General features: G+C 68.5%; 49 protein-coding genes, 1 tRNA gene and 1 pseudogene (1 of these 51 only partly in view). 25 read left to right on the top strand and 26 right to left on the bottom strand.

All coding sequences use genetic code 11. The annotated features are described in order from the left end of the window. The 4 genes in view from BM013_RS25315 to BM013_RS25300 are tightly spaced (at most 39 nt apart) and all read right to left on the bottom strand, a layout consistent with a single transcriptional unit that may run on beyond the window. Nucleotides 1-961 carry the 5' portion of a LacI family DNA-binding transcriptional regulator gene (locus tag BM013_RS25315; protein ID WP_093130424.1) on the bottom strand. The gene continues 128 nt to the left of window position 1, outside the view, so only the first 961 of its 1,089 coding nucleotides appear in the window; it begins with the start codon at nucleotides 959-961; its stop codon lies beyond the left edge, outside the window. A gap of 33 nt (nucleotides 962-994) precedes the next feature. Beyond that, a complete protein-coding gene (locus BM013_RS25310; protein ID WP_093130423.1) occupies nucleotides 995-1,993 on the bottom strand; it encodes an ABC transporter permease in 999 nt (332 codons plus the stop codon). Continuing rightward, the gene (locus tag BM013_RS25305; protein ID WP_093130422.1) at nucleotides 1,990-3,618 is read right to left on the bottom strand and encodes a sugar ABC transporter ATP-binding protein; all 1,629 of its coding nucleotides are present in this window, start codon (nucleotides 3,616-3,618) and stop codon (nucleotides 1,990-1,992) included. The genes BM013_RS25310 and BM013_RS25305 overlap by 4 nt, the downstream gene beginning before the upstream one ends. Nucleotides 3,619-3,657: 39 nt before the next feature. Beyond that, nucleotides 3,658-4,611 carry a sugar ABC transporter substrate-binding protein gene (locus BM013_RS25300; RefSeq protein ID WP_093130421.1) on the bottom strand — a complete coding sequence of 318 codons (954 nt, stop codon included), beginning with the start codon at nucleotides 4,609-4,611 and terminating at the stop codon, nucleotides 3,658-3,660. Nucleotides 4,612-4,819: 208 nt separating this feature from the next. Between BM013_RS25300 and ychF the strand changes: the two genes are divergently transcribed. Beyond that, on the top strand, nucleotides 4,820-5,911 hold the full coding sequence (gene ychF / locus BM013_RS25295; RefSeq protein WP_093130420.1) for a redox-regulated ATPase YchF: 1,092 nt from the start codon (nucleotides 4,820-4,822) through the stop codon (nucleotides 5,909-5,911). Between the two features lie 186 nt (nucleotides 5,912-6,097). Beyond that, nucleotides 6,098-6,772: a glutathione S-transferase gene (locus tag BM013_RS25290; protein WP_093130419.1), complete on the top strand. Its 675-nt coding sequence runs from the start codon at nucleotides 6,098-6,100 to the stop codon at nucleotides 6,770-6,772. Here the strand turns inward: BM013_RS25290 and BM013_RS25285 are convergent, their stop codons facing one another. Next, nucleotides 6,773-7,237 (bottom strand): YqaA family protein, encoded by a 465-nt coding sequence (locus tag BM013_RS25285; protein WP_093130418.1) that lies wholly within the window; start codon nucleotides 7,235-7,237, stop codon nucleotides 6,773-6,775. It lies immediately after the preceding gene. Between the two features lie 194 nt (nucleotides 7,238-7,431). Here BM013_RS25285 and dusB point away from each other — a divergent pair, with 194 nt between their 5' ends. The 3 genes from dusB to purH are packed head-to-tail and all read left to right on the top strand — an operon-like array spanning nucleotide 7,432 to nucleotide 10,371. Beyond that, nucleotides 7,432-8,493, top strand: a complete 1,062-nt coding sequence (gene dusB, locus BM013_RS25280) for a tRNA dihydrouridine synthase DusB (RefSeq protein ID WP_093130417.1) — start codon at nucleotides 7,432-7,434, stop codon at nucleotides 8,491-8,493. A gap of 17 nt (nucleotides 8,494-8,510) precedes the next feature. Further along, nucleotides 8,511-8,747: a Fis family transcriptional regulator gene (locus tag BM013_RS25275; RefSeq protein WP_007838304.1), complete on the top strand. Its 237-nt coding sequence runs from the start codon at nucleotides 8,511-8,513 to the stop codon at nucleotides 8,745-8,747. Between the two features lie 16 nt (nucleotides 8,748-8,763). Next, nucleotides 8,764-10,371, top strand: a complete 1,608-nt coding sequence (gene purH, locus BM013_RS25270) for a bifunctional phosphoribosylaminoimidazolecarboxamide formyltransferase/IMP cyclohydrolase (RefSeq protein WP_093130416.1) — start codon at nucleotides 8,764-8,766, stop codon at nucleotides 10,369-10,371. 28 nt (nucleotides 10,372-10,399) lie between these two features. On the opposite strand, the gene BM013_RS25265 is transcribed toward purH, so the two are convergent. Continuing rightward, complete coding sequence (locus tag BM013_RS25265) at nucleotides 10,400-10,876, bottom strand: hypothetical protein (protein ID WP_093130415.1); 477 nt, start codon at nucleotides 10,874-10,876, stop codon at nucleotides 10,400-10,402. 205 nt (nucleotides 10,877-11,081) lie between these two features. Further along, complete coding sequence (locus BM013_RS25260) at nucleotides 11,082-11,978, bottom strand: LysR substrate-binding domain-containing protein (RefSeq protein WP_093130414.1); 897 nt, start codon at nucleotides 11,976-11,978, stop codon at nucleotides 11,082-11,084. 171 nt (nucleotides 11,979-12,149) lie between these two features. Between BM013_RS25260 and BM013_RS25255 the strand changes: the two genes are divergently transcribed. Together BM013_RS25255 and BM013_RS25250 are read left to right on the top strand one after the other, a co-directional pair. Beyond that, nucleotides 12,150-13,127 (top strand): Bug family tripartite tricarboxylate transporter substrate binding protein, encoded by a 978-nt coding sequence (locus BM013_RS25255; protein WP_256221678.1) that lies wholly within the window; start codon nucleotides 12,150-12,152, stop codon nucleotides 13,125-13,127. A gap of 52 nt (nucleotides 13,128-13,179) precedes the next feature. Next, on the top strand, nucleotides 13,180-14,613 hold the full coding sequence (locus BM013_RS25250) for an amidase family protein (protein ID WP_093130413.1): 1,434 nt from the start codon (nucleotides 13,180-13,182) through the stop codon (nucleotides 14,611-14,613). Here BM013_RS25250 and hemL read toward each other — a convergent pair. Together hemL and BM013_RS25240 are read right to left on the bottom strand one after the other, a co-directional pair. Beyond that, nucleotides 14,600-15,880: a glutamate-1-semialdehyde 2,1-aminomutase gene (gene hemL, locus BM013_RS25245; RefSeq protein WP_093130412.1), complete on the bottom strand. Its 1,281-nt coding sequence runs from the start codon at nucleotides 15,878-15,880 to the stop codon at nucleotides 14,600-14,602. The genes BM013_RS25250 and hemL overlap by 14 nt on opposite strands. Next, nucleotides 15,880-16,842 (bottom strand): bifunctional hydroxymethylpyrimidine kinase/phosphomethylpyrimidine kinase, encoded by a 963-nt coding sequence (locus BM013_RS25240; protein WP_093130411.1) that lies wholly within the window; start codon nucleotides 16,840-16,842, stop codon nucleotides 15,880-15,882. The genes hemL and BM013_RS25240 overlap by 1 nt, the downstream gene beginning before the upstream one ends. A gap of 111 nt (nucleotides 16,843-16,953) precedes the next feature. On the opposite strand from BM013_RS25240, the gene BM013_RS25235 reads away from it, so the two are divergent. The 6 genes from BM013_RS25235 to BM013_RS25210 all read left to right on the top strand — a co-directional run bounded on the left by BM013_RS25235 (nucleotide 16,954) and on the right by BM013_RS25210 (nucleotide 27,196). Beyond that, on the top strand, nucleotides 16,954-17,124 hold the full coding sequence (locus BM013_RS25235; protein WP_007838397.1) for a rubredoxin: 171 nt from the start codon (nucleotides 16,954-16,956) through the stop codon (nucleotides 17,122-17,124). Between the two features lie 83 nt (nucleotides 17,125-17,207). After that, nucleotides 17,208-17,606, top strand: coding sequence for a response regulator (locus BM013_RS25230; protein ID WP_007838399.1), 399 nt, complete (start codon nucleotides 17,208-17,210; stop codon nucleotides 17,604-17,606). Next, on the top strand, nucleotides 17,606-17,971 hold the full coding sequence (locus BM013_RS25225) for a response regulator (protein ID WP_093130410.1): 366 nt from the start codon (nucleotides 17,606-17,608) through the stop codon (nucleotides 17,969-17,971). The genes BM013_RS25230 and BM013_RS25225 overlap by 1 nt, the downstream gene beginning before the upstream one ends. A 19-nt stretch (nucleotides 17,972-17,990) precedes the next feature. Continuing rightward, complete coding sequence (locus BM013_RS25220) at nucleotides 17,991-18,524, top strand: chemotaxis protein CheW (RefSeq protein WP_093130409.1); 534 nt, start codon at nucleotides 17,991-17,993, stop codon at nucleotides 18,522-18,524. Between the two features lie 45 nt (nucleotides 18,525-18,569). Beyond that, complete coding sequence (locus tag BM013_RS25215; RefSeq protein ID WP_093130408.1) at nucleotides 18,570-20,879, top strand: methyl-accepting chemotaxis protein; 2,310 nt, start codon at nucleotides 18,570-18,572, stop codon at nucleotides 20,877-20,879. A gap of 32 nt (nucleotides 20,880-20,911) precedes the next feature. Beyond that, complete coding sequence (locus BM013_RS25210) at nucleotides 20,912-27,196, top strand: hybrid sensor histidine kinase/response regulator (RefSeq protein WP_093130407.1); 6,285 nt, start codon at nucleotides 20,912-20,914, stop codon at nucleotides 27,194-27,196. A 92-nt stretch (nucleotides 27,197-27,288) separates the two neighbouring features. Here BM013_RS25210 and BM013_RS25205 read toward each other — a convergent pair whose 3' ends face one another. Continuing rightward, entirely contained in the window at nucleotides 27,289-28,788 is a 1,500-nt protein-coding gene (locus tag BM013_RS25205; RefSeq protein ID WP_093130406.1) for a cryptochrome/photolyase family protein, read from the bottom strand. Here BM013_RS25205 and BM013_RS25200 point away from each other — a divergent pair, their 5' ends adjacent. From BM013_RS25200 to BM013_RS25165, 8 genes are all read left to right on the top strand, one after another. Continuing rightward, on the top strand, nucleotides 28,789-29,388 hold the full coding sequence (locus tag BM013_RS25200) for a YqgE/AlgH family protein (RefSeq protein WP_093130405.1): 600 nt from the start codon (nucleotides 28,789-28,791) through the stop codon (nucleotides 29,386-29,388). Next, nucleotides 29,385-29,843: a Holliday junction resolvase RuvX gene (ruvX, locus tag BM013_RS25195; RefSeq protein ID WP_371280821.1), complete on the top strand. Its 459-nt coding sequence runs from the start codon at nucleotides 29,385-29,387 to the stop codon at nucleotides 29,841-29,843. The genes BM013_RS25200 and ruvX overlap by 4 nt, the downstream gene beginning before the upstream one ends. A gap of 5 nt (nucleotides 29,844-29,848) precedes the next feature. After that, a complete protein-coding gene (gene pyrR / locus BM013_RS25190; protein ID WP_093130601.1) occupies nucleotides 29,849-30,346 on the top strand; it encodes a bifunctional pyr operon transcriptional regulator/uracil phosphoribosyltransferase PyrR in 498 nt (165 codons plus the stop codon). 89 nt (nucleotides 30,347-30,435) lie between these two features. Further along, a complete protein-coding gene (locus tag BM013_RS25185) occupies nucleotides 30,436-31,398 on the top strand; it encodes an aspartate carbamoyltransferase catalytic subunit (protein WP_093130404.1) in 963 nt (320 codons plus the stop codon). Between the two features lie 139 nt (nucleotides 31,399-31,537). Continuing rightward, nucleotides 31,538-32,824 carry a dihydroorotase gene (locus BM013_RS25180; RefSeq protein ID WP_093130403.1) on the top strand — a complete coding sequence of 429 codons (1,287 nt, stop codon included), beginning with the start codon at nucleotides 31,538-31,540 and terminating at the stop codon, nucleotides 32,822-32,824. Nucleotides 32,825-32,873: 49 nt separating this feature from the next. Further along, on the top strand, nucleotides 32,874-33,620 hold the full coding sequence (locus BM013_RS25175) for a lysophospholipid acyltransferase family protein (RefSeq protein ID WP_093130402.1): 747 nt from the start codon (nucleotides 32,874-32,876) through the stop codon (nucleotides 33,618-33,620). A gap of 524 nt (nucleotides 33,621-34,144) precedes the next feature. Continuing rightward, the gene (locus BM013_RS25170) at nucleotides 34,145-34,396 is read left to right on the top strand and encodes a hypothetical protein (RefSeq protein WP_093130401.1); all 252 of its coding nucleotides are present in this window, start codon (nucleotides 34,145-34,147) and stop codon (nucleotides 34,394-34,396) included. A 71-nt stretch (nucleotides 34,397-34,467) separates the two neighbouring features. Further along, on the top strand, nucleotides 34,468-34,794 hold the full coding sequence (locus BM013_RS25165; protein WP_093130400.1) for a hypothetical protein: 327 nt from the start codon (nucleotides 34,468-34,470) through the stop codon (nucleotides 34,792-34,794). 47 nt (nucleotides 34,795-34,841) lie between these two features. Here BM013_RS25165 and BM013_RS25160 read toward each other — a convergent pair whose 3' ends face one another. Beyond that, complete coding sequence (locus BM013_RS25160; RefSeq protein ID WP_093130399.1) at nucleotides 34,842-36,518, bottom strand: methyl-accepting chemotaxis protein; 1,677 nt, start codon at nucleotides 36,516-36,518, stop codon at nucleotides 34,842-34,844. A gap of 44 nt (nucleotides 36,519-36,562) precedes the next feature. Further along, on the bottom strand, nucleotides 36,563-37,186 hold the full coding sequence (locus BM013_RS25155) for a site-2 protease family protein (RefSeq protein ID WP_093130398.1): 624 nt from the start codon (nucleotides 37,184-37,186) through the stop codon (nucleotides 36,563-36,565). A 60-nt stretch (nucleotides 37,187-37,246) separates the two neighbouring features. Here BM013_RS25155 and BM013_RS25150 point away from each other — a divergent pair, with 60 nt between their 5' ends. After that, nucleotides 37,247-37,591: a YdcA family protein gene (locus BM013_RS25150; RefSeq protein WP_093130397.1), complete on the top strand. Its 345-nt coding sequence runs from the start codon at nucleotides 37,247-37,249 to the stop codon at nucleotides 37,589-37,591. Nucleotides 37,592-37,688: 97 nt separating this feature from the next. On the opposite strand, the gene BM013_RS41320 is transcribed toward BM013_RS25150, so the two are convergent. The 11 genes from BM013_RS41320 to BM013_RS25105 all read right to left on the bottom strand — a co-directional run bounded on the left by BM013_RS41320 (nucleotide 37,689) and on the right by BM013_RS25105 (nucleotide 49,376). Then, nucleotides 37,689-37,844, bottom strand: coding sequence for a hypothetical protein (locus tag BM013_RS41320; RefSeq protein WP_177225561.1), 156 nt, complete (start codon nucleotides 37,842-37,844; stop codon nucleotides 37,689-37,691). A gap of 565 nt (nucleotides 37,845-38,409) precedes the next feature. Then, nucleotides 38,410-38,811, bottom strand: coding sequence for a VOC family protein (locus BM013_RS25145; RefSeq protein WP_093130396.1), 402 nt, complete (start codon nucleotides 38,809-38,811; stop codon nucleotides 38,410-38,412). A gap of 131 nt (nucleotides 38,812-38,942) precedes the next feature. After that, a complete protein-coding gene (locus BM013_RS40630) occupies nucleotides 38,943-39,440 on the bottom strand; it encodes a hypothetical protein (protein WP_143098332.1) in 498 nt (165 codons plus the stop codon). Beyond that, the gene (locus BM013_RS40625; protein ID WP_143098331.1) at nucleotides 39,424-40,005 is read right to left on the bottom strand and encodes a hemagglutinin repeat-containing protein; all 582 of its coding nucleotides are present in this window, start codon (nucleotides 40,003-40,005) and stop codon (nucleotides 39,424-39,426) included. Before BM013_RS40625 ends, BM013_RS40630 begins: the two co-directional genes overlap by 17 nt. A gap of 101 nt (nucleotides 40,006-40,106) precedes the next feature. Next, nucleotides 40,107-40,181: transfer RNA gene (locus tag BM013_RS25135), tRNA-Arg, on the bottom strand. A gap of 63 nt (nucleotides 40,182-40,244) precedes the next feature. Next, a complete protein-coding gene (locus BM013_RS25130) occupies nucleotides 40,245-44,327 on the bottom strand; it encodes a translocation/assembly module TamB domain-containing protein (RefSeq protein ID WP_093130599.1) in 4,083 nt (1,360 codons plus the stop codon). Nucleotides 44,328-44,406: 79 nt separating this feature from the next. Next, nucleotides 44,407-46,362, bottom strand: a complete 1,956-nt coding sequence (locus BM013_RS25125; RefSeq protein ID WP_093130394.1) for an autotransporter assembly complex protein TamA — start codon at nucleotides 46,360-46,362, stop codon at nucleotides 44,407-44,409. A 64-nt stretch (nucleotides 46,363-46,426) separates the two neighbouring features. Further along, on the bottom strand, nucleotides 46,427-47,614 hold the full coding sequence (locus BM013_RS25120; RefSeq protein WP_093130393.1) for a vWA domain-containing protein: 1,188 nt from the start codon (nucleotides 47,612-47,614) through the stop codon (nucleotides 46,427-46,429). Nucleotides 47,615-47,649: 35 nt separating this feature from the next. After that, nucleotides 47,650-48,237 (bottom strand): GNAT family N-acetyltransferase, encoded by a 588-nt coding sequence (locus BM013_RS25115; protein ID WP_093130392.1) that lies wholly within the window; start codon nucleotides 48,235-48,237, stop codon nucleotides 47,650-47,652. A gap of 34 nt (nucleotides 48,238-48,271) precedes the next feature. Further along, nucleotides 48,272-48,517 carry a hypothetical protein gene (locus tag BM013_RS25110; protein ID WP_093130391.1) on the bottom strand — a complete coding sequence of 82 codons (246 nt, stop codon included), beginning with the start codon at nucleotides 48,515-48,517 and terminating at the stop codon, nucleotides 48,272-48,274. A gap of 4 nt (nucleotides 48,518-48,521) precedes the next feature. After that, the gene (locus BM013_RS25105) at nucleotides 48,522-49,376 is read right to left on the bottom strand and encodes an AAA family ATPase (RefSeq protein ID WP_093130390.1); all 855 of its coding nucleotides are present in this window, start codon (nucleotides 49,374-49,376) and stop codon (nucleotides 48,522-48,524) included. 151 nt (nucleotides 49,377-49,527) lie between these two features. On the opposite strand from BM013_RS25105, the gene BM013_RS25100 reads away from it, so the two are divergent. Next, complete coding sequence (locus tag BM013_RS25100; protein ID WP_093130389.1) at nucleotides 49,528-50,220, top strand: c-type cytochrome; 693 nt, start codon at nucleotides 49,528-49,530, stop codon at nucleotides 50,218-50,220. 80 nt (nucleotides 50,221-50,300) lie between these two features. On the opposite strand, the gene pcaG is transcribed toward BM013_RS25100, so the two are convergent. Further along, complete coding sequence (gene pcaG, locus BM013_RS25095) at nucleotides 50,301-50,912, bottom strand: protocatechuate 3,4-dioxygenase subunit alpha (protein WP_093130388.1); 612 nt, start codon at nucleotides 50,910-50,912, stop codon at nucleotides 50,301-50,303. A 17-nt stretch (nucleotides 50,913-50,929) separates the two neighbouring features. Next, nucleotides 50,930-51,664, bottom strand: a complete 735-nt coding sequence (gene pcaH, locus BM013_RS25090; RefSeq protein WP_093130387.1) for a protocatechuate 3,4-dioxygenase subunit beta — start codon at nucleotides 51,662-51,664, stop codon at nucleotides 50,930-50,932. Nucleotides 51,665-51,768: 104 nt separating this feature from the next. On the opposite strand from pcaH, the gene BM013_RS25085 reads away from it, so the two are divergent. Next, entirely contained in the window at nucleotides 51,769-52,779 is a 1,011-nt protein-coding gene (locus BM013_RS25085) for a LysR substrate-binding domain-containing protein (protein WP_093130386.1), read from the top strand. 11 nt (nucleotides 52,780-52,790) lie between these two features. Here the strand turns inward: BM013_RS25085 and BM013_RS25080 are convergent, their stop codons facing one another. Continuing rightward, complete coding sequence (locus tag BM013_RS25080) at nucleotides 52,791-53,225, bottom strand: DUF1841 family protein (protein WP_081271722.1); 435 nt, start codon at nucleotides 53,223-53,225, stop codon at nucleotides 52,791-52,793. Between the two features lie 297 nt (nucleotides 53,226-53,522). Here BM013_RS25080 and BM013_RS25075 point away from each other — a divergent pair. Beyond that, a pseudogene (locus BM013_RS25075) lies at nucleotides 53,523-56,478 on the top strand (hypothetical protein); the annotation flags it as partial.

Genomic DNA, 56,478 nt, shown 5'->3' with positions numbered 1-56,478 from the left:
GCGCGTCGCGGCGCTTGCCGCCGACGCGTTCGAGCAGCATGTCGACCGCCAGCGCGCCGATGCGCTCCTTGGGCTGCGCCACGGTGGTGAGCGCGGGGCTCGTGTAGGCCGAGAGTTCGATGTCGTCGAAGCCGACGATCGAGAGCTCGTCGGGCACGTGCACGCCGCTTTCATGCGCAGCGCGCAGCGCGCCGATGGCCATCAGGTCGTTGCAGACGAACACGGCCGACGGCTTCTTCTCGGTGCGCAGGATGGCGTGCATCGCCTCGTAGCCGCCCTGGCTCGTGAAGCCGCCGCGCCACAGCAGCGAGTTGGCGTCGGCAATGTCGGGGGCGGCGCCGGCCTCGGCCAGCGCCATGCGCCAGCCCTCGATGCGCTGCTCGCTGGGCATCACGCCCACCGGCCCGCCGATGCAGGCAATGCGCTTATGGCCCAGCGACAGCAGGTGGCGCACCGCGAGCAGGCCGCCCTGCATGTGCGCGGTTTCCACCAGGTCGCAGCTCGGGTCGGCAATCTCGCGGTCGACCAGCACCGTCGGCACGCGCAGGCCGTGCAGCTGCTGCACCAGCGAATGGTCGTCGCCCGCGCCGGTCGACACCACGATCAGCCCGTCGATGCGGCGCTCGGCCAGCACCTGCAGGTACACGCTCTGGCGGTGGGGCTCGTCGTCGGTGTTGCACAGCACCAGCGTGTAGCCGGCGCCGAAGCAGCGGTCTTCCACGATGCGCACGATCTCGGCGAAGTAGGGGTTCGAGCTGTTCGGAATGAGCATGCCCAGCGTCGAGGTGGTGTTGCTCTTCAGGCTGCGCGCCATCGCGTTGGGCACGTAGCCCAGCTCGCGAATGGCCAGCTCCACGCGCTCGCGCACCTTGGGGCTCACGTGGCGGGTGTCGTTGACCACGTGCGACACGGTGGTGACGGAAACCTCCGCCTTCAGTGCGACGTCCTTGATGGTGGCCATGGTTCTTGCAGTTCCTCGTGAGGTGGGGTGTCGTCAAGCCAGGCGGCGATCGGCACGGCGCTGGCGCAGGGTGTCGATGATGACGGCCACCACGATCACGGCGCCGGTGATGATGCGTTTGCTCGGCTCGCTCGCGCCCACCTGGGCCAGGCCGGCCTCCAGCACCGCGATGATCAGCACGCCGAAGAAGGTGTTGACGACCGAGCCGCGCCCGCCCATCAGGCTGGTGCCGCCGATGACCACCGCCGCGATCACCTGCAGTTCGATGCCCACGCCGGCGTTCGGGTCGGCCGCTTCGAGGCGGGCCGACTGCATCAGGCCCGCAAGGCCCGCCAGCAGGCCGGTCACGGCGAACACGATGATGCGGATGGGGCGCGGGTCCACGCCCGCCAGGCGCATGGCCTCCTCGTTGGTGCCGATGCCCACCACGTGCCGGCCGAACACCGTGCGCGTGAGCACCAGCTGCCCGATCACCACCAGCACCACGGCCAGCACGAAGGCGGCGGAGATGCCGCCGATCCACGGCGCGGCCAGGCCCGAGATGGCGTCGCCCACGTACTGCGTGCGCGAGTCGGTCACCAGGTAGGCGCCGCCGCGCACGGCTTCGAGCATGCCCAGCGAGACGATGAAGCTCGGCAGCCGCCAGGCGACCGACACCGCGCCCGTGACCGTGCCGCAGATGAGCCCGGTGACCAGGCCGAGCAACGCGGCCACGGGCACCGAGAGCTTCCATTCGAGGATGGCGGCAGCGGTGACTGCGGCGCTGAGCGCCAGCACCGAGCCGACCGACAGGTCGATGCCCGCGATGATCAGCACGAAGGTCATGCCCACCGCCATCACGGCCAGCGCGGGAATCTCGTTGGCGATGGAGACGAAGGTCTCGCGCGTCAGGAAGTATTCGCTCAGCGAGCCGAACAGCGCGATCATGCCGACGAGCACGACCGTGAGGCCCAGGTACGTGCCGAGCTGGCCCTTCAGCGCGGAGGGCGCCGAAGGCGTGGCGGTCGATGTCGGTTTGGTGGCTGCGTTCATGGTGTGTCGGAGGTGACCGGGGCCTGGTCGGGAACGGCTGAAGCGGTTGACTCGGTTGACTCGGTTGAAGGGGCGGCGCTCGCCTGCGGATTGGCGGCGCGTCCGGTGGCGTCGCTGAAGGCGGCCGCCAGCAGCGACTGCTCGCTCCATTCGCCGCGCTCGAACACCGCGACCAGGCGCCCGGCGCTCATCACGCCGATGCGGTCGCACATGGCCATCAGTTCGCGCAGGTCGCTGGACACCATGAGCAGCGCGCGGCCGTCGTCGGTCATGCGGTCGAGCTGGGCATAGAGGTCGGCGCGCGCGCCCACGTCGACGCCGCGCGTGGGCTCGTCGAGCAGCAGCACCTTGCATTCGCGGTGCAGCCAGCGCGCGAACACCACCTTCTGCTGGTTGCCGCCGCTGAGCGTGGCCACCGGTTGTTCGATGTTGCGCGAGCGGATGCGCAGCAGCTCCACCAGCTTCTGTGCAATGCCGCGCTCCTTGGCCGGTTGCAGCCAGCCGGCGCGCGAGACGGCGCCCAGGTCGCTCAGCGTCGCGTTGACGCGGATCGACTGCGGCAGCAGCAGCCCCTGCGACTTGCGGTCTTCCGTGACCAGCCCGATGCCGGCGCGGATGGCCTGCATCGGCGAGCGCCAGCCCTTGCGGGCGTGGTGCGTGACCTTGCCGTTCTCGTGCAGCGTGATCTCGCCGCGGTCGGCACGGTCGGCGCCGAACAGCAGGCGCACGAGTTCGGTCCGGCCCGAGCCGACCAGGCCGGCCAGGCCCATGACTTCGCCCGCGCGCAGGTCGATGTCGACGCCGCGCACGGCCTGCGCGCGGCCGATGCCGCGTGCGCTCAGCAGCACCGGGCCCGCCACGCGGCGTTCGCGGCCTTCGTGCTCGTGCACCTCGCGCCCGACCATGCGCTGCACCAGTTCGGATTCGCGCACGCCGGCCATGGCGCGCACGTCGACCAGGCGGCCGTCGCGCAGCACCGCCACGCGGTCGGCGATGCGCTGCAGTTCCTCGAGGCGGTGCGACACGTAGACGATGGCCACGCCGCGCGCCTTCAGCAGGTCGATCTGCTCGAACAGGTGCGAGGTTTCGCGCGGGGTCAGCATGGCGGTGGGCTCGTCGAGCACCAGCACGCGCGTGTCGTCCTGCAGGTTGCGTGCAATTTCGACCATCTGCTGCTGGCCGATGCCCAGCCGCGCCACCGGCGTGGCCGGGTCGATGTTCTGCATGCCGATCTTGGCCAGCTGAAGCGCGGCCAGCTCGTGCAGCCTGGCGCGGCGGATCCAGCCGGTCTTGTGGGGGAGGCGGTCCAGCAGCAGGTTCTCGGCCACCGACAGCGTGGTGACGAGGCCGAGTTCCTGCATGACCATGCGCACGCCCAGGCGCTCGGCGTCGCGGCGCGAGCCGGGCGCGAAGGGCTGGCCGTCGAGCAGCATCTGGCCGCGCGTGGGCTGCACCAGGCCGCAGACCATCTTCGACAGCGTGCTCTTGCCGGCGCCGTTCTCGCCCGTGAGGGCCAGCACTTCACCGGCGTTGAGCACCAGCGAGACGTCGTCCAGCACCGGCGCCGCGTAGTCCTTGCCCATGGCGCTCAGGGAGAGCACGGGCTGGGCGGCAGGGGGATTCATGGCGGCGGAGGCTGTCGACGTCTGCACTTTGGCGGCCGCTTACTTCGAGTCCTTGGTGACCAGCACCACGTCGGTCTTCACTTCGGCGGGCATTTCCGACTGCTTCTTCTTGTCGGCGATGGCCTTCAGCGCGGTCTCGATGCCGAACACGGCCTGCTTGGCGGCGAACTGGTCGGCGGTGGCGAGCACGCGGCCGTCCTTCAGCATCGGCTTGATGGCGCCGATGTTGTCGTAGCCCACCACCAGCACCTTGCCGGTCTTGCCCGCGGCCTTGACGGCGGCCACGGCACCCAGCGCCATGCTGTCGTTGCCGGCCAGCAGGGCCTTCAGGTCGGGGTGCTCGCGCATCATGCCGGCGGCGACTGTATTGCCCTTGTCGATTTCCCACTGGCCGGACTGCACGCCCACCACCGTCACGCCGGCGGCCTTCATGGCGTCTTGATAACCCAGCGTGCGCTGCTGCGCATTGAAGGTGGTCGACACGCCTTCGATGATGCCGACCTTGTCGCCCGACTTCAGGTCCTTGGCGAGCGCGTCGCCCACCAGCTTGGCGCCGGCGCGGTTGTCGGGGCCCACGAAGGGCACTTGAATGGCTTTTTCCTTCAGCGCGGCGGCGTCGAGCTGGTTGTCGATGTTGACCACCAGGATGCCCTTGTCGATGGCCGCCTTGATGACCGGCACCAGCGCCTTCGAATCGGCCGGCGCGATGACCAGCGCGTTGATCTTCTGCGCCACCATCTGCTCGACCATCTTGATCTGCGCGGCGGTGTCGGTCTCGTCCTTGATGCCGTTGGCCACCAGCGTGTACTCGGCGGCGTGGGCCTTCTGGTGCGCCTTGGCGCCGTCTTCCATGGTGCGGAAGAATTCGTTGGCCAGCGACTTCATGACCAGCGCGACCTTCGGCTTGTCCTGGGCGAAGGCGGGCGTTGCGGCAATGGCGCCCAACAGCGTGAGAGCGGCAGCGCTTTGCAGGGTACGGCGGGTGAACTTCATGGTGAATGTCTCCTGAGGTGGTTGATCAGAGCGGTACGCCGGTCTGGGTCGGGGGCTCCGATGTTAGCTGAGGGAAACGTTTGCGCAAACGTTTGCTAATCGGGTTTAACCCTGATGCCGAAGGCAGGCAAAAAGGGGTCCGAAGCCCCGCCGTGCGGGCGTGCAGCCATGCTCGCCTAAAATCGCCGGTTACCCAAGAGGACCTCCCATGAGTTTGCAATGCGGCATCGTCGGCCTGCCCAACGTCGGTAAATCCACCCTTTTCAATGCGTTGACCAAGGCCGGCATCGCGGCGGAAAACTACCCCTTCTGCACCATCGAGCCGAACGTCGGCGTGGTGGAAGTGCCCGATCCCCGCCTCGCCCAGCTGAGCGAGATCGTGAAGCCCGAGCGCGTGGTGCCCGCCATCGTCGAGTTCGTCGACATCGCCGGCCTGGTGGCCGGCGCCAGCACCGGCGAAGGCCTGGGCAACAAGTTCCTCGCGCACATCCGCGAGACCGATGCCACGGTGAACGTGGTGCGCTGCTTCGACGACGAGAACGTGATCCACGTGGCCGGCAAGGTCGACCCGATCTCCGACATCGAAGTGATCCAGACCGAACTCTGCCTGGCCGACCTGGCCACGGTCGAGAAGGCGCTGCACCGCCACACCAAGGTGGCGCGTTCCGGCGACAAGGACGCGCAGAAGCTCGTCGGCCTGCTCGAGCGCTGCCAGGCCGCGCTGAACGAGAACACGCCGGTGCGCGCGCTCGAGTTCACGAAGGAAGAGCAGCCGCTGGTGAAGAGCTTCACGCTGATCACCGCCAAGCCCGCGATGTTCGTGGGCAACGTGGCCGAAGACGGCTTCGAGAACAACCCCTACCTCGACCGCCTGCGCGAATACGCGGCCAAGCAGGGCGCCCCCGTGGTCGCCATCTGCGCCAAGATCGAAGCCGACTTGGCCGAGATGGACGACGAAGACAAGAAGATGTTCCTCGCCGAGATCGGCCAGGAAGAGCCGGGCCTGAACCGCCTGATCCGCGCGGCCTTCAAGCTGCTGGGCCTGCAGACCTACTTCACCGCCGGCGTGAAGGAAGTGCGCGCCTGGACCATCCACATCGGCGACACCGGCCCGCAAGCCGCCGGCGTGATCCACGGCGACTTCGAGAAGGGCTACATCCGCGCCCAGACCATCGCGTTCGAGGACTACATCGCCTTCAAGGGCGAGCAGGGCGCGAAGGACGCGGGGAAGATGCGTTCGGAAGGCAAGGAATACGTCGTGAAGGATGGCGACGTGATGAACTTCCTGTTCAGCTCCTGAAAGGGCTCGCCCCCCGGGCCGCGCGCACTTCGTGTCGCTGCGCCTTTTCCTGCCCCGGGGGCACAACACCTGAGGCCCGGCGAAGCCGGTTCCTCGGTGTTTCCTGGAAGGAGCCATGCGGCTCTTTTCGGGAGAGTTGTTCGGTAGACTGCGCGCGCCCCGAATTCCTTCACAAGGCCCGCCTTCATGCTCACCGTCCACCACCTCAACAACTCGCGTTCGCAACGTGTGCTCTGGCTGCTCGAAGAGCTCGAGCTGCCTTACGAGATCGTCCACTACCAGCGCGATCCGCAAACCATGTTGGCGCCCGCTTCGCTGCGGGCCGTTCATCCGCTGGGCAAGTCACCGGTTGTCACCACGGATGACGGACTCGCGCTCGCGGAATCGGGCGCGATCATCGAGACCGTCATCGAGCGCTTCGGCCAGGGCCGGCTCGCGCCCGCGGCCGGCACGCCCGAGGCGCTGCGCTATCGCTACTGGCTGCACTTCGCCGAAGGCTCGGCGATGTCGCCGCTGCTGCTGAAGCTGGTGTTCGACCGCATCGAGACCGCGAAGATGCCGTTCTTCGCGAAGCCGATCGCCAAGGCCATCGCGGCCAAGGCCAAGGGCGCGTTCATCAACCCGAACATCGTGGGGCACCTGAACTTCATGGAAGGCGAACTGAGCAAGAGCGAGTGGTTCGCCGGCGATGAATTCAGCGGCGCCGACATCCAGATGAGCTTCCCGGTGGAAGCGGCGCAGGCGCGTGGCGGGCTCGACGCAAAGCGCCCGAAGCTGATGGCCTACCTGGAGCGCATTCACGCGCGCCCCGCGTACAAGCGCGCGCTCGAGCGCGGCGGCCCCTACGGGCTGCTGAGCTGATCAGAAGATCTGCAGCAGCGCCACCGTCATGGTGATGTAGCGCAGGAACTTGCCGATGGCCATGTAGGCCACGCATGGCCAGAACGGCAGCTTGAGCCAGCCGGCCACCGCGCACAGCGGATCGCCCACCAGCGGCAGCCAGCTCAGCAGGCAGGCCTTCGGGCCGAGCCGTTCCAGCCAGCCCAAAACTCGCACATGGTGTTTCGAGTGCGAGTATTTGTCGGCGACCTTGTGCGCGCCGTAGCCCATCCACCAGTCGACCGCGCCGCCCAGCGTGTTGCCGACGGTGGCCACCGCGATGGCCGGCCAGAACATGTCGGGGTTCAGCTTGAGCAGCCCGAAGAGAAACGGCTCGGAGCCCACGGGCAGCAGCGTCGCGGAGACGAAAGCAGCCACGAACAAGGTCGAGAGACCGTATTGCGGCAGCGCCAGCAGCGCCATGAGAGAGTCGAGCCAGGCTTGCATGAGGTCGGGTGAAGTCGGCGAAGTATAGGCAGTGCTCACGTCGCAACCGCGTGGGAGAAGGCCCCGAAAGCCCCGCGGCGACCCGGTGTTTACTCGGGTACCCAGGCCGCAAATCGTTTCAGTCGCTGAAATGCGGCGTGGCTACAATCGTGCCTCATTTTTCAGCAGCCGAACGCGCACCGCTCCCCTTCCAAATGACCTTGCAGATCGGCACCCACACGCTGGAAAACCGCCTGTTCGTCGCGCCCATGGCCGGCGTGACGGACCGGCCGTTCCGCATGCTGTGCCGTGAACTCGGCGCGGGCTATGCGGTCAGCGAGATGGTCACGTCGCGCAAGGAACTCTGGGGCACGCTGAAGACCTCGCGCCGCGCGAACCACGACGGCGAGCCCGGCCCCATCGCGGTGCAGATCGCCGGCACCGACGCGGCCATGATGGCCGAGGCCACGGTCTACAACATCGAGCGCGGCGCGCAGATCATCGACATCAACATGGGTTGCCCGGCCAAGAAGGTCTGCAACAAGTGGGCCGGCTCGGCGCTGATGCGCGACGAGCCGCTGGCGCTGGAGATCGTGCAGGCCGTGGTCGATGCGGCGCAGCCCTTCAACGTGCCGGTCACGCTGAAGATGCGCACCGGCTGGAGCCACGACCAGCGCAACGCGGTGAAGCTGGCGCGTGATTTCGAAGCCGCCGGCGTGCAGATGCTCACCGTGCACGGCCGCACGCGCGAGCAAGGCTACAAGGGCCACGCCGAGTACGACACCATCGCCGCCGTGAAGGCCGCGGTGCGCGTGCCGGTGGTGGCCAACGGCGACATCCGTTCGCCCGAGAAGGCGCGCGACGTGCTGGCGGCCACCGGCGCCGACGCGGTGATGATCGGCCGCGCGGCGCAAGGCCGGCCGTGGATCTTCCGCGAGATCGCGCACTTCCTGGAGACCGGCACGCACCGCGCGCCGCCGCTCGTGGTGGAAGTGCGCCGCTTGCTGCTCGACCATCTGGTGGAGCACTATGCGCTGTACGGCGACTACAGCGGTGTGCGCACGGCGCGCAAGCACATCGGCTGGTACGTGCGCACGCTGCCCGACGGCGAGGCGTTCCGCGCGCAGATGAACACCATCGAGGACTGTGCCGAGCAGCTGCGCGCGGTCGGCGACTATTTCGACGGGCTCGCGGACCGCATGGACCGCATGCCCGTGCAGCACCAGGCAGACGAAGAGCTGTCCGGTGAAGAGGAGGCGGCTTGCGCCGTCGATTGAGAAGAAGAGAAGAAGCAATGAGCAAGAAACACATCGAAGACTGCGTGCGCACCAGTCTGGACAGCTACTTTCGCGATCTGCGCGGCACCGAACCCGACGGCATGTACGAAATGCTCGTACGCGTGGTCGAGAAGCCCCTGCTCGATGTCGTCATGACGCGCGCCGAAGGCAATCAGTCGAAGGCCGCGCAATGGTTGGGCCTGAATCGCAACACGCTTCGCAAGAAGCTGGTCGAACACAAACTTTTGAAATAACTCCACGGCATATCCCATGGCCCAGACTGCACTCATCTCCGTTTCCGACAAGACCGGCATCCTCGAATTCGCCCAGGCGCTCCACGCGCTGGGCATCAAGCTGCTGTCCACCGGCGGCACCGCCAAGCTGCTGGCCGACGCCGGCCTGCCCGTCACCGAGGTGGCCGACCACACCGGCTTCCCCGAAATGCTCGACGGCCGCGTGAAGACGCTGCACCCGAAGATCCACGGCGGCCTGCTGGCGCGCCGCGACCTGCCCGAGCACGTGGCTGCGATCAAGCAGCACGGCATCGACACCATCGACCTGCTGGTGGTCAACCTGTACCCGTTCGAAGCCACCGTGGCCAAGCCCGGCTGCACGCTCGAAGATGCGATCGAGAACATCGACATCGGCGGCCCGGCCATGGTGCGCAGCGCGGCCAAGAACTGGAAGGACGTGGGCGTGCTCACCGACGCGTCGCAGTACGCCGTGGCGCTGGCCGAACTGAAGGCCGACGGCAAGCTCGGCGACAAGACCAAGTTCGCGTTCTCGGTGGCTGCGTTCAATCGCATCGCCGACTACGACGGCGCGATCAGCGACTACCTCTCGGCCATCGACTTCGACGCCAGCATCGGTCAGCCCGCGCCCAAGCGCTCGCTGTTCCCCGCGCAGAGCAACGGCCGCTTCGTGAAGGTGCAGGACCTGCGCTACGGCGAGAACCCGCACCAGCAGGCCGCGTTCTACCGCGACCTGTACCCGGCGCCCGGTTCGCTGGTGTCGGCCAGGCAGCTGCAAGGCAAGGAGCTGAGCTACAACAACATCGCCGACGCCGATGCCGCGTGGGAATGCGTGAAGAGCTTCGACGTGCCGGCCTGCGTGATCGTGAAGCACGCCAACCCCTGCGGCGTGGCCATCGGCAAGGACGCAGCCGAGGCTTATTCGAAGGCCTTCAAGACCGACCCGACCTCGGCCTTCGGCGGCATCATCGCCTTCAACCGCCCGGTCGACGGCGCCACCGCGCAAGAGATTGCCAAGCAGTTCGTCGAAGTGCTGATGGCACCGGGCTACACGCCCGAGGCGCTCGAGGTGTTCCAGGCCACCAAGGCCAAGCTCAACGTGCGCGTGCTCGAGATCGCACTGCCCAAGGGCGGCGCCACCGACTGGGACAACGGCCGCAACGCGATGGACGTGAAGCGCGTCGGCTCGGGCCTGCTGATCCAGACCGCCGACAACCACGAGCTCGCGGCCAGCGACCTCAAGGTCGTCAGCAAGAAGCAACCCACGCCGCAGCAGCTGCAAGACCTGCTGTTCGCATGGAAGGTCGCGAAGTACGTGAAGAGCAACGCGATCGTCTTCTGCGCCGACGGCATGACCATGGGCGTGGGCGCGGGCCAGATGAGCCGCCTCGACTCTGCGCGCATCGCCAGCATCAAGGCCGAGCATGCCGGCCTGTCGCTGAAGGGCACGGCCGTGGCCAGCGATGCCTTCTTCCCGTTCCGCGACGGCCTCGACGTGGTGGTCGATGCGGGTGCGAGCTGCGTCATCCAGCCGGGCGGCTCGATGCGCGACCAGGAAGTGATCGACGCGGCCGACGAGCGCGGCGTGGTGATGGTCCTCTCGGGCGTGCGTCACTTCCGCCACTGAGCGGCGAAAACTCCGGCGGCCGCGAGCCTTACTCGTGGTTGCCGAAGCGGTACTTCAGCTGGAAGGTGATGGCGCCGTACAGCCGGTTCTTGATGGTCGGCACGTACGCGATGTTCAGGCCCCAGTTCTTGCCTTCGATGGCCGCCGTCGGAAGGATGGCCGGGAACCAGTTGCCGTTGCGGTAGTTGGGGTAGCCGTCGAAGCCGCCCACCACGGCGCCGAACTTGACACCGTAGAACTCGAAGGGCAGCACGTACAGGCCGACGTAGTTGGACTGCTTGCGGTCGCTGTTGTGGAAGGTGCCCGCGGTGATGCGGTAGGTGTCGCTCAGCGGGTACTCGAAGCCCAGGCCCTGGTTCACGTTCTCCAGCCCCTTGCCGCTGTCGAAGTGGGCCGAGTAGAAGCCGGGGTTGACCCAGATGTTCTTCGGCTCGAAGGACTGTGCCAGCGAGAGCCCCGGCAGGAGAAGGGCACTCAGCATCGGCAGCATGCGCAGGGGGGTCATGGGCTGGAACGTCCTCGATATCTGTTGGGCGGGCCGCTTCGATGGCGGCCGCGTTTTCTTGATCCCCTGGTGCTGCCCGCGAAGTGCGCTTCGTCGAGTGCCGGGGCAATATACACGGCGCAAACCCGAAATGCGTGACACCGGGCCGTGATGCCGGGCCGTGACACCGTGCCGTGACACCGTGCCGTGATGCCGCCCGGCCGGCTCAGGCGGGCCGCGCCAGGTACTTGCGAAACAGCTCGGCCAGCCGCATGGCCGCCAGCGACAAGGGCTTGCCGCGCGGCGACACGATGCCCAGTTCGAGCGGCGGCACCGGCATGGCGAGCGCAATGCGCTCCACCATGTCCGCGTAGGGGGGCAGTTCGAGCATGCCCGCGGGCCCGATCATCAGCGCGTCGCTGCGCGTGAGCAGGCCCCAGCTCACGCCGAACGACGCGACCTCGATGCGGTGCTCCGGCAGCGGCAGGCCCTGCTCGGCGTACTGCTCGAGCAGAAAGCTGTGCTGGCTGCCCGGCGCCAGATGCATCAGCCATTCGGCGCCGGCCACTTCCTCCCAGCGCGTGGCGTGGCGCAGCGGATGGCCGCGCCGGCACAGCACCGCCATCTCCAGCGCGTCGAGCCGTTCGAAGGCGAAGTCGGCTTCGAGCGCCGCGGCCACGGGGCCGGCCACCGCGAAGTCCACCATTCCTTCGCGCAGCAGCGGCAGCACCTGCGGGATCAGTCCGTCGTACAGCTTGAGCTGCGCATGGGGCATGGCCTTGCGGAAGGCGCGCACCACCTCGGGCAGCGCGCCCAGGAACACCATCGGCGTGACGGCCACCGACACGCGCCCGTGCTGGCCGCCTTGCAGGATGCGGATGTCCTGTCGTGCGAGTTCGAGTTGCTGGTGCGCGAGCCGGGCGCGCACCGTGAGCTGGCGGCCGCATTCGGTGAACTCGATGCCGCGCGAGCTGCGCAGCACCAGCTGCGCATCGACCTCGGCCTCGAGTTCGCGGATCGCCTTGGTCACCGCGGCCTGGCTCAGGTGCAGGCTGCGTGCGGCGGCGCGAATGCTGCCGGTGTCGGCCAGTCGCAGCCAGGCCTTGAGCTGGTGGTCCTTCATCCGCGCATTCTGCCCGGGGGCGCCATCGGGAGATCCCCAGACAGGCGCAGGTTGTCATCGCGACAAGCGATTGTCTTTTGCGATCGAGATGCGCTTCCTAGACTTTGCGAACCGGCCGGCTCCATCCATCCATCCATCCAGAGCGGCGGAACTCTCAAAGGACACAGCGCCATGTTTGCATCGTCATCCGCGTGGGCCCGCCGCATTGCCGTCGCCGGGCTTGCCGCCGCCGCCATGGGCGCGTGGGCCGAGTACCCCGAGCGGCCGCTGAAGTTCATCGTGCCCTATGCCGCGGGCTCGGGCGTGGACGTCTCGATGCGGCCGGTGGCCGACGCGATGGGGCGCGAGCTGGGCCAGGCCATCGCCGTGGACAACCGCCCCAGCGCCGGAGGCATCGTCGGCACGCAGGCCGTGGTCACCGCCGCGCCCGACGGCTACACGGTCGGCTACGGCAACCTGGTGACCCTGAGCATCAACTCCGCCTTCTTTTCCAAGTTGCCGTACGCCCCCGCGAAGGACCTCGTGCCGATCGGGCTGATCTCGTCGAACGCGTACGTGGTCATCGTGCGCAAGGACCTGCCGGTTCGCAACCTGCAGGAGCTGATTGCCTACGGCCGCGCCCATCCGGGCCAGCTGTCGGTCGGCTCGCCCGGCATCGGCAGCGCGGGCCACCTCACCGGCGAGCTGCTGAAGGCGGAGACCGGGCTGGCCATGGTGCAGGTGCCCTACAAGACCGGCACCCAGGCCGTCGGCGACATGGTCAACGGCCAGCTCGACGTGACCATAGAGAACATCGCGGCCGTGCTGCCTTTCGTGCAGCAGGGGCGCGTGAAGGCGATCGCCGTGACCAGCGCGAAGCGCGCCTCGGTGCTGCCCGAGGTGGCGACGGTGGCCGAAAGCGGCGTTCCGGGCTTCGACGTGGTCGCGTGGGGCGCGATGGTGGCGCCCGCGGGAACGCCGCGCAAGGTCGTCGACCGCCTGAACACCGCGCTGCGCGCCGCGCTGGCCGATCCGGCCGTTCTGCGGGCCTACGCCGCCCTGTCGGTCGAGGCACTGCCTTCGAGCCCGGAAGAGCTCAGCGCATTGATGAAGCGCGAGACACCGCGCTGGGCCGAAGCGGTCCGGCGCGCGGGCGTCAAAGGCGACTGACGCCCGCCTCTTGCCCGCTCCCTGTTCCCATTTTTTCCCCAGGAGATACCTCATGCATCCATGGCAACTGGACGCTGCCGAACTGGCGCAGCGCATCAAGGCGCGCGAGCTCTCGTGCGTCGAGGCGGTGCGCAGCAGCCTGGCCCGGCTCGACGCGGTCAACCCGCAGGTGAACGCCGTGGTCGACAGCTGCGCGGAAGAAGCGCTGCGTGAAGCCGCGCAGGCCGATGCGTCTCTCGCGAAAGGCGAAAAGAGCGAAAAGACCGGGCCGCTGCATGGCGTGCCGGTCACGGTCAAGGTGAACGTCGACCAGCGCGGGCACGCCACCACCAACGGCGTGCAGGCGTACCGGAGCGTCGTGGCCGGCGAAGACAGCCCGGTGGTCGCGAACCTGCGGCGTGCCGGCGCCATCGTGATAGCACGCACCAACACGCCCGCGTTCTCGATGCGCTGGTTCACCGACAACGCCGCCCACGGGCGCACCCTCAATCCGCACGACGCGGGCGTGACGCCGGGCGGTTCGAGCGGCGGCGCGGCGGCGGCCGTTGCGGTCGGCATCGGCGCCATCGCCCATGGCAACGACCAGGGCGGATCGATCCGCTATCCCGCCTACGCCTGCGGCGTGTACGGGCTGCGTCCCAGCTTCGGGCGGGTGCCCGCGTTCAATCCCTCGGGCAAGGGCGAGCGCCCGCCCGTGGTCCAGCTGAGTTCGGTTCAGGGGCCGCTCGCGCGCAACGTGCGGGACCTGCGCATCGCCTTCGCCGCGATGGCCGCGCGCGACGTGCGCGACCCCTGGTGGGTGCCCGCGCCGCTCGAGGCCGCGGATGCCGCGGCGCCGGTGCGCGTGGCGCTGTGCACCGAACTGCCCGGCTACGCCTGCGATCCCGAGGTGGCCGATGCGCTGCAGCGCGCGGCACGCAGCCTCGAACGGGCCGGCTACCAGGTCGAGCCCATGCAACCGCCCCGCCTGCGCGAGGCCGCGGACCTCTGGCTCGCATTGACGATGGCCGACAGCCGGCTGCTGGTCGAACCCGCGCTGCTGCGCGACGGCGACGAGACCATCCGCGAGGCCTACCGCGCCATGGACGCGCATGCGCCGCAGTTCGACACGGCGGGCTACATGGGTGCGCTTGCCGCGCGCACGGGGCTGATGCGCGAGTGGGCCCTGTTCCTGCAGCGCCATCCGCTGGTGCTGCTGCCGGTGTCCTGGCGCCACCCGTTTCCGGTCGACGCGGACCAGCAGGGCAGTGCCGCCATGCGCGGCCTGCTCGATGCGCAGAGCCCGCTGCTGTCCACCGCCATCCTGGGCTTGCCGGGGCTGTCGGTGCCCATGGGCTTGCGCAACGGCCTGCCCACCGGCGTGCAACTGGTGAGCGACAGGTTCCGCGAAGACCTGTGCATGGCCGCGGCCGAGGTGCTCGAGGCCGACGCCGGGCCGGTCCCGGTCGTCGATCCCTGCGGCGCAAGGCGCGTCAGCGCTTCCTGAAGATGTCGCGCGCCGCCTCGACGGTGGCGGCGATGTCTTCGTCGGTGTGGGCCGCGCTCACGAAGCCCGCTTCGTAGAGGGCCGGCGCAATGTAGACGCCGCGGTCGAGCAGGCCGTGGAACAGCGCGTTGAACTGCGCGTTGTCGGTGGTCATCACGGTCGCGTAGTTCTGCGGCAGGTCCTTCATCAGGAAGAAGCCGAACATGCCGCCTTCGCTGTCGGCGTTGAAGGGCTGGCCTTCCGCGGCTGCAGCGGCCTTCAGGCCGTCGACCAGCGCGCGCGTCTTGTGGCCGAGCGCTTCGTAGAAACCGGGCTTGGCGATTTCCTTCAGCGTGGCAAGGCCGCAGGCCGTGGCCACCGGGTTGCCCGACAACGTGCCGGCCTGGTAGACCGGGCCCAGCGGCGCGAGCTGTTCCATGATGGCGCGCGGGCCGCCGAAGGCCGCCAGCGGCATGCCGCCGCCGATGACCTTGCCCAGCACCGTGAGGTCGGGCTTGACGCCCAGCACGCCCTGCGCGCCGTGCAAGCCCACGCGAAAACCGGTCATCACCTCGTCGAACACCAGCAGCGCGCCGTGCTGCGTGCACAGCTCGCGGCAGCGCTTGGCGAACTCGGGCGTGGCGCGCACGAAATTCATGTTGCCGGCAATGGCCTCGATCATCAGGCAGGCGATGTCGTTGCCGTGCAGCGAGAAGGCCTCTTCGAGCTGCTGCAGGTTGTTGTACTCGAGCACGATGGTGTGCTGCACCACCTCGGGCGGCACGCCGGCCGAGGTCGGGTTGCCGAAGGTCGCGAGGCCGGAACCGGCCTTCACCAGCAGCGCGTCGGCGTGGCCGTGGTAGCAGCCCTCGAACTTGATGATGCTCTTGCGGCCGGTGGCGCCGCGCGCCAGGCGCAGCGCGCTCATGGCGGCCTCGGTGCCCGAGCTCACGAGGCGCACCATTTCCATCGACGGCACCAGCGCGAGGATGGCCTCGGCGAGCTCGATCTCGCGCTCGGTCGGCGCGCCGTACGAGAAGCCTTCGAGCACGGCCTTCTGCACCGCCTCGACCACCGCGGGGTGGCCGTGGCCCAGGATCATCGGGCCCCAGGAGCCGATGTAGTCGATGTAGCGCTTGTCGTTGGCGTCCCAGAAATAGGCACCCTGCGCGCGCTGGATGAAGCGGGGCGTGCCGCCCACGGCCTTGAAGGCGCGCACGGGCGAGTTCACGCCACCGGGAATCACGGCGCGGGCGCGCTCGAAAAGAATGTCGTTCTGGTCGGTCATCAGTGTCGGGTGTCGTGGGGGGGGAGGGCGAAATCGGGCTCGGCGTCGGGGGCATCGTCGTCGTCGTCGTCCTCCGGTTCGGCCCAGAACAGGCGGTCTGGCAGCACATGGCCCATGCCGGGGCGGAAACCCGCGTCGAGGCAGCGGTCCATGTAGGCCAGGGCTTCGGAGGTGGCGGCCACCAGGTCGGTGCCGCTGGCCAGCAGGGCGGCCAGCGCGGCCGACAGGGTGTCGCCGGCACCGGCGAACACGGCCTCCAGCCGCTCGTACTTTTCGCTGGCGAGCACCGACTGCGGCGAGGCCAGCACGTTGTCTATGAACTGCTCGGGCAGCACCATGCCGGTCACCAGCGTGTAGGGCACGCCGAACTCGCCGGCGGCCTTGGCGATGTCGCGCGCGCCGGGCGGACGCTCCCCGCTCCAGTCCGGCAGCAGCCAGCGCCACAGGGTGCTGTGGTTTCCGACCAACACCGTCGTTTGAGGCAAAACAAGTTCCCGAAACGCGTCCAGATAGGGCTCGATCAGGTTTTCGTCCCACCACGACAGGTTGGGCATGTAGGCCACCACGGGCACGTCGGGATAGTCGGCGGCGGTCTCGGCGATGGTGCTCAGCGCCTCGGTGGTGCCGGCGAAACCGACCTTGATCAACTGCACTTCGACGTCCTCCAGGATGGCGCGCGCCTGCTCGGCGATGGCCTCCTCGTCGAACGGGAAGTGGTCGAAAATCTCGGCCGTGTCCCGGGCGTAGGCGCCCGTCACCACGGGCAGGATGTGTGCGCCCACCGACGCCATGGCGAGGGCGTCGGCGCCCAGGCCGCCCGCCCCGCTGGGATCGCTGGCATTGAACACCAGCACGCAGGGGGGATTCAGGTCGCGTTCGGCCAGCTCGCTGTCATCCTGCGAGGGGTCGTTAAGATCGCCCGGTTTGCGGGCGTTATCTGCTGGAAGTAAGTAGATGGTCATACGCCGGGCTGGATCCCCTGGATGGTGGCATAGGCGCGACGTTTACGGTCCGCCAGTGAGATACGCATAGATACACTCGTTGCATTTAATGAACAAGGACTTTAAGCTCCGATGAACACGAAAACTTGGATGTGCCTGATTTGTGGGTGGATCTATGACGAAGCGGTTGGTGTACCGGAAGACGGCATCGCGGCAGGCACGGCCTGGGCCGATGTTCCGATGAACTGGACCTGTCCTGAGTGCGGTGCGCGCAAGGAAGACTTCGAAATGGTTGAAATCTGAAAGCATGGCATAGATAGAGCTACGCGGTCTGCGTCGATGTCGGCGCGGCGGGCTTCCAAGTCTCATGAGCAGGAGCGTTTGCAATGGGCCCGAATGGATCAGGTTACAAGGTGCTTGTCATCGACGACAGCAACACCATCCGGCGCAGTGCCGAGATTTTTCTGAAGCAGGGTGGGCACGAGGTTCTTCTCGCGGAAGACGGCTTCGACGCGCTCTCCAAGGTTAACGACCACAAGCCGCATCTGATTTTCTGCGACATCCTGATGCCGCGGCTCGACGGCTACCAGACCTGCGCCATCATCAAGCGCAACGCCAATTTCTCCAACGTCCCGGTCGTCATGCTGTCCTCGAAGGACGGCGTATTCGACAAGGCCCGCGGCCGCATGGTCGGCTCCCAGGACTACCTGACCAAGCCTTTCACCAAAGACCAGCTGCTGCAGGCCGTGCAGCAGTTTGGCATCGTTCAACAGGAAGCGCAGTAATGCCTATTCGAAAAATCCTCGTCGTCGACGACTCCAAGACGGAACTGATGTTCCTGTCCGACCTGCTGCAGAAGAACGGCTATGCCGTGAAGACCGCCGAGAACGCCGACGACGCCATGCGCCGCCTGGAAGAAGATCAGCCCGACCTGATCCTCATGGACGTGGTCATGCCCGGCCAGAACGGCTTCCAGCTCACGCGCGCCATCGTCCGCGACCCCAAGTACGCCGCGATTCCGATCATCCTGTGCACGAGCAAGAACCAGGAAACCGACCGCGTCTGGGGCATGCGCCAGGGCGCCCGCGACTACATCGTCAAGCCAGTCAACGCAGCCGATCTGATGTCCAAGATCAGCGCGCTGGCCTGACCGAAAGCCCGCCGAGTCCATGGCGAATCGCGATGCTCTGAGAGCCTTCCAGTCCCGGCTGGCGAGCCGCCTGCAGGCTGCTCGCACGACGGGCGTGGCCGCCACGTGGCTGGCCGTCGAGGCGGGTGAGGGCAAGTACCTCTTCCCGCTGGGACACGCCGGCGAAATCTTTCCCTGGACGCCGCCCCAGCCCGTGCCCTACACGGAACCCTGGTTCCTCGGTGTTGCCAACCTGCGCGGCGGCCTGTACGGCGTCGTGCAGCTTTCGGCGTTCGCCGCCGGCGCGCCGCGCGCGCTGGCCGCCACCGAAGCGGCGCGCATCCAGTCGCGGCTCGTTGCCTTCAACGAGCTGCTCGAAGTCAACTGCGCATTGCTGGTCGATCGACTGGCGGGGTTGCGGGGCGCGGAGGCCTTCACGGCCGCCGAACCCCCGGGCGCAGAAGCACCTGCCTGGCACGGGCAGCTGTACACCGACGCAGCAGGAGAACGCTGGCAGGAAGTCAACCTGCAAGCGCTTTCGCAGCAACCCCAGTTTTTGAGTATTGGTGCGTAGCAGTGCTTCCGCACGCCGTACCGGCAACCACCTGAAGGACCGACCGTGAGCTCGATCGCCGACAAGTTCAAGAAATTACTGCCCGCCAACAACGGCAATGACAAGGCCCGCGTCGACGGCTCCGGTTCCACGTTGTCGATCGACGACGTCGACACGGTCCAGGTCCCGGACGAAAAAACCGTGCGCCTCGCCAGGAAGGGCGCGGCCACCGACACCAGCTTCGGCGACCTCGACCTGCCGGGCGGCGGCGACGCCGCCAACGAGCCGGCCGCAGTGGCGCCCGAGCCCGTGCTCGACCTCTCCGGCGGCCGCGCGGCTTCCGGCCTGGCCAAGCAGCAGCGGATCCTGGCCATCCTGCTGGCCGTGGTCGTGTTGCTGCTGTTGCTGGTGGCCGGCTCCGCCATTCTTCGCGCGGAACGCCTGGCGCAGCAGGTGGCGGCCACCGGCCAGTCGCTGATGCAGTCGCAGCGTCTGGCCAAGTCGATCTCGCAGGCCCTCGTGGGCAGCGCCTCGGCGTTCGTCGAAGTGAAGGACAGCGCGGACGACCTCTCGCGCCGCGTTGCCGGCCTGACCAACGGCGACGACTCGCTGCGCCTGGAACGCGTGGGCAACCAGTACGACGAGGAGATGAGCAAGATCAACCCTCTCGTCACCCGTGCCGACACCAGCGCCAAGGCCGTGCTGGCCCAGCGCCAGATCCTGACCCAGGTGGGTGCCGCCTTGCGCGACATCAACCAGCAGTCGTCCACGCTGCTCGAAATGACGGAAACCGTCGCGTCGCTGAAGATGCAGCAGAACGCCACGCTGCCCGAGATCTCGGCCGCCGGCCAGCTCGTGATGCTGACGCAGCGCATCGGCAAGTCGACCAACGAGTTCTTCACGGTCGAGGGTGTGAACCCCGACGCCGTGTTCCTGCTGGGCAAGGACCTGAACACCTTCCAGGAAACCACCCGCGGCCTGCTCGACGGCAATGCGCAACAGCGCTTCCCCGGCTCGCGCGACCCGCAGACGCGCGAACAGCTCGAAGCCATCCTGAAGACCTACGAGCAGATGCGCACGCAGGCCTCCGCCATTCTGGGCAACCTGCAAGGCCTGGTGGCCGCGCGTGAAGCGCAAGCGTCCATCCTGACCGACAGCGAACCCCTGCGCAAGGCGCTGGGCGACCTGCAGGAAAAGCTCTCGGCCCGTACCGGCCTGGGAGCCGGGACCATCGTGCTGCTGTTCGTGCTGTCGCTGGCCGCCCTGGCGCTGGCCGGCGCCATCGGTTTCGTGCAGGTGCGCGAAGGCCGTGAACGTGCCGCCGTCGCCGAACGCGAACGTCTGGCGGCCGAGCAGGCTTCCGACGAAGCCGGCCGCGTGAACAACGCCAACCAGGCCGCCATTCTTCGCCTGATGAACGAACTGCAGACAGTGGCCGAAGGCGACCTGACGCAGGAAGCCACCGTGACCGAGGACATCACCGGCGCCATTGCCGACTCGGTGAACTACACGGTGGAAGAACTGCGCCTGCTGGTGGGCAACGTGCAGAACACGGCCACCCGCGTGGCGCAAACCACGTCGCAGGTCGAAAGCACTTCGACCGAACTGCTGGCCGCCTCGACCGAACAGCTGCGCGAAATTCGCGAAACCGGCCAGTCGGTGCTGACCATGGCCGAGCGAATCAACGGCGTGTCCTCGCAAGCGCAAGAGTCCGCCACGGTGGCGCGCCAGTCGCTGCAAGCCGCATCGTCGGGCCTGCAGGCCGTGCAGAACGCCATCGGCGGTATGAACTCCATCCGCGACCAGATCCAGGAAACGTCGAAGCGCATCAAGCGCCTGGGCGAGTCGTCGCAGGAAATTGGCGAAATCACCGAGCTGATCTCGGACATTACCGAACAGACCAACGTGCTGGCGCTGAACGCAGCCATCCAGGCCGCATCCGCCGGTGAAGCCGGCCGAGGCTTCTCGGTGGTGGCGGAAGAAGTTCAGCGACTGGCCGAACGCTCCGCGGACGCCACGCGCCAGATCTCGGCGCTGGTGAAGGCGATTCAGACCGACACCCAGGACGCGGTGGGCGCCATGGAGCGCTCCACGCAGGGTGTGGTCGAAGGGGCCAAGCTGTCCGACAACGCGGGTACCGCGCTGTCCGAGATCGACCGCGTGTCGCGCCGACTCGCCGACCTGATCGAGCAGATTTCGCAATCCGCCTCCCGCGAAGCCGATTCGGCCAACGTGGTGGCCGCGAACATCCAGCACATTTTTGCCGTGACGGAACAAACCGGCGAAGGCACGCGTACCACCGCCCAGCAGGTGCGCGAACTGTCGCAGATGGCCGAAGAACTGCGCCGCTCGGTGGCCCGTTTCAAGATTGCCTGATCCCCGATAGATAAGAACGGCGAGCACCCAACGTGTCGATTCAAACCCCTGCCACGGCCCCTCTTGCCGGCAACGTGCCGGCCACCGAAGACCTGGGGCCGCTGGCCTGGGTGCTGGGAGAAATCCAGAAATCCCTCGACGTTGTGGGCAAGTCGTTGCGGCGCTTCGTGCGCGACGTGGGCACCGCTGCCGAGCCCGACAGCGGCCCGCTGCAAATGGCCCGCCAGCAACTGCACCAGGCCGTCGGCGCCCTCCAGATGGTGGGGCATCCCTCGCCCGCGCTGGTGCTCGGCGCCATCGAGTTCGCGGTGCAGGGCTTCATTGCCGAACCGCTGCGCTGCACCGAAGCTGCCGTGATCAAGATCGAGCGTGCCGGCTTCGCCGTCACCGATTTCCTCAACGCCCTGTTGGCCGGCAAGCCCGTGTCGTCGGTGGCGCTGTTCCCGCAGTACCGCGACGTGCTGGAGCTGGTGGGCAACGAGCGCGTGCACCCGGCCGACCTGTGGGGCGCCACCTGGCGCTGGGTCGAGGTCAAGCCCGCGTTCACGCAGGCCGCCGTCGCCTACGACCCGGCCGTGCGCTCGCGGCTGGACCGCGAAGTGCTGCAGATGGTCAAGACCGGTGACCCGCAGGCCGCGCGGCGCCTGCATGCGCTGTGCCTGGGCCTCGGACGCGGCGCGCTGCTGCCCCGCGTCGCCAGCTTCTGGACCCTGGCCGCCGGCTTCTTCGAAGCGCTGGCCACCGGCCTGATCGCGCCCGACTCGTACGTCAAGCGCGCCGCTTCGCGCGTGCTGCTGCAGTACGCCACGCTCGCGCGCGGCGACAGCCTGGTGTCCGACCGCCTCGGCCAGGACCTGCTCTTCTTCTGCGCGCAGGGCGTGCCTGCCGCCACCGACGACGCCGACACGCTGCGCACCGTGCGCAACGCCTGGGGCATCGCCAACGAGCCGCACATCGACTACACCGTCGAGCAGTTCGGCCGCTTCGATCCGCTGGTGCTGCAACAGGCCCGCAAGCGCATCGAGACCGCCAAGGAAATGTGGTCTGCGCTCTCGGGCGGCGACGTCACCCGCACGCGCCAGGTGGCCGACACCTTCGCCCAGCTCGGCGAGTCGCTGCAGAAGCTGCATCCGCCGAGCCTGCCGATGGTGCAGGCGCTGAACCACGCGGTCGACGCCTCCGTGCGCTCCGGCCAGGCGCCCGGCACCGAACTCGCGATGGAAGTCGCCACCTCGGTGCTGTACCTGGAAGCCGCGCTCGAAGACCTCGACCCGAGCGACCCGCAACTCACGTCCCGCACGCTGCAGCTGTCGGGGCGCATCGAACGCGTGCGCGCAGGCGGCCATTCCGAGCCGCTCGAGCCGTGGATGGAAGACCTCTACCGCCGCGTGAGCGATCGCCAGACCATGGGCACCGTGGTCGACGAGCTGCGCAGCCACCTGAGCGAGCTCGAGAAGTCGCTCGACCAGTACTTCCGCCGCCCGGCCGAAAAGACCCTGCTGCGCACCGTGCCGACGCAGCTCATGCAGATGCGCGGCGTGTTCTCCGTGCTCGGCCTCGACCAGGCCGCGCTCACCGTGCAGCGCATGCGCGACGACGTCGAGGCGATGCTCGTGAGCACCTCGCCGGCCGAGGAAATGGCCGGCTTCGACGCGCTGGGCAACAACCTGGGCGCGCTCGGCTTCCTGATCGACATGCTGGGCTACCAGCCCGCACTGGCCAAGCGCCTGTTCGTGTTCGACGCCGAAGCCGGCGAGCTCAAGCCGCTGATGGGCCGCCAGGCCACCGACACGCCCGTGGCCGAAGGCGCCGCACCGGTGCAGGCGCCGGCCGCGCAGTCCGTGCTCAGCATCGAGGAGGTCGACGCACAGATCGCCTCCAAGCTCGCCGCGCTCGCCACGCCCAACCGCAAGGCCAAGGTCTCGCCGATCGAGGAGTTCAGCAACAAGGCCGACAGCTGGACCCACAAGATTTCCGGACCGTCGGCGCTGCCCGACACCGAAGTCACCGAGCTCGAAGAAGACGACCTGCAGAACATCTTCCTGGACGAAGCCCGCGAAGTGGTGGAGGCCGGCCTGGCCGCCATCGCCGAGCTCGGCAGCTACCCGGACGACACCGAAGAACTCACGATCCTGCGCCGCGCGTTCCACACGCTCAAGGGCAGCTCGCGCATGGTCGGCCTCACCGAATTCGGTGACGCGGCCTGGTCGCTCGAGCAGGTGCTCAACACCTGGCTGGCCGACCAGCGCGCCGCCACGCCGGAGCTGCTGTCGGGCACCGAAAGAACGCTGAAGGAATTCAGCGAGTGGGTCGAAGCCATTGCCTCGGGCGCAGCCCACAACTGGCAGTCCGCATCGTTCAGCCGCGTGGCCAACGCGCTGCTGGCCGGCGAGCCCGTGCCTCCGCCCGTGCGCGTGGCCGACGCGGAGGCCCTGGCGGTCGCCGCGCGCCACATCGCGGCGGAAGCACCGACGCCTGTCGCCGCACCCGAGCCCGTGGCGGCTGCGCAGCCTGTGGCGCCGCTGGTCATGCCCCCGCTGCCCGACCTGTCGCTGGTCGACGAAGTGCAGGCGCCCGCACCGGTCGCCGCACCGGCCGAGCCGGAACTGGAAACCATCGCCTGGCAGGAGCCCGAGAAGCCCGCCGCGCCCGAGAGCGACGACGATTTCGCTTCGACCGACTTCCTGGACTTCGACTCGAAGCAGGACACCGCGCCGGCACCGCTGCTGAGCCTGCCCAGCGGCGACGAGTTCGACTTCCTGGCCCACGCCAAGACGCCGGCACGCGCCGAGCCCGTGGTTGCCAAGGCCGAGCCGGAACCCGAACGCACGATCGAGCCTGTCGAGTCGATTGAATCGATTGAATCGGTCGAGCCCGCACCCGCCGTCGAGGCGACCCTCCCGAGCGAAGCGGCGCTGCCCGACTTCGACTGGGAAGCCGTGCAGGCCGCGGAGCCCGAAGTCGTCGAAGCCGCGCAAGCGCCGCAGGACGCACCCGAGGCGCTCGAAGAGCCCGTGGCGCTGGTCGCCCCAGCCGAGCCTGAGCCCGAACCGCTGCTGGCGATCGAGCCGGCGCCCGAAGCCGTCGCCGAAGTCATCGCCGTGGCCGAGCCGGAACCGGAACCGGAACTGACGGTCGAGGCGCAGCCTGAACCCGTCCACGCCGCCGCCCCGGCCGCGGCCGAAGAGGTGATCGCGCCCATCCTCGAGGCTCCCTCGGCACCCGCCGAGCCGGAAATCCTCGTTGCCGACGAAGTGCCGGCACTGCAATCCCAGCTGGAGCCTGAACCGGAACCCGTGGTCGCCGCCGCCCCCGCGCCGGCCGTCGAGGAAATCATCGTCGCGGTCAGCGCGGACGACCAGGTCAAGGTGATCGGTCCGCTGCGCATCGGCATCGCGCTGTACAACGTCTACCTCAACGAGGCCGACGAATGGTCCCGCCAGCTCGCCACCGACGTCGGCGAATGGGCGCTCGAAACGCACGAACGCCTGCCTGATTCGACCGTTGCGCTGGCGCACTCGCTGGCCGGCAGCTCGGCCACCGTGGGCTTCCACAGCCTGTCGGGCATGGCCCGCCTGCTCGAAGCCGCGCTGCAGCACCTGCAGATGCAGGGCCGCGGCACGCGTGAACAGGGCCTGGTGCTGGTGGCCGCGGCCGACGAGCTGCGCCGCCTGCTGCACCAGTTCGCCGTCGGTTTCCTGCGCGATCCGGCCGAAGGCACGCTGCAGGCGCTGCGCGACATCGCCGCCTCGCCGATGCCGACCGAACTCGCCATGCGCGCCGAAGCCCGGCAGCTGCAACAGGTGGTGGTCAGCGAAAGCTTCGCCGACGTGGCGCTGGACGATTCCGAAGACGCCATCGACATGGCCGACGCGGTCGACGTCGACCTGTTCCCGATCTTCGAGGAAGAGGCCGCCGAACTGCTGCCGCAACTGGGCGAAGCGCTGCGCCAGTGGGCGCACCACCCCGACGACAGCGCGCCGCGCGCGTCGGTGCTGCGCACGCTGCACACGCTGAAGGGCAGTGCACGACTGGCCGGCGCCATGCGCCTGGGCGAACGCGCGCACCGCATGGAGTCCGAGATCGAAGTCCTGGGTTCCCAGGGCGCCGAGCGCTCCGACATCGAAAAGCTGCTCGGCCGCCTCGACGCGCTGCAGGCCACCTTCGACGCGCTGCGCGCGGCGGACGACGCCACGCAGGTCGAGCTCGCGCACATCGTGGCCTCGGCCTCGGCCGCCGCCTCCGCACCCGCCACCCAGCTGGTGCAGGTGGCCACCGACAAGCCGGCGAACGACGAAGCGGCCACACCAACTGCACCGGCCGCATCGGTTGCAGGCAGCGTCGAAGAGGCCGCCGGCACCCAAGCCGCCGCGCCCGCCATGCTGCAGCCACGCCCCGCGCCGGCACTGCTCTCGCCGCTGCGCTCGGCAACGGGCCAGGCCGTTCGCATCCGCACCCAGCTGCTGGACCGCCTGGTCGCGCAGACCGGCGAGGTCATCATCACGCGCTCGCGCCTGGAGGCCGAACTCGGCCAGCTGCGCGGTTCGCTCGCCGACCTCACGGGCAACCTGGACCGCCTGCGCCAGCAGCTGCGCGACATCGAAGTGCAGGCCGAAAGCCAGATGCAGTCCCGCCTGGCGCAAGCCAAGGACTCGCAGCAGAGCTTCGACCCGCTGGAGTTCGACCGCTTCACCCGCGTGCAGGAACTCACCCGCATGATGGCCGAGTCGGTCAACGACGTGGCCACCGTGCAGCGCACGCTGCAAAAGACGGTGCAGGCCACGGAAGACGACCTGAACGTGCAGGCACGCCAGACGCGCGAACTGCAGCGCGGCCTGCTGCGCACGCGCATGGTGGAGTTCGAAGGCATCTCCGACCGCCTGTACCGTGTGGTGCGCCAGGCTTCGAAGGACACCGGCAAGCAGGTGCGCCTGGACATCGTCGGCGGCTCCATCGAGATGGACCGTGGCGTGCTGGACCGCATGACGCCCGCCTTCGAGCACTTGCTGCGCAACTGCGTGGCCCACGGCATCGAGGACGTGGCGGCGCGCGAGAAGGCCGGCAAGGACGCCAGCGGCCTGATCGTCATCGACCTGCACCATGAAGGCAACGACGTCTCGGTGAGCTTCCGCGACGACGGCGCCGGCCTGGACCACAAGCGCATCGCCGAGCGTGCCCGCACGCTGGGCCTGCTCGGCCACGACCAGGAACTGTCGCCCGAAGAGGCAACCGAGCTGATCTTCAAGCCCGGCTTCTCCACGGCGGGCCAGGTGTCCGAACTGTCCGGGCGCGGCATCGGCATGGACGTGGTGCGCGCGCAGATCGCGGCGCTCGGCGGCCGCATCGAAACGCACAGCGTCGCCGGCCAGGGCACCACCTTCAAGCTGGTGCTGCCGCTGACCACCGCCGTGACGCACGTGGTGATGCTGCGCGCGGGCGAGGTGTCGATCGGCGTGCCGTCGAACCTGGTGGAACTGGTGCAGCGCGTGGGCGCCACCGACCTCGAGGCGGCCTACCTGAACAACAGCCACCCCTTCGGCAGCGAACAGGTGCCGTTCTACTGGGCCGGCGCGCTGCTGCAGCACTCCACGCGCAGCGAGCAAAGCGCCACCAAGACCAACACGCTGGTCATCGTGCGAAGCGCGGCGCAACGCGTGGCACTGCACGTCGACGAAGTGCTGGGCAACCAGGAAGTCGTGGTGAAGAACCTCGGCCCGCAGCTTGCGCGGCTGCCCGGCCTGGCCGGCATCTCGGTGCTGGCGTCGGGTGCGGTGGCGCTGATCTACAACCCGGTGGCCCTGGCGGCGGTGCACGGCGAACTGGCGCGCGAGCGCCAGGCCGCCGCGCTGGCCGCGGCATCGGCGCACGCCGCATCGGGCGAGCCCGGCGCGCCGCAGGAGCCGGTGGCCCTGGCGCCGGTGGTGCCGCAGATCCCGCTCGTGCTGGTGGTGGACGACTCCATCACCGTGCGCCGCGTCACGCAGCGCCTGCTGCAGCGCGAAGGCTATCGCGTGTCGCTCGCGGCCGACGGCCTGCAGGCGCTCGAACGGCTGCAGCAGGAACGCCCGGCCGTGGTGCTGTCGGACATCGAGATGCCGCGCATGGACGGCTTCGACCTGGCCCGCAACATCCGCGCCGACTCGGCCCTGGCCGAGCTGCCGATCATCATGATCACCTCGCGCATCGCCGAGAAGCACCGCGACTACGCGCGCACGCTGGGCGTGAACCACTACCTGGGCAAGCCGTACTCGGAAGAGGAACTGCTGCGCCTGGTGCGTGCGTACACGAGCGAACCGGCACTGGCGGCCGCGGCCTGACGCTGCGTCGAGAGCGTCAGCCAAAAAGAAAAACGGGGCCTTCGGGCCCCGTTTCTTTTTCTGCTGCGGTGCCGAGGTCTTCGGCCCGGCGCCTATTTCTGCAGCGTCTTCGCCCGCGCCACGCCGTAGCGCTGCAGCGTCTTCTCGCGCGCCTCGGCGTGGTCCACCACCGGCTTCGGGTAGTTCTCGCCCAGCTTGATGCCGGCCGCCTCCAGCTCCACCGGCGACGCCGTCCACGGCGAATGGATCGCCGCGTTCGACAGCCCCGCCAGCTGCGGCAGGTAGCGGCGGATGAACTTGCCCTCGGGGTCGAAGCGCTCGCTCTGCGTCACCGGGTTGAAGATGCGGAAGTAGGGCTGCGCGTCGCAGCCGCTGGAGCTGGCCCACTGCCAGCCGCCGTTGTTCGAGGCCAGCTCGAAGTCGTTCAGGTGCGTGGCGAAGTAGGTCTCGCCGCGCCGCCAGTCCAGCCCCAGGTCCTTGCACAGGAAGCTCGCCACCACCATGCGCAGGCGGTTGTGCATGTAGCCGCTCTGGTTGATCTGCAGCATGGCCGCGTCCACCAGCGGGTAGCCCGTGCGGCCCTCGCACCAGGCCTCGAACAGCTGGTCGGCGTGCTTGCCGTGGTGCCACTGGATCTTGTCGTAGTCGGGGCGGAAGCTCTTCGACTCGCCGTTCGGGCGCACGTGCGGAAAGTGCGCCAGGATCTGGAAGTAGAAGTCGCGCCAGATCAGCTCGCTCAGCCAGGTCGCCGCGCCCGGGTTGCCCTGCAGCGAGAGCTGGTGCGCCACGCTGGCCAGCTGGCGGATCGACACCGTGCCGAAGCGCAGGTGCACGCCCATGTAGCTGGGCCCGCGCACCGCGGGAAAGTTGCGCGCCTCGTCGTAGCGGTCGATGCGCTCGAAGAAGTCCTCGAACAGCGCGCCCGCGCCCTTGGTGCCGGTGGGAATCTCCAGCGCCGAGAGGTTGGTCTTCTCGAAGCCGATCTCGCGCAGCGCGGGCACCGGCTCGCCGTAGGCCGGGGGCGAGGGCACCAGCGCGTCGGCGTGGCTGCGCACAGGGTACGACTTGAGAAAGAACGAATCGACCTTGGCCAGCCAGGCGCGCTTGTATGGCGTGAACACCGTGTAGGGCTGGCCGGTCTTGGTCATGACCTCGTCGCGGTCGAAGACGGTCGAGTCCTTGTAGGTGTGGAAGGTCACGCCCGCATTGGCCAGCGCGCCGAACACCTTGGCGTCGCGCTCCAGCGCCTCGGGCTCGTCGTCGCGGTTGGCGAACACGGCCTGCACGTCGAGCTCGCGGGCCAGGGCCGGAATTTCCTGCACCGCCGCGGCGTGCCGCACGATCAGCCCGCCGCCGAGCGCGCGCAGCTCGGATTCGAGCTCCACCAACGACTCGCGGATGAATTCGACCCGCCGGTCGGCCGAGGGCAGGGCGTCCAGGATCGCCTTGTCGAAGACGAAAACACAGACCACCTGGCGGCAGGCGCGCAATGCGCGGTAGAGGGCGGCGTTGTCGTCGACGCGAAGGTCGCGGCGGAACCACATGAGCCCTTTGGGATAGGTCTTGTCGACGGCCAGTAAAATCGGAGGCATATGGCTGCCGATTCTGCCCCGATGAACCTCACGCATCATTTTTTGATAGCGATGCCCGGGATGGAAGACAAAACTTTCAACCGCAGCGTCGTGTACCTCTGCGAACACAGCGAGCGCGGTGCGCTCGGGCTGGTGATCAACAAACCCAGCGACATCAACCTCAAGGTGCTGTTCGAGAAGATCGAGCTTCACCTGGCCCGCCCCGAGCTGGGCGACGCCCCCGTCTTCCAGGGCGGCCCGGTGCAGACCGAGCGCGGCTTCGTGCTGCACGAGCCGGTCTTCACGCAGGCCGAGAAGCCCGAGGAGTCGGTCTACGCCTCGACCATGACCATTCCCGGCGGGCTCGAGATGACCACCTCCAAGGACGTGCTGGAGGCCCTGGCCACCGGCGCCGGCCCGCGCAAGGTGCTGGTCTCTCTGGGCTATTCGGCCTGGGGCGAGGGCCAGCTTGAGTCCGAACTGGCCGAGAACAGCTGGCTCACCGTCGGCGCCGACCCGGCCGTGATCTTCGACACCCCGGTCGAGCAGCGCTACGACAAGGCCCTGCTGCTGCTGGGCCTCGAGGCCTGGAAGCTGTCGCCCGACGCGGGCCACGCATGAGCGACGTCATGTCCGACGCGCCCACGCCCGCTCCTGCTTCCGTTCCTGTTCCGGCTCCCGTTCCCGCCGGTTTCCAGACCTTCCTGGCCTTCGACTACGGCACCAAGCGCACCGGCGTGGCCAGCGGCAACCGGCTGCTGGGCACCGCCACGCCGCAGGCCACCATCAAGGCCGAGGGCGCCGACGCGCGCTTCGCCCAGGTCGAGGCGCGCATCAAGGAGTGGCAACCCGACGCGCTGGTGATCGGCGTGCCCTACCACCCCGACGGCGCCCCGCACGAGAACACCCGCCGCGCGCAGAAGTTCGCGCGCCAGCTGCGCGGGCGTTTCAATCTCCAGGTGTTCGAGGTCGACGAGCGCTACAGCACCACCGAGGCCCTGTCCTCGGGCGCGCGCGATGCCGATGCCGCCTCGGCCTGCATCATCCTGGAGCAATTTTTGAGGAGTCTCCCGTGAGTTCCATTTCCACCATTCCGGACGCCGAGGCGCTCTACACCCAACTGCTGGCCGGCGTGAAGACGCTCATGCGCCCGGCCACCAGGCTGGTGGGCATCACCTCCGGCGGCGCCTGGCTGGTCGAGCGGCTGCAGAAGGACCTGGGCCTGAGCGGCGCGCCCGGCATCATCTCCTCGGCCATGCACCGCGACGACTTCGCGCGCCGCGGCCTGTCGGCCAGCGCGCAGACCGCGCTGCCCTTCGACGTGAACGGCACCGACGTGCTGCTGCTGGACGACGTGCTCTACACCGGGCGCACCATCCGCGCCGTGCTCAACGAGCTGTTCGACTTCGGCCGCCCCGCCTGCGTGCGCCTGGCGGTGCTGGTCGATCGCGGCGGGCGCGAGCTGCCCGTGGCCGCTGACTTCGCGGCCACCACGCTCACGCTGCCCGACACCCAGTTGCTCGCACTCGCACGCGCCGAAGACGGCGCCTTCAGCCTCAAGGTGGAGGAAAACAAGTGAACCCCCACGTTCATCACTTCGTGTATTCACTGCCCTCCGAGGGGGCGCCGGCCTCCCTTGGGGCGGCCCGGCGGGAGGCCTGCAAGTAAATGCTCTACAAGCGAAACCCCCAGCTCAACAAGAACGGCGAGCTGATCCACCTGCTGTCGATCGAGGGCCTGCCCAAGGACATCGTCACGCACATCCTCGACACGGCCGCCAACTTCACCAGCGTGAGCGACCGCGAAGTGAAGAAGGTGCCCCTGCTGCGCGGCAAGAGCGTGTTCAACCTGTTCTTCGAGAACAGCACGCGCACCCGCACCACCTTCGAGATCGCGGCCAAGCGCCTGAGTGCCGACGTCATCAACCTTGACATCGCGCGCTCCTCGGCCACCAAGGGCGAGTCGCTGCTGGACACCATCGCCAACCTGAGCGCCATGGCCGCCGACCTGTTCGTGGTGCGCCACAGCGAGTCGGGCGCGCCGTACCTGATCGCACAGCACGTGGCGCCCCACGTGCACGTGGTGAACGCCGGCGACGGCCGCCACGCGCACCCCACGCAGGGGCTGCTCGACATGTACACGATCCGCCACTACAAGAAGGACTTCTCGAACCTCACGGTGGCGATCGTCGGCGACGTGCTGCACTCGCGCGTGGCGCGCTCCGACATCCACGCGCTCACCACGCTGGGCTGCGCCGAGGTGCGCGTGGTCGGCCCCAAGACGCTGGTGCCCGCCGACATGGCCGGCATGGGCGTGCGCGTGTGCCACACGCTCGAGGAAGGCATCAAGGACTGCGACGTGGTCATCATGCTGCGCCTGCAGAACGAGCGCATGAGCGGCGCGCTGCTGCCTTCGTCGCAGGAGTTCTTCAAGACCTTCGGCCTCACGCCCGAGAAGCTGCAGCTCGCCAAGCCCGACGCCATCGTGATGCACCCGGGCCCCATCAACCGCGGCGTGGAGATCGACTCCGCCGTGGTCGACGGCAAGCAGAGCGTGATCCTCCCGCAGGTCACCTTCGGCATCGCCGTGCGCATGGCCGTGATGAGCATCGTCGCAGGTAACGAAGCATAGACATGTTGCTCGCCCCCAGTCTTCGCGCACTTCGTGTCGCTTCGCCAACCCCCTGCCGGGGGCAACACCGGTGGCCCGGCAAAGCCGGTTCCACGGTGTTTCCCGAAAAGGCCTTGACCGCCATCGGAAGACCATACGCATGAACATCCATATCACCAACGGCCGCGTCATCGACCCCGCCTCGGGCACCGACAACAAGGCCGACATCGCCATCGCCGACGGCAAGATCGCCGGCATCGGCGGCCGCATTCCGGCCGGCTTCAAGGCCGAGCGCACCATCGACGCCGCGGGCTGCATCGTCGCCCCCGGGCTGGTGGACCTGGCCGCGCGGCTGCGCGAGCCCGGCTACGAACACGAAGGCATGCTCGAAAGCGAAATGGCCGCGGCCATTGCCGGCGGCGTGACCAGCCTGGTGTGCCCGCCCGACACCGACCCCGTGCTCGACGAGCCCGGCCTGGTCGAGATGCTCAAGTTCCGCGCCGAGAAGCTGCAATGCGCGCGCCTGTTCCCGCTGGGCGCGCTCACGCGCAACCTGGCCGGCGGCGTGCTCACCGAGATGGCCGAGCTCACCGAGGCCGGCTGCATCGGCTTCAGCCAGGCCGACGTGCCGCTGGCCGACACGCAGGTGCTGCAGCGCGCGCTGTCGTATGCCAGCACCTTCGGCTACACCGTGTGGCTGCGCCCGCAAGACCGCGACCTCGGCAAGGGCGTGGCCGCCAGCGGCCCGCTGGCCACGCGCCTGGGCCTGGGCGGCGTGCCCGTGTCGGCCGAGACCATCGCCATCTTCACCATCGTGGAGCTCATGAAGGCCACCGGCGCGCGCGTGCACCTGTGCCGCATCTCCAGCGCCCGCGGCGTGGCGCTGGTGCGCGAAGCCAAGGCGCAGGGCCTGCCGTTGACCTGCGACGTCAGCATCAACTCGCTGCACCTGGCCGACACCGACATCGGCTACTTCGACAGCCGCGCGCGCCTGAACCCGCCGCTGCGCCAGCAGGGCGACCGCGACGCGCTCTCGGCCGCGCTGGCCGACGGCACCATCGACGCGCTGGTGTCCGACCACACGCCGGTCGAGGCCGACGCCAAGACCTTGCCCTTTGCCGAAGCCGAGCCGGGCGCCACCGGCCTGGAGCTGCTGCTGCCGCTGGCGCTGCAATGGGGCGAGCGCAGCGGCGCGGGCCTGGCGCGCGCCATCGAGGTCATCACCTCGGCGCCGGCGCGCCTGCTGAGCGCCGCCGACACGGACACCGGCATCGGCCGCCTGGTCGAAGGCGGCGTGGCCGACCTGTGCATTGCCGACTCCGCGCTCGAATGGCAGGTGCAGCCTGATGCGCTCAAGAGCCAGGGCAAGCACACGCCGTTCTCCGGCTACCCGCTGCTGGGCCGCGCGCGCCACACGCTGGTGGCCGGCCGCGTGGTGCACGGCTGAGCGGCGACCGAGACAAGCCGAAAAGAAAAACCAAAAGAAAAGCGCCCCGATGGTTCATTCACTGAAGGCCTGCTGGCGCCTCCTGCATGCGGTAGTGCATGCGCTGGCCGGCTGGTGGACGATCCGCTTCACCTTTCCCGGCCTCTCGCAGCCCGAGCGCAACGCGCGCGTGCAGGCCTGGTCGAAACGCATGCTCGGGATCATGGGCATCACGCTCAAGGTGCAGGGCACGCCGCCGTCCGGCGGGCCGGTGCTGCTCATCTGCAACCATCTGTCGTGGCTAGACATCACCTGCATCCATGCGGCGCGCCATGTGCGCTTCGTGTCGAAGTCGGACGTCAAGGGCTGGCCGCTGATCGGCACGCTCTCCACCGGCTCGGGCACGCTCTACATCGAGCGCGAACGCCGCCGCGACGCGTTGCGCGTGGTGCACCACATGACCGAGGCGCTGCGCAACGGCGACATGATCGGCGTGTTCCCCGAAGGCACGACCAGCGACGGTCGCGGCCTGCTGCCGTTCCATGCCAACCTGCTGCAGGCCGCCATTTCTTCCGGCGCGCCCGTGCTGCCCGCCGCGCTGCGCTTCGCCGATGCCGCCACCGGCGAAACCAGCCAGGCGCCGCGCTACATCGACGACGACAACCTGCTCGCCTCGCTGTGGAACACCCTGCGCGCGCCGCCGCTGCTGGCCATCGTGCGTTTCGGCGAGCCGCAGGACCCGCATGGCCGCGACCGCCGCGCATGGGCCCAGTCGCTGCATGAAGACGTGCAGCAGCTGCGCCGCGAGACGCACTGAGCGACCCTCGCCACCCTTGCACCTCTCCCGCCTTCTCGGCGCCGGATAAAAAAAGCGCCTCCGAGGAGGCGCTGAACGACGCCGAAGCGCCGTGAGGAGGAACCGCAATCTCGCAGTTCGAGCAAAAACTGTCAGGCGGTCAGAGGATGCCGAAGATCTTCAGTCCGATGATCACGATCACCGGTACGCCGCAGAGCCAAAGAATGATGCTTTTCATGATCGGTGTCTCCTGAACTGGTAAGCCTGAAGGTTGGCGCGGCTGGTGCGCGCGGCGTGCGGGATAAAGCAATTCAAGCGCGTGAGCGCGTGCCTACATTGCCGTGCGCGCAGGCCTGCCCCCGGTGTGGGCGCGGAGCCCGGCCAAGCTCAGCGGGCTGGACGGGCCGGACAGGTTCGGCTCCGTATAACCCATTCATGGGATTGACCCCGTGCATGCCACGGCGACACTGGGTCCACAAGAAAACCAATCCATGGGACATGCCCGCCCGCGCTGCGGCGGGCCGTCCCCGAGCGCCCGCCCACCCTTGACCACACATCCCATTTCCGTCGATCTTCCGGGCGGCTGGTCCTGCTCGTTCCACTTCAAGCAGGGCTCCAGCGGCGGCTATTCCGGCGTGGCCGAGATCGCGCTGAACGGCCTGCGGCACGGGGAGCTCGTGATCATGGAGCAGCCCTCGCTCGAAGCGGCCGTGGCGCGCATGAAGCTGCGCGCCAGCCAGTTCGTGCGGGTGCGGTCCGCGGAAGGCGCGCAGAAGCCCTGGCGGCAGCGGGCCTGAGCTGTTGAGCGCCTGAACTCCTGAACGCAAAAGTAACATCGGGCCTCCACAACATGGAGGCAGAGACAGGTATGGGACGGATCTTCCTGGCAGGCATCGTCATGGCCACTGTCGCGTGTGTCGCGTGCGGGGCCGCCGCGCAGACGCGCAAACCCTTTCCCCCCGGCGTGGTGGGCGTGCTGCCCATCGACGCGGGCACCGAGTACGTGTTTCTCGACCGGCCCACCACCTTGGGCGGCGCGTGCAAGGGATGGAAGGCGGTGTCGATCCAGAAACCGGGCGAGCTGGGCTCGGGCATGATGGCCATCATGTGCTGGAAGGAATCGAACGGCCAGCTGCTGACCGCCACCGCCGTCAAGGTCACGCCGCAGGTCGCGCCGATGGACCTGATCCGCTGACTCCCTGACCCCGACCGCCCCCCGGCCCGTTGACCGGCCGGCGCCGCTCAGGCCGCCAGCAACCTGCCTTGCCGCCGCACGGCACGCCCCTGGTGCCCCATGCGCCCCGCCGCATCGGGCGGTTGTCCCGGCACCCACTCGCCCTTGGCCGACGCATCGCCCGGCAGCACGAACTGGCTGATCAGCGTGTCGAGGTTGTGCGCCTGGTCGCGCAGGCCTTCCGACGCGGCGGCCGACTCCTCGACCATCGCCGAGTTCTGCTGCGTCATCTGGTCCAGCCGCGCCACGGCCGTGTTGATCTGCCCGATGTCCTGCATCTGCGAGTGCGTGGCCATCGTGATGGCGCTGACCGTGCCCGCCACCTGGCCGATCGACGACACGATGCGCCCCATGGTCTGGCCCGCGTTGTCGGCCAGCACCGTTCCCGCCTCGATGCGCTGCACCGAGTCGTCGATGAGCCCCTTGATCTCGCGCGCCGCCGCCGCCGAGCGCGTGGCCAGCAGCCGCACCTCCGACGCCACCACCGCGAAGCCGCGCCCCGCGTCGCCGGCACGCGCCGCCTCGACCGCGGCATTGAGCGCGAGGATGTTCGTCTGGAACGCGATGCTGTCGATCACGCCCGTGATGTCGGCCACCTTGTGCGAGGCGCGGTGAATGTCCTGCATGGTGCTCACCACCTGCGACACCACCTCGCCGCCCTGTGCCGCCACCGCGGCGGCGGCGCCGGCCATGCGTTCGGCCTCGCCCGCGGCGTCGCTCGACTCGCGCACCGTGCGCATCACCTGCTCGAGCGCCGCCGCCGTCTGCTGCAGGCTGGCCGCGGCGTCTTCGGTGCGCGCTGAAAGGTCGGTGTTGCCGTGCGCGATTTCGCCGGCCGCCGAACGCACGTTCTGCACCGACTCGCGCACCCGCAGCACCAGCTCGCGCAACGCGCCCTGCATCGCGCCCAGGGCCTGCAGCATCTGCCCGGCTTCGTCGCGCGCGTGGCCTTCGATGTCTTGCCGCAGGTCGAGGCTGGCGACGCGTTCAGCGGTTTCGTTGGCCGTGCGAATCGGCCGGCTGATGCTGCGCACCAGCCACTGCGCCAGCACCACGCCCAGCAGCAGCGCGGTGGCGCTGAACAGCATCAGCGCCAGCCGGGCCGACGCGCTGAGTTCGGCAATGCGCACGCCGGCCCCGTCGATGGCCTCGCGCTGCGATTGCGCGAGCCTCGAAACGGCCGCCAGCAGCGCCGCCGAGCTTGGCTGGAAGCGCTGCGCATACACGTTGCGAATGCGCTCGGTCAGGCCCGAATCGCGCGCGGCAATCAGTTCCTTCACGGCGGCCGCGAAGTCCTTGCTGGCGGCGTCGGCCTGCGCGAGCAAGGCGCGGTCGGCGTCGTCCTGCAGGCGCTGGCCCACTTGCTTGAGCAGGTCGTCGTACTTGGCCGCGGTCGCCTGGATGTCGGCCGAGAGGATCTCGCCGACCTCGGGCTCCGAACTCAACGCCATCGCCTTGTAGCGCTCGGCGTTGATGGCCTGCAGCCGGTAGGCGTCGACCACGAGGCGTTCGGACACGCCGCGTTCCTGGATGGCTTCGCGCGTGGCCTCGTCGACCTTGGCGAGCGACCAGATGCCGATGCCGGAGCCCGCGAGGGTCAGCAGCAGCACGACGGTGAAGGTCGCGAGCAGGCGGCGGCCGAGGATGTTGCGGGGGCGGGGAGAGGTTGGGTGTTCTTTTGTCACGGGCGCATTAGAGCGGCGCCGTGTGACTGGGCATTGACTGCTTTTTACTGCGTGTGCGCAAGCAAGAAGGTGCCGATGGCAACGACCCACGCCAACGCCAGCGCAACCATGAGCCACGCGGACCCTTGCACGAGCGTCTCTTTCCAGCGCGGCATTTCGCGCGGTTGCGGGTCGAGCAACGCGAGCAGGGCAGCGCCGCCGTTCATGGCCGGCAGCGGCATCAGGTTGAACGCGGCGAGCTTGGCGGCCAGCATGCCCAGCAAGGGCACGAAGCCGAGCATGCCGACGCGCGCGGCGCCGCCGATCAGTTGCTGGGCATGCGAGGTCGGGCCCAGCGCGCCGGCCACGATCTGCGCGAAGCCGTGCGCCATGCTGCTCGGCGCCGATGGATGCAGCGCGAAGGCCACCACGGCAAGCGACGCCACGCCCGCCAGCGGCAACAGCACGCGCACCGCGCGCGGCTGGCTCTCGAAATCGTCGAAGTCGACCGCGCCGCCGAGCGGCAACACGCGCAGCCGCAGCACGCCCACGGCCAGCAGCGTCGGTCCGAAGCCGAACGACACCTCGCGGATCGCAATGCCCAGCAAGCGGCCGAGCAGGGCCATGACGGTGATGTGGAGCGCGGCCAGCAGCGCGATGGCAGCGATGAATTTCAGGGCAAGGAGCATGGGGCAAGGCAGGGAACACGCGCAGACGCGTGCGAGGCGGCCGATGTTAGCTTCGCCCGCATGAAAGTCCTGCTGGTGCTCGGCGCGTTCGCGCTGGCCTTTTCCACTGCTGCTGCTGCGAACTACCCGTGCTCCGGAGGCAAGGGCGGCGTGTCGCATTGCTCCGGTGCGTTGTTCGTGTGCAATGACGGGTCGATCAGCGGATCGAAGAAGGTCTGCACGGGGCCGCAGGGCGGCGGGAATGCGATGCGTGGTCTGCTGGCGCCGCAGGCACCTGCGGGTGCCGATGGTGGCAATGGTGCCGCCGGCGATTGCTCTTGCCGGTCGGGCCGCATCTGCACCGGGCCGCGCGGCGGGCGGTACTGCCTGAGCGACAGCGGCGCGAAGAGCTACGTGCGCAGGTGATCGGGCTGGGCGTCGGGTTGCCGAGGCTTTAGCTCAGCTCCCTCGGTCGGCGCGAGCGCAGACCGAGGGACCCCCACGGCGATGACGGGGCTGGCGCCTATCGGTCTTGCTTCAGGCAGACCTGCACCAGGTCCACCACGTCCTTCGCGAGCACGGAGGCCAGCCAGAACACGTTGTTGCGGTGCACGGGGCCCGCGTCTTCCTGCTGCGGCGGGCCGTTGCCGTGGCAGTAGCACAGCAGCGAATGGAGCATCGTGCTCTTTTCCTCCAGCAGTGCCGCGGGGTCTGGCGGGGCCTCGGGGGGAGGTGGGGGCGTGGAGGGGCGGGCTATATTCCGGGGAGCCATTTGGGGTGCTTCCTTTTCGAGGTTTGGGCACTTCACTTGGTTAGACGGCTGGGGTGTTGACGCATCCCGGCCGTCGCCTTTTGAGACCTCGCATTTGCATCGGTGCAGCCGTGCATCCGATGACCCGCTGCGAGGCAGGCGGCTGTTTCATTCAAGTGCGGGAAGGTGATGCGCTCCTTGCCTGCGTGGTGAGGCTTTGGGTGGTGAGGGCGTCCACTTTAGAGAGGAACCGCGCGGCGCGGGAAACGGAAATGCCCAGTAGTTCTCGAAACGCTGGGGCATGTGCTGCGGGGGGCGCGGGGTCACAAAAGACTGGGTTTGTTGCCGGGGGTGACGAGGCCGGGGGATGTCGTGCGGCGCGGACGCGAAGGGAACTCGAGGTGTCGGCACTGCTCGGAAACAGTCGTCGACGTACCCTCTTGCGCGATCAGGGCAGGCGGCTTTTCAACTCGCTGGCGCGCTGGTGCGCAGGCTAGGTTTCAACTGCGTTCGGCTTGGACGACTCGGCATCGACGCCAGCAGTTGCCTCGACAAACTCGACGCGATGCCCCTCGGGGTCGAAGACCACGGCGCGAAGCCCCCATTCACCCTGAACCGGCGGCGATATCAACGTGCCGCCAGCCTGCAAGACCGCTGAAATTGTTGCTTCCACGGAGGTCACCGTGAATCCCAGGCGCACCTGCGGTGTCGGGGTGTCGGCGTTCGCCGGATAGAGCTCCAGCAACACATGCCCGCCAGCGTTGGCGGAAACGTGCTCCGGTCCTCGCCCGTGACGTTCGCGAACCAGTTGGAGGCCTATCGACGAGTAGAAGGCGCAACACGCCTCGAGATCACGGACCTTGAGTACGAGGAGACTGAGCAGGGGGGACGGCATGTCTGGAGCGTACCCTTGCTGGGCACGCTCGGGTCAAGCGCCTGTTCTCCAGCATTCACCATCCAGTTGACGCGGCATCTATTTTTTTGGAAAGCGGCGTGCAACGGAGCAAAAATAGATTGCATACCGGGTCATAGCAAATTGTTGTAGTCGTAGGCATATTCGGCCTGCTCATGGTCACTCCAAATATGGCCATCCAATCTATCGCCAACAATCCTGCCCCCGCCCTCACCATTGGCAATCGAAAATTCCGGTGCATTCGTTTTAAATGCGACCCTCATGGGGTGAAGCAGATTCACATCAACCTCCACTGGAAGCACCTCACTTCCTTTTGTCACTTGCCCTTTCACTTTGGCAGCGACCTCTGCCAGGCTTAATAGATTGCCATCCCTGTATCTAATGGGGACGTTCAATGCATCGATGCCGCCCCTTCTTAGAGACATGATCAATGCAACGCCCAGCAATCTGTCAATGCTATACCCCAGAAAACCTTGGTAGTAGCAATTTTCATCAATCACAACACCTCTTGCAGCAGGCCTTCCAAGGGCAAATATATCGCGCCCCAATGCCTTTTTCATCAGGTATACATCGCATGGATTCAATGCATTTTCCTTAATCTTTACCTTCAAGATACGCAGCTCCTCCAGTCATTGAATTCTGAAATATCTGAGACTGAAGGTCGTCGAGCAGGGTCTGCTGCTCGATGTCGAGCCGATCCCATTTATTTTGAATAGCAAGACAATTTGACTTGCACTCCGCCAGTTTCTTCTGCTTTTGAGCGATTTGTTTTCCCGTCAAGAAGTTGTTGTTGACCTCGTTGAAGGCCCCCGCTGCTCCCAATGTGCCGCCCAGCGCACCACCGACCGTCGCGGTCAGGCCCACCACCACGGCATCGTGTGCTGCGTCCGTCAGGACCAACGCCATAGCCGCCCGATCGATCAGCGGTGCCGCCTGAGTACTCACCACCGCGCCAGCCTCGCCAACTGCGCCATCAACACCGCCGCTCAGACTGCCAATGACCGCATGGCCCGCTGCCCGGCACGCGCCATTTGCGGCCCAACACGTCGCAGCCTCATCGTCACACACGTCCTGCAAGGTCGTGATGTTCAGGTCGCCACCCACATTGGCGGTGACACGGTTGGCCTCGACGGTCGCCGCGCGGTACCTACAGAAGTACCGGCAAAGTACCGATATGGGACGCTACGCCGTGAGACAACGCGAGACAAAGAAAAACCCGCTGTACCGATGAGGCACGCGGGCTTTGCGATGGAGTGAGACGGTGTGCGGCGATGATTTGGTGCCTTCGACAGGAATCGAACCTGTATCTGAGTCTTAGGAGGACCCCGTTCTATCCATTGAACTACGAAGACATCTTTGCGGTGAATCGCGGCCCGGACTTTACCAGCTTGGCCTGACGCCCGTGATTCGGTGCCTCAGTCGTACTTCACCGTATAGATCAGGTCCACCCCGCTGGTCTGCCCCGCCTGCCCCCGCAGCGTGAGCCGCGTCGTCAGGTCGTAGAAGATGAACAGCGTGCCGAAGGTGCCGCCGATGCTGCGCTCGTACGTGAGGTAGAAGTCCTTCGACAGCCGCTTGCCCAGCGTCACCGCCGACTCGCGCAGGTCGCCGCCGCTGCCCGGGCCCTTGAAGCCGAGTTCGTCCAGCCCGAAGCGGCTGGCCAGGCTGCCGCCGCTGCCACTGCCGCCGATCTTGCCGATGAGCGACAGCGCGGCCTGTTGCAGCAGGGCCGACTCGCCGCCGCTGGTGGCCGAGGCGCGGCCCAGGATGACCCATGACAGCGTTTCGGCGTCGGACAGCGCGGGCTCCGAATACAGCTTCACGCGCGGCGACTGCGCGCTGCCGGTGATCTGCACGCCCGCGCGCTGCGACAGGTTCGGGCGAATGGCCAGGATGTCCAGCGCCGGGTTGTCGAACGGGCCGTTGAAGCGCGCCACGCCGGTTTCCACGTCGAGCTGCTGGCCGTAGGCGCGGTACTGGCCCTTCACGGTCTTCACCTCGCCGGTGATGCGCGGCGGCGCGTTCAGCCGGGTGCTGCGGATCTCCAGGTCGCCCTCCAGCCGGGTGGTGATGCCGCGGCCCTGCACCGCGAAGTCGTCGCCCAGGTCGAAGTTGACGACGATGTCCGGCGGCTTGGTGGTCTGCGCCTTCGGGGCCTGGGCCGCCTGCGCATCGGCGCTGGCGGCCTCGCGCTGCGCCGCCTCGGCCGCCTCGCGGTCCTTGGCGGCGGAGCGCACGACCACGTCGCTGCCCAGGCTGGGCGCGGTCTCGTCGGGCAGGATGATGACGGCGCGGTCGGTCCTGAGCTTGCCGCGCACGCTGAACTGGCCGTTGTCCAGGCGCGCCTGCAGGTCGCCCGAGAGGGTGACCTGCCGGTCGGTGCGCACCAGCACGCGCAGCGCGCGCAGTTGGGCCTGCAGCGCCATGCGAATGCCCGAGGCCGTGCCGCTGGCGGGGCCCCAGGCGAGGTTGCCGGTGGCCGACAGGGTGCCGCCGTCGGTGCGCGCCTCGCTGGCCGCGGTGCTGCGGTTGCCGCTCTGGCCGCCGATGCGCGCGTTGCTGCCGGCGCCGCCCTTGAGGGTGAATTCGGTGATCTGCACGCTGTCGCCGCTCAGCGTGGCGCGCAGGCGGCCGTCGCGCAGGTCAAGCCCTTCGACGGGCGCGCGCAGCGCGAGCTTGTCGGCGCCCAGGGTGCCGTTCCAGCGCGGCACGGCGCGGTTGCCCGACAGGGTGGCGCTGGCGTCCAGCGTGCCGGCCACGCGCCAGCCCGGGGGCGCCAGCATCGACCACACGCCCAGGTTGGGCAGCGCGGCCTTGATGGTGCCGCCCAGCGGCGCGTCGGGCGCCCACTGCCAGCCGCCGGCGCGCTGCTGCACGCGGGTGTTGATGTCGGCGTTGATCTTGCCGGCGCGTTCGCTGTCCCACGCCAGGGTGGCGCGCACGGCGTCGCCTTCGGCGTCGAGCCGCAGCTCGGCCTGGCGCAGGCCGGCCGGGGTGCTGGGCGCCTCGCCGCCGGCCGAGGCGGAGTTCATGGTGCGTTCGCTGGCGGTGCCTGTGCCGCTGCTGGTGATGCGCGTGACCAGCGCGGCCTCGCCGGCCTGCACGCGGATGTCGCCGCTCTGGCGCGCGATGCGGGCCTTGGCGCGCAGGGTGTCGCCGGCGTCGATGTCCCAGTCGCCGTCGAACATCAGGTCGCCGCTGACGCCGTATTCGCCCAGCGTGGTGTTGGCGCCGAGAGCGCCGGCCCAGGCCATCGGCAGGCCCTGCAGCTGGCCCTTCGACTGCACGCGGAACACGCGGTTGGGCGCCGCGCCGCTCTGGCTGAAGCGCAGCGGCTGCCAGTCGATGCGCACGGTGCCGGGCACGGGGCCGCGCAGCGTGGCCGCGGCGGCGGAGGCCTCGATGTCCAGGCGCGGCGCGTTGCCGCCGGCGGTGCGGATGGTGGCGGTGACCTCGCGGCTCAGCTCCACCACCCACGGGTCGCCGGGGCGGGCGCTGTCCGCCGCCTGCAGCTTCAGGCTGGCCAGCGCGGCGCGCCATTGGCCCGCGCCCGCGATGCCGCCGCTGGCGCGGGTGTCGATGTTGAACTTCTGCGTGCCGGTGGCGGCTTCGCCCTTCAGCGTGAGCGTGGCCTGCGCCAGGCTGCCGGCCAGGTCGGCGCGCAGGTCGTTCAGCTGCACCGTGGTGGCGGCGGCGCCGGGTTGCTCGGCGGGCAGTGTGAGCTCCAGCCGCGGCACGCCGAGCATGGCCTTCAGGCTGGGCTCGGTGATGCCGCGCTGCGCGGGGGCGTTGGCGTTTTCCAGCCGGCGCTGGATGGTCTGCCAGCCGCCTTGCCAGCTGGCGTCCAGTTTTGCCGAACCCTTGGCACCGGCGCTGGCGAACACCTTCGACAGGCCGGGCAGGCTCTGCACCCAGCGCTGCACGGTGTCGGCGTCGTCGATGCTGGCCTTGATGTCGCCGCCGCCCGTGCTCGGCGCAATGCGGCCTTCGACCTGCGCGCTGCCGCCCGGCAGCACGAGGCTGAGCTTGCCGCTCGCGGCCTGGTCGGCCACGCGCACCTGCAGCTTGCCGTCGACGCTGGCGCGCTGGGCCTCGATGCGCAGCGTGCGCAGGTCGAGCACCTGGTCTTTCCACTGGCCCTGGGCCAGCGCGCGGTCGAGCGCGAAGCCGGGCAGGGCCTTGCTGCCCGCGCCGCCCTGGGCACGCAGCGCGGCGTCGAAGCTGATGGTGCTTTCCTTCTGCTCGGCCTTGAGCGTGCCGCTCACGGGCGCGCCGGAGAGTTCGCTGTACAGCGCGCCGGGCCGCACGCCGCGCACGGTGGCCTGGGCCTGCCATGGCGAGGGCGCGGGGCTCCACTTGCCGGCCGCGTCGATGCGCCCGCCGCCCGCGCGCACGGTGGCTTCGGGAACGGTCCAGCTGGTGCCGTCGAAGCCGACGCGGGCCTGCACCTGTTCGAGCGGCAGCTTCTCTTCGTTCCACGGGCCGGGCACGGCGTTGCGGACGTCGGCGGAGGCCTTCCAGGCGGCGGGGCCGGTGTCGGCATCGGGCTGCAGCTCGACGGTGCCGGTGAGCTGCGTCCGCGGCGCGCCGGGCCACAGGCTCGACGCATCGACGTTGCGCAGGTCGGCCTTGGCGTCGATCACGGGCTGCGGCAGCCACGGCGCAATCTGCGCCTGCAGCCTGGCTTCCATGGGCGCGTCGGCGTTCTCTTCGGCGGGCTTGAGTTCGGCGGCCACCTGCAGGCGCGCGCCGGTGCCGGCGAGCGTGCCCTTCACGGTGGCGGCGGCCAGCACGTCGATGTCGTGGTCCTCGGCCAGCGGCGCCTTCACGCGGCCGTCGAGCGCGGCGTCGATGGCCATGGGCGCGGTGCCCTGCAGCTTCACGTGCGCGCTGTAGTGGCCGTCGGCAATGTCCACGCCCTTGATCTCCAGCGCATGCTCGGAGGCCCTGTCGTAGCTGTAGCTGCCCGACAGGTTGAGCGCCTGCAGCACGGGCGGTCCGGCCCAGCGCACTTCGTCGATGCGAAACGGCAGCTCGACCTCCACCGGCAGCACGATCTGCTCGAGCGGCTTGACGGGCTCGTTGCCGGGCGCGCCGCGCTTCTCGATGAGCACCTGCTTCGCATGCACCTCGCCGAGCTGCACCTTGCGCTGGAACAGCGGCGCCAGCGTCCAGCCGATGGTGGCGTCGTTCACCTCCACGGCCATGCTCTCGCTCTGGTACTTGAGCCAGCCGATGTGGCCGCCGGTGCGCAGCGAGCCGGTGACGTCGCGGCTCTCCAGGGTCTGGCCGGCCGGCAGGCGCTGCGCGGCCTGCGCGAGCGCGAAGGCCAGCGACTTGTTGGAGCCGATGTACCACCACGCGCCGGCGGCCAGCAGCAGCACCACGAGCAGCAGGCCGGTCACGGTCCAGGCGAAGGCGCGCGCGGCGCGGCGTGCGCGCGATCGAGGGCGGGGCACGGCCGGCGGCGTCACGGCCGGTGCCGACTCGGCTGGCATGGGTGTGGCCGTGGGTGCGCCCGTGGGTGCGGCCGTGGGTTCGCGCGTGGGGTCGGTGTCGTTGCTCATCGGCACCCGATCAGAAAGTGAAGCCCAGGCGGAAATGCAGGCGGAATCTCTTCGAGTCCACGCCGTAGGCCAGGTCGGCCTGCACCGGCCCCACGGGGCTGCGCCAGCGCGCGCCCACGCCCAGGCCCACCTTGGGCTTGAGCTCGCCGGGCTTGTCGGCCACCGCGCCGGCGTCCACGAACACCACGCTCTCCCAGGCGGTGAGCTTGTCCTTGTAGACGAAGGGGCGCTGCCACTCGGCGCTCAGCACGCCGAGGTAGCGGCCCGCCACGATCTGCCCGTCGGTGCGCACGGTGCCGATCTGCTTGTAGCTGTAGCCGCGCACGGTGGTGTCGCCGCCGGTGAGGAACATCAGGGTGGACGGGATCTGCGCGTTGTCCTTGGCCGACACGGCGCCGGCCTCCACGCGCAGCTGCAGGCGGCTGCGGCGCGCGCGGGTTTCCTTGTCTTCGGCCGAGCCCAGCGGCACCACGCCGAGCCAGCGCGCATAGGTGCGCGTGAAGGGCGTCTGCATGCCGGTGAGCGTGTAGCCCGCGGCCACTTCCAGCGCCAGGCCGTAGCCGCGCGTGGGTGCCGAGTTGTCGTCGAAGTAGCGCCCGGTCCAGCCCCAGTTGGCGGTGACGGCCGAGGCCGAGGGCGGGGCGTCGATGCCGCGGTTCTGCGCGTAGTCGTACTGCAGGAAGTAGCTGCGGTCGATGTGGTCGCTCGACTTGTTGCGCCCGCCGCGCAGCCGCCCGCTGTCGACCACGTAGCTGCCCGACTGCTCGCTCTTGAGCTCGGCGCCGGTGAACCAGCGCCAGCCGCGGTCGTCGGGAATGGCGTTCAGCTCCGTGCTCAGCGACTTGATGTCCTGGTCGACCGACAGCCGCGAGACGGCGCGCCAGCCCAGCAGCGGCACCTGGTTGTGGATGTGGTCGATCGACAGGCGCGGGCCGTTGTCGGTGGTGAAGCCCACGCCCATCACCACCTTCTGCAGCGGCGCCTCGCGCAGCTGCGCGATGACGGGCGCGGCCAGCGGGTTGCCGCTGTCGGTGTCCAGCGTGAGGAACACGGAGTCGTAGTAGCCGCTGCTGGCCAGCCGCTGCTGCGCGTCGAGCAGCTTTTGCTGGTCGTAGTCCTGGCCGCTGGGCAGGCGCGCGATGCGGCGCGCGCCGTCGGGGTCGTAGCGCTGGATGCCGCGCAGCACCAGCGGGCCGAACTTGTAGGCGGGGCCCGACTGGTAGGTGGCGCTCAGGCGCGCCTCGCTGCGGTCGGCGTCGACCTCGGCGCGGCTGATCTCGATGGTGCCCGTGGGAAAGCGCTTGGCCGTGAGGCTGCGCAGCGCGGTGGTCTTGGCCGAGTCCCAGGCCTGTTGCGTGAAGGGCTGGCCGGCGCGCAGGGCCCAGTCGGTGCGGATCGAATCGCGCTGCGCCTCGGCGCTCGGGTCGTCGGCAATGGCGCCCGCGTAGCTGATCTGCACGTTGCTCACCTTGGCGATCTCGCCGGGCGACACGGTGATGACGATCTCGCGCGGGGCCTTGGTGCTCTCGGGTGTCTCGTTGAGCTCGAGCGTCAGCGTGGGCGTGAAGTAGCCCAGCGTGCCGAGCAGTTCGCGCGCGTTCGACTCGGCGGCCACCATGAGGCGCGAGATCTCGGTGGCACCCAGGTCGTCGAGCTCGCGGTAGCGCTGGATCTCCAGGTGCAGCTTGAGGTAGTCGCGCACGTCCTCGGGGCCGCGCACGTCGACGGTAAAGGCGTCGCGCTTGGCGGGCCTGTCCTTGTCGGTCTTGCCGTCCTTGTCGCTCTTGTCTTCATCCTTGCCGCTGTCCGCCGCGGGCCCGCTGCGCACGACGCCCGCCACGGGCTGGCCATCGGCGGGGTCCTTGCCTTTTCCCGGCAGCAGGCTGCAGCCTTGCAAGAGCAGGACGCCTGAAAAAAGCAAAGCCGGCCATGACGCCGGCAAGGAAACTGGAACCACCCTGACCATGGGCGAATTCTGACAGCAAGGCCGGCCGGTTCCTGAAGGCCCCGGCCGGAGAAACGGCATCGTCCTACTTGGACAGCATGCGCATCGCTTCCTCGAGGCCCCGCAGCGTGAGGGGGTACATGCGGTTGGACATGAGCTGCTGCATCACCGCGATGCTCTGGCGGTACTGCCACACGCCCTGCGGTTCGGGGTTGATCCACGCGAACTTGGGGAAGGTGTGGGTGAGCCGCTGGATCCACTCGGCGCCGGCTTCTTCGTTGTTGTATTCGACGCTGCCGCCAGGTTGCAATATTTCGTAAGGACTCATCGTGGCGTCGCCCACGAAGATGAGCTTGTAGTCCTTGTTGTACTTGCGCAGGATGTCCCAGGTGGCGAACTTCTCGGAGAAGCGGCGCTTGTTGTTCTTCCACATGAAGTCGTACACGCAGTTGTGGAAGTAGAAGAACTCCAGGTGCTTGAACTCGGTCTTCACGGCCGAGAACAGCTCCTCCACGCGCTGGATGTGCTCGTCCATGGTGCCGCCCACGTCCATCAGCAGCAGCACCTTGACGTTGTTGTGGCGCTCGGGCCGCATCTTGATGTCGAGGTAGCCGGCGTTGGCCGCGGTCGAGTGGATGGTGTCGTCCAGGTCCAGCTCTTCCACGTTGCCTTCGCGCGCGAACTTGCGCAGGCGGCGCAGCGCCACCTTGATGTTGCGCGTGCCCAGCTCCTGCGTGTCGTCGTAGTCCTTGTAGGCGCGCTGGTCCCACACCTTCACGGCGCTCTTGTTCTTGCCCGCGCCGCCGATGCGGATGCCCTGCGGGTTGTAGCCGCCGTTGCCGAAGGGCGAGGTGCCGCCGGTGCCGATCCACTTGTTGCCGCCCTCGTGGCGTTCCTTCTGCTCCTCGAAGCGCTTCTTCAGCGTTTCCATGAGCTCGTCCCAGCCCATCTTCTCGATCTTGGCTTTTTCTTCGGCCGTGAACTCGCGCTCCAGCGTCTTCTTGAGCCAGTCGAGCGGCACTTCCTTGGTGAAGTCGGTGAGCATCTCCACGCCCTTGAAGTAGGCGGCGAAGGCGCGGTCGAACTTGTCGTAGTGCTTCTCGTCCTTCACCAGCGCGGTGCGCGAGAGGTAGTAGAAGTCGTCGATGCCGTAGGCGCCGTCGGAGTTGGGCCCCACCACGTCGGCCTTCAGGGCCTCCAGCAGCGTGAGGTATTCCTTGACCGACACGGGCAGCTTGGCCGAGCGCAGGGTGTAGAAGAAGTCGATGAGCATCGGGGCGCTCCTTGTGTTTCGCGGGGGTGTTGCGTTCAGCCGCGCGGCTTGTCGAGCAGGTACAGCAGCTGTGCCCGCACCTCGGGCCATTCGCCCGCGCGCAGGCTGTACATGACGGTGTCGCGGATGGTGCCGTCGCGGCGCATCGCGTGGCCGCGAATGACGCCGTCTTTTTTCGCGCCCAGCCGCTCGATGGCGCGCTGCGAGGCGAAGTTGAAGTTGTCGGTGCGCCAGCCCACCACGTTGCAGCCGAGCGCGTCGAACGCATGCGTGAGCATCAGCAGCTTGCAGGTGGTGTTGACGTGCGTGCGCTGGCAGCGCGCGGCGTACCACGTGTAGCCGATCTCGGCGCGCTTCACGGCCGGAAGAATGTCGTGCAAGCTGGTGCTGCCCAGCACGGTGCCGCTGGCCTCGTCGGTCACGGCGAAGGCGAAGCGGTCGGCGGTCTTCAGCGCGGTCTCTATGTAGGCGCGCGTGTCCTGGGGCTCGGGCACGGAGGTCACGCGCAGCTGCCACAGCTCGCCGTCGGCGGCCGCGGCGCGCAGGCCTTCTTCATGGGCCAACGACAGAGGCACCAGCGCGATGCCGCGGGCCTTCAGCGTGACGGGTTCGACGAACGCCATCTGTTCTCCGACTCTCTTGCAGGTTGTGTGTGCTTCAGCCGCGCGGGTCGCCGTACTTGCGCACGTACCACACGCGTCCCGCCTGCGCGCCGGCGCCGCCGCCCAGGCCCACCAGCGCAATGCCGAAGATCTCGCGGTTGCCGTAGCCGCCGGCGCCGAAGGCGTCGAGCCCGAGCAGCAGCCCCAGGCCGCGCCCGAGCAATGCGCCCACCACGAACAGCACGGCCTGGGCAACGCCCAGCTTCATCAGTTGCCGGGTGGAGTGACGTTGTCCGCTCATGGGCTCAGCGGTTGTTGCGTTGCATGAACACGAGCTTCTCGAAGAGCGTCACGTCCTGCTCGTTCTTCAGCAGCGCGCCCACCAGCGGGGGCACGGCCACCTTGTCGTCCTTGCTCTGCAGGGCTTCGAGCGGAATGTCTTCGGCCACCAGCAGCTTGAGCCAGTCGAGCAGCTCGGAGGTCGAGGGCTTCTTCTTCAGGCCGGGCAGGTTGCGCACGTCGTAGAAGGTCTTCATCGCGGCGGTGAGCAGCTCCTGCTTCAGGCCGGGGAAGTGCACGGCGACGATGTGCTTCATCGTCTCGGCGTCGGGGAACTTGATGTAGTGGAAGAAGCAGCGGCGCAGGAAGGCGTCGGGCAGCTCCTTCTCGTTGTTGGAGGTGATGAACACCACCGGGCGGTGCTTGGCGCGGATGAGCTCGCGCGTCTCGTAGCAGTAGAACTCCATGCGGTCGATTTCGCGCAGCAGGTCGTTCGGGAATTCGATGTCGGCCTTGTCGATCTCGTCGATCAGCAGGGCCACCGGCTCGTCGGCCGTGAAGGCCTGCCAGAGCACGCCCTTGACGATGTAGTTCTGGATGTCCTTCACGCGCTCGCCGCCGTCGACGTCTTTCAGCTGCGAGTCGCGCAGGCGGCTCACGGCGTCGTATTCGTACAGGCCTTGCTGCGCCTTGGTGGTCGACTTGATGTGCCACTGCAGCAGCGGCAGGCCGAGCGACTGGGCCACTTCCTCGGCCAGCATGGTCTTGCCGGTGCCGGGCTCGCCCTTGACGAGCAGAGGGCGCTTGAGGGTGATGGCCGCATTGACCGCGAGCATCAGGTCCTGCGTGGCAACGTAATTGTCGGAGCCCTGGAATTTCATGGGTGGGTCGAAAGCTGGGGTGGAGAAAAGAACACACTCGACATGCGTTGTGCGGCCTCAGGGTTGGCCTGCACAGGGTTCCAGAAGACCCCTGCATATAATCGAATGTTGATCCGAAAAACTGTACTCTCCACGAGATTGTGCGCGCAAAATGAACAAGTTGTTGACCACGATGTTTGCCCTTGCTGTCGCTTGCGTGACGGTCTCGGCTGAAGCCCAACAAGTCACTGGCAAGGCACAGGACGGGGCAAAGAAGGTTGCGATGTGCGTGGGCTGCCACGGCATCATCGGCTACCAGGCCAGCTTCCCTGAAATCCACAAGGTCCCCATGATCGCGGGCCAGAGCGCCACGTACATCACGGCCGCGCTCACCGCCTACAAGGGCGGCGACCGCAAGCACCCGACCATGCGTGCCATTGCCGACACGCTCACCGAGCAGGACATCGCCGACCTCTCGGCCTACTACAGCCAGCTCGGCGTGAAGCAGGGCGACGCACCGCCGGCCACGCTGGCCAAGGCCACGCCCGCCAACGTCGAGGCGCTCATCACGCGCAATGCCGACAACAGCTGCACCAAGTGCCACGGCGCGAACTTCAACACGCCCAACGACGGCACCGTGCCCAAGCTGGCCGGCCAGCATGCCGACTACCTGTTCGTCGCGCTCAAGTCGTACCGCGTGAAGAACAACCCGCACCTGGGCCGCTCGAACGCGGTGATGGGCCAGCAGGTCGAAGAGAAGAAGTTCACCAACGCCGAGCTCAAGACGCTGGCCAGCTACATCAGCTCGCTGCCCGGCGAAGTGAAGACGGTGCCCGAGTCGCGCATGCACCACCGCCCCGACTGATCCGGCGCCCCGCGCAAACAAAAAAGCCCGCTTGCAGCGGGCTTTTTTGTTGCTCGGGTTTTCCCCGAGTCGTGCGCGTTTCAGACGTCGAAGAACGCCGTCTCCTCCGCGCCCTGCATGCGGATGTCGAAGCGGTAGCTCACCGCGCCGCCCTGCACCACGCGCTCGGCAAGCAGCGTGTGGCGGCGCTCGGCCGGCACGCTCTGCAGCACCGCGTCCTTCGCGTTGGCTTCGGCTTCGTCGCTGAAGTACACGCGCGTGAACGCATGCAGCAGCAGTCCGCGCATGAGCACGATCACGTTGATGTGCGGTGCTTCGCCGGGCGATTGCGCGCCGGGCTTCACGGTGTGGAACACGAAGCGGTTGCCTTCGGTGGTGCCGGTGCCGACACGGCCGAATGCGCGAAATCCCATGGCGCGCGCTTCGTCGGGCGTCTGCGGGTAGCGGCCTTCGCCGTCGGGCTGGCTGATCTCGACCAGCGCGTCGTTGATCGGATTGCCGTCGCCGTCGATCACGCGGCCTTCGAGGCGGATGCGCTCGCCGCTGGCGCTGTCCAGCGCGAGCACGGCGTCGAAGGGTTGGTCGAAGTCGTAGCCGTACTGCGTGGCGGTGAGGCCGTAGGCGAAGTAGGGGCCCACGGTCTGCGAGGGGGTCTGGCCGAAGTCGGCTTCCTGTGCGGTCATCAATGGCATGGTCTGTGTCTCCTGGCTCAGCGGTTCTCGAACGGCGTCTCGTCGGCGCCGCGCAGCACGATGTCGAACTGGTAGCCCAGTGCGTAGCCCTCTTCGGTGATGTCGAGGCTGAAGTCGGCAATCAGCCGGTTGCGGTAGCGCTCGGGCGTGCCGCTGACCATCGGGTCGTACTGCAGCAGCGGGTCGCCGGGGAAGTACATCTGCGTGACCAGGCGGCTCGCAAAGCTCTGGCCGAACAGCGACATGTGGATGTGCTGCGGACGCCAGGCGTTCGGGTGGTTGCCCCACGGGTAGGCGCCGGGCTTGATGGTGAGGAAGCGGTAGCGGCCTTCGCTGTCGGTCAGGCACCGGCCCGCGCCCAGGAAGTTGGGGTCGAGTGGCGCGTCGTGCTGGTCGACCTTGTGCACGTAGCGGCCCGAGGCGTTGGCCTGCCACAGCTCGACCAGCGTGTTGGCCACCGGGCGGCGATGCTCGTCGAGCACCTGGCCGGTGAGGATCATGCGTTCGCCCAGCGGCTCGCCGTTCTTGCGCGCGTTGCGCGTGAGGTCGTGGTCGAACTCGCCGATGCTGTCGTGGCCGTACACCGGCTGCTGCAGTTCGCCGAGCGAGGCCTTCAGCGGAATCAGCGGCTTCTGCGGGCCGCGCTTCATGGTGGACTTGTAGCCCGGGTACACGTAGCTGGGGTGGGCTTCCCAGTCGCGCGGGGTGAGGACGGGCGAGCCGCCCTGAGGATCTTTGGTCTTGGTCAACATGAACGTTGTCTCCTGTCGTGGGACGAATCCGGAAGCCGCCACTTTAGAAGCGCCGTTCGATGATGTAAATTGAAGATTGCTCCGTTCTCAATAACCAGCAGGAATTGAAAAACCCCGCCGAACTTCGCCAGGATTTCGTGCGCAACGTGCAGTTGCGCCACTTGCGCTGCCTTGTGGCCGTGGCGCAGGAGCGCCACCTTGCGCGCGCGGCCGAGCGGCTGGCGCTGAGCCAGCCGGCGGTGTCGAAGACGCTGGTCGAGCTGGAGGCCATCGTGGGCGCGCGGCTGGTCGAGCGCAGCAAGGCAGGGCGGCGCGGCGTGCAGGGGCTCACCGCGGCCGGCGAGCAGCTGCTGGCGCACGCGCTGCGCGTGCTCGAGGCGCTGGACGCCAGCGCGCAGGCGGTGGCGCCGGCGGCGGGCGGGCGCATCGAGCGGCTGCGCATCGGCGCGCTGCCCAGCGTGGCGCCGGCGCTGCTGCCGGTGGCGCTGGCGCGGCTGCGAGACGGCTGGCCGCAGGTGCAGATCGTGGTGAAGAGCGCCGCCAACGCCGCGCTGCTCGACGAGCTGCGCGCCGGCGAGCTCGACCTGGTGGTGGGCCGCATGAGCGAGCCGCGGCTCATGGGCGGCCTGAGCTTCGAGCTGCTGCACACCGAGCCGCTGGTGTTCGCGGTGCGCGTCGGCCATCCGCTGGCGGCGCCGGCGGCGCAAGGCGCGTCGGTGCAGGCGGTGCTGGCCTACCCGCTGGTGGTGTACGGCGAGGGCACCATCCCGCGGCACAACACCGAGAGTTTCCTGTCGGCGCGCGGGCTGGTGCTGCCGACCAACGCGCTGCAGACGCTCGACGTGGCGGTGGCGCGCGCGCTGGTGGCGGTGTCCGATGCGGTGTGGATCACGCCGCTGGGCGCGGCGCGCGGCGAGCTGGCCGACGGGCGCCTGGTGCGGCTGCGCATCGAGACCACGGGCACCGAGGAGCCGGTCGGCCTGTTGCAGCGCAGCGACGCCGAGCCCTCGGCCCTGCGCGGCGCCATGGCCGCGCTGCTGCGCGAGGCCGCGAAGCCGCAGGGCGCGCTGCCGGTGCCGCCGCGGCAGCGAAAGCCGCGCGGCGCGGCGCGGTAAGTCCGGCCCGTTCAGTCCTTGGTGGCGCGGCGCTGCACGCAGGCCACATAGCCTTCGCCGTCCGGTGGCCGGCCGGCGCGCTGGCTCTCCCACATCATCTGGCCCAGGCAGTCCATGGCCTCGTGGTGCGCGTGCAGCAGCGAGCCGCGGCGCGCGGCCAGCAGCTCGACGGCCTGGCGGATGCCGCGCGGCTGGTCGATGGAGCATTGCTCGCTGATCGACAGGTGCATCGACAGGTGCAGGAACGGGTTCTCGCGCCCGTTGGAGCCGTCATAGACGCGCGCCACGGCCGCGTCGGCATCGGCCAGGTCCTCGTGGTACTCGGGGTGCTGGTCGATCCAGCCGGCGGCGATGGTCTCGAGCGCTTCCATCGGCAGGCCCTGCCGGTGCTTGGCGTACACGTCGCAGAAGAAGCGGCGCACGTCTTCCTGGGAAGGATTGAACATATATAGGTAGAGAAAAAGAGGGCGTGGGGGAGGGTGTGGCGGCCCGCCGGCAACTTGCTTTTTGGGGGCTGCGGATGTGTCGGGCGTTCCGGGTACAACGCGTTACATCGTTACGTAACGAATCGCTGAACGAGGTACTTACGAGCTGTTTCCAAGGCCTGGTACAAACCCCTAATTTTGGAAAAATCTCTTTGAAAATCAATAGCTTGCGAGCTGGGTAGCGTCTCTGGAAAAGGGCTCGGAAAAAGCGGCACGCTAGTTGCCCCTGAGTAGGCATCTTTTCTCACAGAGGCTGCCATGACCGCTCAACAAGCATCGACCAATTCGACCGAAGGACTTGCCGCCGCTGGCGCAGCTCCTGTGGTTCTCGCCCAAGCCACCGTGACCCCTCTCGGCAGTCCCGCCGCGATGGGTTCGGCGGCACCCGCCGCAGCTGGCCCCGCCAGCGTCGGCACATTATCGAATGCCACGCCGGGGGTCGCAGTGATGCGCGACGGTGTCAGCATTCCCGTCGATGGCAATCAGACGCTGTTGCCCGGCGACCGCGTGATCGTGCCGCAGGACGGCCACGCCAACGTGCTCTTCCCCGGCTCGGCCACCAACAAGGCCCCGCTGGCCGGTGTGTTCACCGGCGGCACCGACGCCACCATCGGCTCGACCAAGCTGCCCGGCGGCCTTGAACAAGTGAACGTGGACGTCGCCTCGGGCGACCTGCAGGTGACCCCGCCCGACAGCGACGCCGACGCCGCCGCACTGGCCGTCACCAAGAAGCTCGCGGCCGGCAGCGGCATCGGGCTGGGTGAATTCGCACTCGGCGCCCTGGGCGCCGCCGCACTCGGCGCCGCGCTCAGCGGCGGTGGCGGCGGCGGCAGCGACAGCGCGTTCCCGCTGTTCGTGGGCTCGGGCAACCCAACCACCCCCGGCGAATCCGACGCGGATGCGGACTCGGATGCCGATGCGGACGCGGATGCGGATGCTGACGGTGATGCGGACGCCGATGCAGATGCGGATGCCGACGCTGACGCCGATGCGGATGCTGACGCTGACGCCGACGCCGACGCAGATGCCGACGCCGACGCAGATGCCGACGCCGACGCAGATGCTGACGCCGACGCCGACGCCGACGCCGACGCCGACGCCGACGCCGACGCCGACGCAGATGCCGATGCCGACGCAGATGCAGATGCCGATGCCGACGCAGATGCCGACGCCGACGCCGACGCAGATGCCGACGCCGATGCCGATGCCGACGCCGACGCAGATGCCGATGCCGACGCCGACGCCGACGCAGACGCCGACGCAGACGCAGACGCAGACGCAGACGGCGACCACCTCCTCGATCCGGGTGACGGCCTCCTCGGCCACGTCATCGGCGATGCCAGCGGCGCGCTCGGCCTCGGCGGTGCGCTCGCCCCGGTCAACCACGTGGTCGACGGCGTGACCGACGTGCTCGACGACGTGCTTGCGCCGTTGCTCGGCGAAGAGTTCAACTCGAACAACCCGAACCAGTTCGACCCGGTCGACACCGCGGTCGAGAACGTCACGAACCAGCTGGGCGGCACGCTGAGCCCCGCGCTCGACCCGCTGCTGGGCGCCGGCGCCACCCAGGCCATCCTGGACTCGCTGGCCCACCAGGTCGACTACCTGACCGACGCGCTGGACAACGGCCTGACCAACCTGATCGGTGACAACGGCATCATCAGCGGCCTGACCGACTCCCTTGGCCTCGGCGCCGTCACCGACCAGCTGGTGGGCGACGACGGCCTGCTGGGCGGGCTGCTCGGCAACGCGCTGGGCGAAGGCAGCCTGGTCGGCGGCCTGCTGGCCGAAGACGGCCTCGTGGGCGGCCTGCTCGGTGAAGACGGTGTCGTCGGTGGCCTGCTGGCCGAAGACGGTGCCCTGGGCGGCCTGCTGGGCAACGTGCTCGGCGACGAAGGTGTCGTGGGCGGCCTGCTCGGCGACGACGGCGCCCTCGGCGGCCTGCTTGGCGGCGCGCTGGGCGAAGGCGGCCTGCTGGGCGGCCTGCTCGGCGACGGCAGCGCCCTGGGCGGCGTGCTGGGCGACGACGGCCTCGTGGGCGGCCTGCTCGGCGGCGACGGCGCACTGTCGGGCCTGCTCGGCAGTGGCGGCCTCACCGGCGAACTGCTGGGCCATGGCGGCCTGGTCGACAGCCTGCTCGGCCAGGACGGCGGGATCTCCGGAATCGTTGCCGGCAGCCCGCTGGGCGGCCTGCTCGGTGGTGACGACGGCCTGCTGGGTGGCGCGGTCGGCGGCCTGCTCGGCGACAGCGGCGTGGTCGGCGGCCTGCTGGGTGACGACGGCCTCGTGGGTGGCCTGCTCGGCGGCGACGGCGCCCTGGGCGGCGTGCTGGGCAATGACGGCCTGCTGGGCGGTGTGCTCGGCAACGACGGCCTGCTCGGCGGCCTGCTGGGCGACAGCGGCATCGTCGGCGGCGTGCTCGGCAACGACGGTTTGCTGGGTGGCGTGCTGGGCGACAGCGGCCTGGTCGGCGGCCTGCTGGGCAGCGACGGCATCGCGGGTGGCGTGCTCGGCGACAACGGCCTGCTCGGCGGCTTGCTGGGTGGCGACGGCCCGCTGGGCAGCGTGCTCGGCGGCGACGGCCTGGGCGGCGGCTTGCTGGGCCCCGACGGCCTCGTGGGCGGGTTGCTGGGGAACGACGGCCCGGTCGGTGGCCTGCTGGGTGACGACGGCCTGCTGGGCGGTGTGCTCGGCGGCGTGCTGGGTGGCATCGGCGGTGGCGGCACCCCGGGCACCGGCGCGGCGCTGCTCGACCCGGTCGACAACATCGCCGGCAACCTGGTCGACGGCCTGAACGACGGCGTGCTGGGCGGCCTGGGCCTGGGCAACGTGCTCGGCCCGGTCGTCGGCGCGGTCGACGGCGTCACCGACACGGTCGACGGCCTGCTGGGCCCGGTGCTCGGCACCAGCTTCTCGGAAAACAACCCCAACGTGCTCGACCCGGTCGACGGCGTGGTGGGCCAGGTGACGGGCGCGGCGGGCGACCTGCTGAGCCCGGTGGCCGACCAGCTGCTCGGCAACGGCACGACCAGCGCGCTGCTGAACGGCGTCGCGTCGCAGGTCGACTACCTGACCGACGGCGTGGCGCACATCGTGTCCGGCGACGGCCTGCTGGGTGGCGTGCTTGGCGGTGACGGCGGCCTGCTGGGCGGCGTCCTCGGCGGCGACGGTGGCCTGCTCGGCGGGGTGCTCGACGGCGACGGTGGCCTGCTCG

Origin of the sequence: Variovorax sp. OK605, assembly GCF_900115445.1 — a bacterium.
GTDB lineage: Bacteria > Pseudomonadota > Gammaproteobacteria > Burkholderiales > Burkholderiaceae_C > Variovorax.
This window is presented reverse-complemented; position numbering and strand designations above follow the sequence as displayed.

Excerpts from the sequence above, each read along its gene's own strand:
- BM013_RS25230 (WP_007838399.1), top strand. The coding sequence starts at position 17,208 with ATGGGCCCGAATGGATCAGGTTACAAGGTGCTTGTCATCGACGACAGC.
- dusB (WP_093130417.1), top strand. The coding sequence starts at position 7,432 with ATGACCTTGCAGATCGGCACCCACACGCTGGAAAACCGCCTGTTCGTC.
- BM013_RS25120 (WP_093130393.1), bottom strand. The coding sequence starts at position 47,614 with ATGCTCATCGACTTCTTCTACACCCTGCGCTCGGCCAAGCTGCCCGTG.
- BM013_RS25145 (WP_093130396.1), bottom strand. The coding sequence starts at position 38,811 with ATGCCGTCCCCCCTGCTCAGTCTCCTCGTACTCAAGGTCCGTGATCTC.
- hemL (WP_093130412.1), bottom strand. The coding sequence starts at position 15,880 with ATGACCGACCAGAACGACATTCTTTTCGAGCGCGCCCGCGCCGTGATT.
- BM013_RS25165 (WP_093130400.1), top strand. The coding sequence starts at position 34,468 with ATGGGACGGATCTTCCTGGCAGGCATCGTCATGGCCACTGTCGCGTGT.
- BM013_RS25275 (WP_007838304.1), top strand. The coding sequence starts at position 8,511 with ATGAGCAAGAAACACATCGAAGACTGCGTGCGCACCAGTCTGGACAGC.
- BM013_RS25285 (WP_093130418.1), bottom strand. The coding sequence starts at position 7,237 with ATGCAAGCCTGGCTCGACTCTCTCATGGCGCTGCTGGCGCTGCCGCAA.
- BM013_RS25225 (WP_093130410.1), top strand. The coding sequence starts at position 17,606 with ATGCCTATTCGAAAAATCCTCGTCGTCGACGACTCCAAGACGGAACTG.
- BM013_RS25255 (WP_256221678.1), top strand. The coding sequence starts at position 12,150 with ATGTTTGCATCGTCATCCGCGTGGGCCCGCCGCATTGCCGTCGCCGGG.
- ruvX (WP_371280821.1), top strand. The coding sequence starts at position 29,385 with ATGAGCGACGTCATGTCCGACGCGCCCACGCCCGCTCCTGCTTCCGTT.
- BM013_RS25105 (WP_093130390.1), bottom strand. The coding sequence starts at position 49,376 with ATGAAATTCCAGGGCTCCGACAATTACGTTGCCACGCAGGACCTGATG.
- pcaH (WP_093130387.1), bottom strand. The coding sequence starts at position 51,664 with ATGTTGACCAAGACCAAAGATCCTCAGGGCGGCTCGCCCGTCCTCACC.
- BM013_RS25080 (WP_081271722.1), bottom strand. The coding sequence starts at position 53,225 with ATGTTCAATCCTTCCCAGGAAGACGTGCGCCGCTTCTTCTGCGACGTG.
- BM013_RS25150 (WP_093130397.1), top strand. The coding sequence starts at position 37,247 with ATGAAAGTCCTGCTGGTGCTCGGCGCGTTCGCGCTGGCCTTTTCCACT.
- BM013_RS25155 (WP_093130398.1), bottom strand. The coding sequence starts at position 37,186 with ATGCTCCTTGCCCTGAAATTCATCGCTGCCATCGCGCTGCTGGCCGCG.
- BM013_RS25205 (WP_093130406.1), bottom strand. The coding sequence starts at position 28,788 with ATGCCTCCGATTTTACTGGCCGTCGACAAGACCTATCCCAAAGGGCTC.
- BM013_RS25290 (WP_093130419.1), top strand. The coding sequence starts at position 6,098 with ATGCTCACCGTCCACCACCTCAACAACTCGCGTTCGCAACGTGTGCTC.
- BM013_RS25305 (WP_093130422.1), bottom strand. The coding sequence starts at position 3,618 with ATGAATCCCCCTGCCGCCCAGCCCGTGCTCTCCCTGAGCGCCATGGGC.
- BM013_RS25310 (WP_093130423.1), bottom strand. The coding sequence starts at position 1,993 with ATGAACGCAGCCACCAAACCGACATCGACCGCCACGCCTTCGGCGCCC.
- BM013_RS25250 (WP_093130413.1), top strand. The coding sequence starts at position 13,180 with ATGCATCCATGGCAACTGGACGCTGCCGAACTGGCGCAGCGCATCAAG.
- BM013_RS25180 (WP_093130403.1), top strand. The coding sequence starts at position 31,538 with ATGAACATCCATATCACCAACGGCCGCGTCATCGACCCCGCCTCGGGC.
- purH (WP_093130416.1), top strand. The coding sequence starts at position 8,764 with ATGGCCCAGACTGCACTCATCTCCGTTTCCGACAAGACCGGCATCCTC.
- BM013_RS25200 (WP_093130405.1), top strand. The coding sequence starts at position 28,789 with ATGGCTGCCGATTCTGCCCCGATGAACCTCACGCATCATTTTTTGATA.
- BM013_RS25130 (WP_093130599.1), bottom strand. The coding sequence starts at position 44,327 with ATGCCAGCCGAGTCGGCACCGGCCGTGACGCCGCCGGCCGTGCCCCGC.
- BM013_RS25175 (WP_093130402.1), top strand. The coding sequence starts at position 32,874 with ATGGTTCATTCACTGAAGGCCTGCTGGCGCCTCCTGCATGCGGTAGTG.
- ychF (WP_093130420.1), top strand. The coding sequence starts at position 4,820 with ATGAGTTTGCAATGCGGCATCGTCGGCCTGCCCAACGTCGGTAAATCC.
- BM013_RS25235 (WP_007838397.1), top strand. The coding sequence starts at position 16,954 with ATGAACACGAAAACTTGGATGTGCCTGATTTGTGGGTGGATCTATGAC.
- BM013_RS25260 (WP_093130414.1), bottom strand. The coding sequence starts at position 11,978 with ATGAAGGACCACCAGCTCAAGGCCTGGCTGCGACTGGCCGACACCGGC.
- BM013_RS25220 (WP_093130409.1), top strand. The coding sequence starts at position 17,991 with ATGGCGAATCGCGATGCTCTGAGAGCCTTCCAGTCCCGGCTGGCGAGC.
- BM013_RS41320 (WP_177225561.1), bottom strand. The coding sequence starts at position 37,844 with ATGCTCCATTCGCTGCTGTGCTACTGCCACGGCAACGGCCCGCCGCAG.
- BM013_RS25110 (WP_093130391.1), bottom strand. The coding sequence starts at position 48,517 with ATGAGCGGACAACGTCACTCCACCCGGCAACTGATGAAGCTGGGCGTT.
- BM013_RS25300 (WP_093130421.1), bottom strand. The coding sequence starts at position 4,611 with ATGAAGTTCACCCGCCGTACCCTGCAAAGCGCTGCCGCTCTCACGCTG.
- BM013_RS25115 (WP_093130392.1), bottom strand. The coding sequence starts at position 48,237 with ATGGCGTTCGTCGAACCCGTCACGCTGAAGGCCCGCGGCATCGCGCTG.
- BM013_RS25100 (WP_093130389.1), top strand. The coding sequence starts at position 49,528 with ATGAACAAGTTGTTGACCACGATGTTTGCCCTTGCTGTCGCTTGCGTG.
- BM013_RS25125 (WP_093130394.1), bottom strand. The coding sequence starts at position 46,362 with ATGGTCAGGGTGGTTCCAGTTTCCTTGCCGGCGTCATGGCCGGCTTTG.
- BM013_RS25240 (WP_093130411.1), bottom strand. The coding sequence starts at position 16,842 with ATGACCATCTACTTACTTCCAGCAGATAACGCCCGCAAACCGGGCGAT.
- BM013_RS25265 (WP_093130415.1), bottom strand. The coding sequence starts at position 10,876 with ATGACCCCCCTGCGCATGCTGCCGATGCTGAGTGCCCTTCTCCTGCCG.
- BM013_RS25185 (WP_093130404.1), top strand. The coding sequence starts at position 30,436 with ATGCTCTACAAGCGAAACCCCCAGCTCAACAAGAACGGCGAGCTGATC.
- pcaG (WP_093130388.1), bottom strand. The coding sequence starts at position 50,912 with ATGCCATTGATGACCGCACAGGAAGCCGACTTCGGCCAGACCCCCTCG.